The 56,888-nt window shown below is 66.8% G+C and carries 56 protein-coding genes and 1 pseudogene (2 of these 57 running past the window's edge); 35 read left to right on the top strand and 22 right to left on the bottom strand.

Translation table 11 applies throughout. The annotated features are described in order from the left end of the window. On the bottom strand, positions 1-95 hold the beginning of the coding sequence (locus tag OG203_RS00995) for a thioesterase II family protein (RefSeq protein WP_405163731.1). The gene continues 679 nt to the left of window position 1, outside the view; the window shows 95 of its 774 coding nt (coding positions 1-95); the start codon lies at positions 93-95; its stop codon lies beyond the left edge, outside the window. A 40-nt stretch (positions 96-135) separates the two neighbouring features. Between OG203_RS00995 and OG203_RS00990 the strand changes: the two genes are divergently transcribed. Genes OG203_RS00990 through OG203_RS00980 form a run of 3 tightly spaced genes read left to right on the top strand, consistent with a single transcriptional unit; the run spans position 136 to position 3,458 of the window. Then, on the top strand, positions 136-1,482 hold the full coding sequence (locus tag OG203_RS00990) for a CoA transferase (RefSeq protein ID WP_405163730.1): 1,347 nt from the start codon (positions 136-138) through the stop codon (positions 1,480-1,482). A 34-nt stretch (positions 1,483-1,516) separates the two neighbouring features. Continuing rightward, entirely contained in the window at positions 1,517-2,557 is a 1,041-nt protein-coding gene (locus OG203_RS00985; protein WP_405163729.1) for a nucleoside hydrolase, read from the top strand. After that, positions 2,550-3,458 carry an amidohydrolase family protein gene (locus OG203_RS00980; protein ID WP_405163728.1) on the top strand — a complete coding sequence of 303 codons (909 nt, stop codon included), beginning with the start codon at positions 2,550-2,552 and terminating at the stop codon, positions 3,456-3,458. The genes OG203_RS00985 and OG203_RS00980 overlap by 8 nt, the downstream gene beginning before the upstream one ends. A 65-nt stretch (positions 3,459-3,523) precedes the next feature. Here OG203_RS00980 and OG203_RS00975 read toward each other — a convergent pair whose 3' ends face one another. From OG203_RS00975 to OG203_RS00955, 5 genes are all read right to left on the bottom strand, one after another. Further along, positions 3,524-3,904 (bottom strand): hypothetical protein, encoded by a 381-nt coding sequence (locus OG203_RS00975; protein WP_405163727.1) that lies wholly within the window; start codon positions 3,902-3,904, stop codon positions 3,524-3,526. Between the two features lie 232 nt (positions 3,905-4,136). Further along, positions 4,137-4,811, bottom strand: coding sequence for an L-2-amino-thiazoline-4-carboxylic acid hydrolase (locus tag OG203_RS00970; protein WP_405163726.1), 675 nt, complete (start codon positions 4,809-4,811; stop codon positions 4,137-4,139). Between the two features lie 204 nt (positions 4,812-5,015). After that, the gene (meaB, locus tag OG203_RS00965; RefSeq protein WP_405163725.1) at positions 5,016-6,179 is read right to left on the bottom strand and encodes a methylmalonyl Co-A mutase-associated GTPase MeaB; all 1,164 of its coding nucleotides are present in this window, start codon (positions 6,177-6,179) and stop codon (positions 5,016-5,018) included. Further along, the gene (scpA, locus tag OG203_RS00960) at positions 6,176-8,470 is read right to left on the bottom strand and encodes a methylmalonyl-CoA mutase (protein WP_405163724.1); all 2,295 of its coding nucleotides are present in this window, start codon (positions 8,468-8,470) and stop codon (positions 6,176-6,178) included. Before scpA ends, meaB begins: the two co-directional genes overlap by 4 nt. Beyond that, a complete protein-coding gene (locus OG203_RS00955; protein ID WP_405163723.1) occupies positions 8,470-10,347 on the bottom strand; it encodes a methylmalonyl-CoA mutase family protein in 1,878 nt (625 codons plus the stop codon). The genes scpA and OG203_RS00955 overlap by 1 nt, the downstream gene beginning before the upstream one ends. 182 nt (positions 10,348-10,529) lie before the next feature. Between OG203_RS00955 and OG203_RS00950 the strand changes: the two genes are divergently transcribed. Further along, positions 10,530-11,219, top strand: a complete 690-nt coding sequence (locus OG203_RS00950) for a TVP38/TMEM64 family protein (RefSeq protein WP_405163722.1) — start codon at positions 10,530-10,532, stop codon at positions 11,217-11,219. A gap of 125 nt (positions 11,220-11,344) precedes the next feature. On the opposite strand, the gene OG203_RS00945 is transcribed toward OG203_RS00950, so the two are convergent. Further along, positions 11,345-12,313: a S1C family serine protease gene (locus OG203_RS00945; RefSeq protein ID WP_405163721.1), complete on the bottom strand. Its 969-nt coding sequence runs from the start codon at positions 12,311-12,313 to the stop codon at positions 11,345-11,347. Positions 12,314-12,375: 62 nt separating this feature from the next. After that, a complete protein-coding gene (locus tag OG203_RS00940; protein WP_405163720.1) occupies positions 12,376-12,654 on the bottom strand; it encodes a hypothetical protein in 279 nt (92 codons plus the stop codon). Positions 12,655-12,948: 294 nt separating this feature from the next. Here OG203_RS00940 and OG203_RS00935 point away from each other — a divergent pair, with 294 nt between their 5' ends. From OG203_RS00935 to OG203_RS00920, 4 genes are all read left to right on the top strand, one after another. Beyond that, on the top strand, positions 12,949-13,284 hold the full coding sequence (locus OG203_RS00935) for a YciI family protein (protein WP_405163719.1): 336 nt from the start codon (positions 12,949-12,951) through the stop codon (positions 13,282-13,284). Further along, positions 13,281-14,492 carry an RNA polymerase sigma factor gene (locus tag OG203_RS00930; RefSeq protein ID WP_405163718.1) on the top strand — a complete coding sequence of 404 codons (1,212 nt, stop codon included), beginning with the start codon at positions 13,281-13,283 and terminating at the stop codon, positions 14,490-14,492. The genes OG203_RS00935 and OG203_RS00930 overlap by 4 nt, the downstream gene beginning before the upstream one ends. An 89-nt stretch (positions 14,493-14,581) precedes the next feature. Next, the gene (locus OG203_RS00925; RefSeq protein WP_405163717.1) at positions 14,582-15,070 is read left to right on the top strand and encodes an SRPBCC domain-containing protein; all 489 of its coding nucleotides are present in this window, start codon (positions 14,582-14,584) and stop codon (positions 15,068-15,070) included. Positions 15,071-15,152: 82 nt separating this feature from the next. After that, positions 15,153-16,280 (top strand): serine hydrolase domain-containing protein, encoded by a 1,128-nt coding sequence (locus OG203_RS00920; protein WP_405163716.1) that lies wholly within the window; start codon positions 15,153-15,155, stop codon positions 16,278-16,280. Between the two features lie 58 nt (positions 16,281-16,338). Here OG203_RS00920 and OG203_RS00915 read toward each other — a convergent pair whose 3' ends face one another. Both OG203_RS00915 and OG203_RS00910 read right to left on the bottom strand, forming a co-directional pair. Continuing rightward, positions 16,339-16,545 carry a DUF397 domain-containing protein gene (locus OG203_RS00915; RefSeq protein WP_405163715.1) on the bottom strand — a complete coding sequence of 69 codons (207 nt, stop codon included), beginning with the start codon at positions 16,543-16,545 and terminating at the stop codon, positions 16,339-16,341. Next, the gene (locus OG203_RS00910) at positions 16,542-17,459 is read right to left on the bottom strand and encodes a helix-turn-helix domain-containing protein (protein WP_405163714.1); all 918 of its coding nucleotides are present in this window, start codon (positions 17,457-17,459) and stop codon (positions 16,542-16,544) included. The genes OG203_RS00915 and OG203_RS00910 overlap by 4 nt, the downstream gene beginning before the upstream one ends. Positions 17,460-17,794: 335 nt before the next feature. Between OG203_RS00910 and OG203_RS00905 the strand changes: the two genes are divergently transcribed. The 7 genes from OG203_RS00905 to OG203_RS00875 all read left to right on the top strand — a co-directional run bounded on the left by OG203_RS00905 (position 17,795) and on the right by OG203_RS00875 (position 24,754). After that, positions 17,795-18,139 (top strand): hypothetical protein, encoded by a 345-nt coding sequence (locus OG203_RS00905; protein WP_405163713.1) that lies wholly within the window; start codon positions 17,795-17,797, stop codon positions 18,137-18,139. A 356-nt stretch (positions 18,140-18,495) separates the two neighbouring features. Continuing rightward, positions 18,496-19,320, top strand: coding sequence for an amino acid-binding protein (locus OG203_RS00900; RefSeq protein WP_405163712.1), 825 nt, complete (start codon positions 18,496-18,498; stop codon positions 19,318-19,320). A 124-nt stretch (positions 19,321-19,444) separates the two neighbouring features. Further along, positions 19,445-20,323: a metal-dependent hydrolase gene (locus OG203_RS00895; protein ID WP_405163711.1), complete on the top strand. Its 879-nt coding sequence runs from the start codon at positions 19,445-19,447 to the stop codon at positions 20,321-20,323. 39 nt (positions 20,324-20,362) lie between these two features. Then, a complete protein-coding gene (locus OG203_RS00890) occupies positions 20,363-21,226 on the top strand; it encodes a metal-dependent hydrolase (RefSeq protein WP_405163710.1) in 864 nt (287 codons plus the stop codon). Continuing rightward, a complete protein-coding gene (locus tag OG203_RS00885; protein WP_405163709.1) occupies positions 21,223-22,761 on the top strand; it encodes a flavin-containing monooxygenase in 1,539 nt (512 codons plus the stop codon). Before OG203_RS00890 ends, OG203_RS00885 begins: the two co-directional genes overlap by 4 nt. Next, positions 22,758-23,705: an SDR family NAD(P)-dependent oxidoreductase gene (locus tag OG203_RS00880; RefSeq protein WP_405163708.1), complete on the top strand. Its 948-nt coding sequence runs from the start codon at positions 22,758-22,760 to the stop codon at positions 23,703-23,705. The genes OG203_RS00885 and OG203_RS00880 overlap by 4 nt, the downstream gene beginning before the upstream one ends. Before the next feature lie 5 nt (positions 23,706-23,710). Further along, a complete protein-coding gene (locus tag OG203_RS00875; RefSeq protein WP_405163707.1) occupies positions 23,711-24,754 on the top strand; it encodes a 2Fe-2S iron-sulfur cluster-binding protein in 1,044 nt (347 codons plus the stop codon). Between the two features lie 20 nt (positions 24,755-24,774). Here OG203_RS00875 and OG203_RS00870 read toward each other — a convergent pair whose 3' ends face one another. From OG203_RS00870 to OG203_RS00860, 3 genes are read right to left on the bottom strand one after another with little or no spacing between them, the layout of a single operon-like run. Continuing rightward, positions 24,775-25,494 (bottom strand): TetR/AcrR family transcriptional regulator, encoded by a 720-nt coding sequence (locus OG203_RS00870; RefSeq protein ID WP_405163706.1) that lies wholly within the window; start codon positions 25,492-25,494, stop codon positions 24,775-24,777. A gap of 57 nt (positions 25,495-25,551) precedes the next feature. Next, entirely contained in the window at positions 25,552-26,496 is a 945-nt protein-coding gene (locus tag OG203_RS00865; RefSeq protein WP_405163705.1) for a CorA family divalent cation transporter, read from the bottom strand. Positions 26,497-26,498: 2 nt separating this feature from the next. Then, positions 26,499-26,687 (bottom strand): hypothetical protein, encoded by a 189-nt coding sequence (locus OG203_RS00860; RefSeq protein ID WP_405163704.1) that lies wholly within the window; start codon positions 26,685-26,687, stop codon positions 26,499-26,501. A gap of 511 nt (positions 26,688-27,198) precedes the next feature. Here OG203_RS00860 and OG203_RS00855 point away from each other — a divergent pair. Together OG203_RS00855 and OG203_RS00850 are read left to right on the top strand one after the other, a co-directional pair. Then, entirely contained in the window at positions 27,199-27,540 is a 342-nt protein-coding gene (locus tag OG203_RS00855) for an ArsR/SmtB family transcription factor (protein WP_405163703.1), read from the top strand. 93 nt (positions 27,541-27,633) lie between these two features. Further along, complete coding sequence (locus OG203_RS00850; RefSeq protein ID WP_405163702.1) at positions 27,634-28,164, top strand: DUF3558 family protein; 531 nt, start codon at positions 27,634-27,636, stop codon at positions 28,162-28,164. Between the two features lie 3 nt (positions 28,165-28,167). Here the strand turns inward: OG203_RS00850 and OG203_RS00845 are convergent, their stop codons facing one another. The 5 genes from OG203_RS00845 to OG203_RS00825 form a co-directional block, all read right to left on the bottom strand. After that, the gene (locus tag OG203_RS00845) at positions 28,168-29,889 is read right to left on the bottom strand and encodes an urease subunit alpha (RefSeq protein ID WP_405163701.1); all 1,722 of its coding nucleotides are present in this window, start codon (positions 29,887-29,889) and stop codon (positions 28,168-28,170) included. Between the two features lie 100 nt (positions 29,890-29,989). Beyond that, positions 29,990-30,304, bottom strand: a complete 315-nt coding sequence (locus tag OG203_RS00840; protein WP_405167742.1) for an urease subunit beta — start codon at positions 30,302-30,304, stop codon at positions 29,990-29,992. Between the two features lie 80 nt (positions 30,305-30,384). Beyond that, positions 30,385-30,687: an urease subunit gamma gene (locus tag OG203_RS00835; protein WP_405163700.1), complete on the bottom strand. Its 303-nt coding sequence runs from the start codon at positions 30,685-30,687 to the stop codon at positions 30,385-30,387. Between the two features lie 87 nt (positions 30,688-30,774). Beyond that, positions 30,775-31,215, bottom strand: a complete 441-nt coding sequence (locus OG203_RS00830) for a PaaI family thioesterase (protein ID WP_405163699.1) — start codon at positions 31,213-31,215, stop codon at positions 30,775-30,777. A gap of 186 nt (positions 31,216-31,401) precedes the next feature. Further along, the gene (locus OG203_RS00825; RefSeq protein ID WP_405163698.1) at positions 31,402-32,112 is read right to left on the bottom strand and encodes a hypothetical protein; all 711 of its coding nucleotides are present in this window, start codon (positions 32,110-32,112) and stop codon (positions 31,402-31,404) included. Between the two features lie 150 nt (positions 32,113-32,262). Here OG203_RS00825 and OG203_RS00820 point away from each other — a divergent pair, with 150 nt between their 5' ends. From OG203_RS00820 to OG203_RS00755, 14 genes and pseudogenes are all read left to right on the top strand, one after another. Next, on the top strand, positions 32,263-33,267 hold the full coding sequence (locus tag OG203_RS00820; RefSeq protein WP_405163697.1) for a FecCD family ABC transporter permease: 1,005 nt from the start codon (positions 32,263-32,265) through the stop codon (positions 33,265-33,267). A 56-nt stretch (positions 33,268-33,323) separates the two neighbouring features. Further along, the gene (locus OG203_RS00815) at positions 33,324-34,349 is read left to right on the top strand and encodes a FecCD family ABC transporter permease (protein WP_405167741.1); all 1,026 of its coding nucleotides are present in this window, start codon (positions 33,324-33,326) and stop codon (positions 34,347-34,349) included. Further along, entirely contained in the window at positions 34,346-35,209 is an 864-nt protein-coding gene (locus OG203_RS00810; protein ID WP_405163696.1) for an ABC transporter ATP-binding protein, read from the top strand. The genes OG203_RS00815 and OG203_RS00810 overlap by 4 nt, the downstream gene beginning before the upstream one ends. Before the next feature lie 78 nt (positions 35,210-35,287). Next, the gene (locus OG203_RS00805; protein WP_150401655.1) at positions 35,288-35,677 is read left to right on the top strand and encodes a BlaI/MecI/CopY family transcriptional regulator; all 390 of its coding nucleotides are present in this window, start codon (positions 35,288-35,290) and stop codon (positions 35,675-35,677) included. A gap of 40 nt (positions 35,678-35,717) precedes the next feature. Beyond that, positions 35,718-36,656, top strand: coding sequence for a M56 family metallopeptidase (locus tag OG203_RS00800; protein WP_405163695.1), 939 nt, complete (start codon positions 35,718-35,720; stop codon positions 36,654-36,656). A gap of 227 nt (positions 36,657-36,883) precedes the next feature. Continuing rightward, positions 36,884-38,272, top strand: a pseudogene (locus tag OG203_RS00795) (DEAD/DEAH box helicase); the annotation flags it as partial. 392 nt (positions 38,273-38,664) lie between these two features. Continuing rightward, complete coding sequence (locus tag OG203_RS00790) at positions 38,665-39,510, top strand: DMT family transporter (RefSeq protein WP_405163694.1); 846 nt, start codon at positions 38,665-38,667, stop codon at positions 39,508-39,510. 219 nt (positions 39,511-39,729) lie between these two features. Further along, positions 39,730-41,169, top strand: coding sequence for a GuaB1 family IMP dehydrogenase-related protein (locus OG203_RS00785; RefSeq protein ID WP_405163693.1), 1,440 nt, complete (start codon positions 39,730-39,732; stop codon positions 41,167-41,169). 373 nt (positions 41,170-41,542) lie between these two features. Beyond that, positions 41,543-42,949 (top strand): hemolysin family protein, encoded by a 1,407-nt coding sequence (locus OG203_RS00780; RefSeq protein ID WP_405163692.1) that lies wholly within the window; start codon positions 41,543-41,545, stop codon positions 42,947-42,949. Beyond that, complete coding sequence (locus OG203_RS00775; RefSeq protein WP_405163691.1) at positions 42,942-44,006, top strand: hemolysin family protein; 1,065 nt, start codon at positions 42,942-42,944, stop codon at positions 44,004-44,006. The genes OG203_RS00780 and OG203_RS00775 overlap by 8 nt, the downstream gene beginning before the upstream one ends. 130 nt (positions 44,007-44,136) lie before the next feature. Further along, complete coding sequence (locus OG203_RS00770; RefSeq protein ID WP_405163690.1) at positions 44,137-45,066, top strand: 3-methyladenine DNA glycosylase; 930 nt, start codon at positions 44,137-44,139, stop codon at positions 45,064-45,066. A 180-nt stretch (positions 45,067-45,246) separates the two neighbouring features. Next, positions 45,247-46,821: an LVIVD repeat-containing protein gene (locus OG203_RS00765; protein WP_405163689.1), complete on the top strand. Its 1,575-nt coding sequence runs from the start codon at positions 45,247-45,249 to the stop codon at positions 46,819-46,821. 2 nt (positions 46,822-46,823) lie between these two features. Continuing rightward, positions 46,824-47,480: a DUF305 domain-containing protein gene (locus OG203_RS00760; RefSeq protein WP_405163688.1), complete on the top strand. Its 657-nt coding sequence runs from the start codon at positions 46,824-46,826 to the stop codon at positions 47,478-47,480. 240 nt (positions 47,481-47,720) lie between these two features. Next, on the top strand, positions 47,721-48,479 hold the full coding sequence (locus OG203_RS00755) for an SDR family NAD(P)-dependent oxidoreductase (RefSeq protein ID WP_405163687.1): 759 nt from the start codon (positions 47,721-47,723) through the stop codon (positions 48,477-48,479). 20 nt (positions 48,480-48,499) lie between these two features. On the opposite strand, the gene OG203_RS00750 is transcribed toward OG203_RS00755, so the two are convergent. From OG203_RS00750 to OG203_RS00740, 3 genes are all read right to left on the bottom strand, one after another. Further along, positions 48,500-49,072, bottom strand: a complete 573-nt coding sequence (locus OG203_RS00750; RefSeq protein ID WP_405163686.1) for a hypothetical protein — start codon at positions 49,070-49,072, stop codon at positions 48,500-48,502. Between the two features lie 326 nt (positions 49,073-49,398). Continuing rightward, positions 49,399-50,226: an SAM-dependent methyltransferase gene (locus OG203_RS00745; protein WP_405163685.1), complete on the bottom strand. Its 828-nt coding sequence runs from the start codon at positions 50,224-50,226 to the stop codon at positions 49,399-49,401. A 62-nt stretch (positions 50,227-50,288) separates the two neighbouring features. Further along, entirely contained in the window at positions 50,289-51,398 is a 1,110-nt protein-coding gene (locus tag OG203_RS00740) for an NADH:flavin oxidoreductase (RefSeq protein ID WP_405163684.1), read from the bottom strand. Positions 51,399-51,644: 246 nt separating this feature from the next. On the opposite strand from OG203_RS00740, the gene OG203_RS00735 reads away from it, so the two are divergent. Both OG203_RS00735 and OG203_RS00730 read left to right on the top strand, forming a co-directional pair. Beyond that, positions 51,645-52,046, top strand: a complete 402-nt coding sequence (locus OG203_RS00735; RefSeq protein ID WP_405163683.1) for a MarR family winged helix-turn-helix transcriptional regulator — start codon at positions 51,645-51,647, stop codon at positions 52,044-52,046. Positions 52,047-52,213: 167 nt separating this feature from the next. Next, positions 52,214-54,220: a GTP-binding protein gene (locus OG203_RS00730; RefSeq protein ID WP_405163682.1), complete on the top strand. Its 2,007-nt coding sequence runs from the start codon at positions 52,214-52,216 to the stop codon at positions 54,218-54,220. An 87-nt stretch (positions 54,221-54,307) separates the two neighbouring features. Here the strand turns inward: OG203_RS00730 and OG203_RS00725 are convergent, their stop codons facing one another. Further along, complete coding sequence (locus OG203_RS00725) at positions 54,308-54,781, bottom strand: GNAT family N-acetyltransferase (RefSeq protein WP_405163681.1); 474 nt, start codon at positions 54,779-54,781, stop codon at positions 54,308-54,310. A 213-nt stretch (positions 54,782-54,994) separates the two neighbouring features. On the opposite strand from OG203_RS00725, the gene OG203_RS00720 reads away from it, so the two are divergent. Together OG203_RS00720 and OG203_RS00715 are read left to right on the top strand one after the other, a co-directional pair. Then, positions 54,995-55,798, top strand: a complete 804-nt coding sequence (locus OG203_RS00720; RefSeq protein WP_405163680.1) for a maleylpyruvate isomerase family mycothiol-dependent enzyme — start codon at positions 54,995-54,997, stop codon at positions 55,796-55,798. A gap of 63 nt (positions 55,799-55,861) precedes the next feature. Then, a protein-coding gene (locus OG203_RS00715) for a serine/threonine protein phosphatase (protein ID WP_405163679.1) crosses the window boundary here: on the top strand, positions 55,862-56,888 show its 5' portion. The gene runs 59 nt beyond the window's last position; 1,027 of the gene's 1,086 nt are visible here — the first part of the coding sequence; its start codon is at positions 55,862-55,864; its stop codon lies beyond the right edge, outside the window.

Below are 56,888 nucleotides of genomic sequence, written 5' to 3'. Positions count from 1 at the left end.
CCGCCGCCCGGCGGGAAACACAGCAGGTGGTGCCGGGGAGTCGCCTCGGGACGCATGATCCGCAGCCACTCACCGGATTCGATCGTTCTGCCCATGTAGATCTCCTTCTCAGACGGAACTATTACGCTCTTTCGGGTGAACGCGCACACACGGCTGGTCCACGACTACGAAGCCGGAATCGGTGTCACCCCCTCCGGCATTACGCCGTCGCCCGATCCTGGCAGCAATCTGGCTGCGACACTGCCGGTCTGGTCGCTGGCCGCCGGATCGGTCGCCGCGCTCATCGCCGCGGCGAACCGCATCCGTGGCGTCCGCGGCCTCGACCCGGTGGCGCACCGCATCGACCCCGCGCGCATCACCGCCGCGTTCTGTAGTGAACGCCTACTCAGGATCAACGGCAGGCCCGCGACGATGTTCGGCGACCTCTCCGGATTCTTCCCCACCTTCGACGGCTGGGTGCGCACGCACGCCAACTACCCGCATCACCGTGCGCGCCTGCTCGCCGCACTCGGCCTGCCCGCCGATGCACCGTTCGATCTCGCGGTGGCACAGATGGCGATGAGCCGCGCGTCCGATATCGAGGACCACGCCGCCGCGACCGGTGCGATCGCGGTGCGCGTCCGCACCGAGCAGGAGTGGTCGGGCAGTGCCGAGGGCTGGGCCGCCACGACCGGACCGCTGGTCGCGATCGAGACGCGCCCTGACCGGGGAGAGCCCGGATTGCCGGTCGGCGCGGCGCCTTTCCAGCCGCTGCGCGGTCTGCGGGTGCTCGACCTGACCCGGGTGATCGCCGGGCCGGTCGCGACCAGGACCCTGGCGCTGCTCGGCGCGGACGTCCTGCGTGTCGATCCGCCACAGCTGCCCGAAATCCCTTGGCAGTACGCCGATACCAGTCAGGGCAAACGCTCGACGCTGGTGGATCTCTGGACGCAACTGCCACTGATCGGAGACCTGCTGGCCTCCGCCGACGTGCTCGTCACCGGATACCGGCCCGGCGCCCTGGAACGCGCGGGCCTGCTCGCCGCCATGCGCCCGGGAATGGTGCACGGCCGGGTGAGTGCGTGGGGTGAAATCGGCCCGTGGGGCGGCCGCCGCGGCTTCGACAGCATCGTGCAGGCCGCGTCCGGCATCGCGATCGCCGAAGGCGCACCGGCCGTGCCGAGCACGCTGCCCGCACAAGCCCTCGACCACGCCTCCGGCTACCTGCTCGCCGCAGGCGTCATCGATGCACTGGCCGCCCGCGCGTCCGACGGCATCGGCCGCGACGTGCGAGTCTCGTTGGCCCGCACCGCCTCCTGGCTCCTCGCCGCCCCCGGCCGGACCCCGCGCCACCCCCAGCCTGCCCTGCCCGACCCCACCGAGGTCATGTCGCACGGCGACATCATCACCGCCACCCCCGCCATCGCCGAATACCCCGCCTACAACTGGCCTGCCCCCACTTACGGCGCGGACCGCCCCGCCTGGCCCCTCAAAACCCACTAACCAGGTGGGGTGACGACGGCGCTAGTCTCGTTGGGTGCCGCAGAAGATCATCATGGATGTCGATACCGGGGTCGACGATTCCCTTGCGCTGCTCTACCTCCTGGCTTCGCCGGAGGCGGAGATCATCGGGATCGCCTCGACCGCGGGGAACGTGCCCGCACCGCAGGTGGCGGCGAACAATCTCGCTTGGCTTGATGTGTGCCGGGCGCCCGATATCGAGGTCGCGCTCGGTGCCGCCGAACCGCTGGCGATTCCACTGCGCACCACCGAGGACACGCACGGGCCGCAAGGCGTCGGCTATGCCGAGCTGCCGCCCTCGACGCGCACGCTGTCGTCGCGTTCCGCCGCGCAGATGTGGGTCGATCTGGTGCGTGCGCACCCCGGCGAGATCGTCGGGCTGTGCACGGGGCCGCTGACCAATCTGGCGCTGGCCGTTCGGCTGGAGCCCGCGCTGCCGACGTTGTTGCGCAGGTTGGTGATCATGGGCGGGGCGTTCAACCATCCGGGCAACACCACCCCAACCAACGAATGGAACGTGCACGTCGATCCGGAGGCGGCGAAGGAGATCTTCGACGCGTTCTCCATTGTGCCGCCGGATCGTCGGCCGATCGTCTGCGCGCTCGACATCACCGAGACCATCGAGATGCGGCCGAAGCATCTGTCGCTGCTCGCCGAGCGCGCGGGCAGCGTTCCGGTGGAGACGGTTTCGGAAACCGATCCGCCCGAAGCCAGGTCGGCGGCGAGCAATCCCATTGTCCGCCATGTCACCGACGCGGTGCGGTTCTACTTCGACTTCCACCGGCTCTACGATCTCGGCTATCTCGCGCACATGCACGACCCGTTCGCGGCGGCCGTCGCGATCGACCCTGCCCTCGCCGTCACCCGGCCCGCGACGGTCGATGTCGAACTCACCGGCACATTGACACGCGCGACCACGGTGGCCGACTGGGCGGGCATGTGGGGTCGAGAACCCAACGCGGACATCGTGATCGGCACCGATCAGGCGTTGTTCTTCGACCGGCTGATCACCAGGATCGGCGATTTCGCACGGACGGTATATCCGCCGAATGTGTGAGACTGGAGAGGCCGTGGTCGGCGACAAGGACGACAGCACTTACCTCGCCGCATTCCGCGACCGGCTCGGCCTGCCCGGAATCATCGACGTGCACACGCATTTCATGCCGGAACCGGTGATGCGGAAGGTATGGGCCTACTTCGACTCGGCCGGTCCGCTCACCGCACGCACCTGGCCCATCGCCTACCGTGACGACGAGCAGGTCAGGTTGAAAACGTTGCGCGGCTTCGGTGTTCGCGCGTTCAGCGCGCTGGTCTATCCGCACAAGCCCGAGATGGCGGCCTGGCTGAACGAATGGGCCGCCGAGTTCGCCGAGCGCACCCCGGATTGCCTGCACACCGCGACGTTCTATCCCGAGCCGGACGCCGAACGCTATGTCGCGGCGGCGCTTTCACGTGGCGCCCGGCTGTTCAAGGTGCACATCCAGGTCGGCGGCTTCGATCCCGGCCATCCACTGCTCGACCCGACGTGGGGGCTGATTCAGGACGCTGGCATACCGGTGGTGATCCATTGCGGATCAGGCCCGGTGGCAGGCGAATTCACCGGACCGAAGCCCATTGCCGCACTGCTGCGACGTTTTCCGCGCTTGCGATTGATCGTCGCCCACATGGGTGCGCCCGAGTACGCCGAATTCCTCGACCTCGCAGCGCAATACCCGGACGTCCGCTTGGACACCACCATGACGTTCACCGACTTCTTCGAGGAGGGTGATCCGTTCCCCGACAGCCAACGCGACCGGCTGCGCACCTTCAGCGACCGAATCCTCTTCGGCAGCGACTTCCCCAACATCCCCTACACCTACAGCCACGCCGTGCAGGCACTGGAACGCCTCGAACTCGGCGACGAGTGGTTGCGCAAGGTCTGCTACCAGAACGCCGCCGACCTGTTCGGCATCGAGTAGGTTCGTGGCACCGTGCGGGCTGGATCGAGACTCAGGCCGCGACGACCGTGAACCTGGTGCGCCGGTCAGGCGGCGGGCAGGGCGGCGACGAGGCCGCGGATGTAGTTGACGCGCTGCTCGGTGTCGAAGACCTGCGCGCGGTTGGTGATCTTGACCTGGGTGGCGTAGTAGAAGCCGAGGCCCTGCACGCTGACCTGGACGAAGCCCTGGATCTTCTCCTCCTTGACCGCCAGGAACAACAGCCCGAGCAGGCAGAAGACCAGCAAAAGCACCGCGAGCACGATCGCATAGGACGGGATCCGCTGGTTGACACTGGTCTGATTGGTGACAATCCACGTGGTGCCCGCCAGCGGATGCTGCCCGGAGGGGGTCATAACATGCGTCGCGGTGCACCCGATATCGCCAACGGTCACCAGCATCGGACGGGCAATCGCTTCATCGGACATCGCCAGCACCTCCTTAGCCCTGCGGCGGGACCGATCCCCCCGCAACACCCCAGCTGGCGAGTCCTCATCGCCGCGTCGTCGCCAGCTGAGGAACCTTCCAATCTACTACTCGTCAATGCCGCTCGACAACCAGCAGACCCATAGCAATATCGATCGGACACGATCGTTTGCGCAGGTAGAGCGGCCGACCGAGGCTGCGGGCAGACCACGACCTCGGCCGGTCGGCGACCGATCAGCCCTCGGTGCGATCCCAATGGAACGGGCAATGCGTCCCGCCGAGCCCGATCGTGGTGACGCGCTCGAACCGGAACCCGTGCTTCGCCGGGTCGATGGCGCCGATCCAGTTCGCGTCGAACTCACACATCACCGGCGTCAACTCCGGTGCCGAATGCGCAACCAGCACATCGTGATAGAAGCAGCGCACGACATCGAGGTGGTAGCTCTCGTCATCGTCCACGGTGCGCGCGAAGTCGAATCCGGCACCGAAGGCGTATTTCTCGCGCGCCTTCGACACCGCGACCATCGCGGCGAACGGGTCATCGGCGGCATCGAGCATCGCCTTCGTCCCCGCCTGCACAACATCCCCGAGCGGTTCGACAAACGCCGCCCGCAGCGCGGCAATGGTGACATCACGGCCGAGCCGAGGTCGCAATGCCCGATAGGCGACCACCAGCGCGAGAGTCATCCGAAGGTTGGCGCGCGCGGGCTCATCCACACAGCGTTCCGCATCGGCGGCGGTTAGCTCGATGAGCGACCGACGCATACCGGCGAACAGATCATCGGGAAGGTCATCGTCCCGCAAACTCCCCGCGAGATGGTCGAAGAATGCGTCGACAATCGCGGCCGAGTCGCCTGCCACATCGGGCACATACTCGTCTCCGGCAAGACCGAAGGGGTCGGTGTTCATACTGCGTCCTTTCGAGACATCGCCGGTCTCGAAACACAGCACAACCACCGGGCAGAGGTCGGCCGTGCCCGCCACCGACGAGCACGCCAACGCGCTCCACCGACCTACCTGGCGCTGACGATCTTCATGGATAGTCCCGCGGCTGCGAGACGTTCGCAGCATCCCACGGCCCGCGGCACCCTGTCCACCAGGGGTGAGCCCGCGTCAGTGACCATCGAAGGCGCGCAGGAGTTCTTCGGCGGCGAGGGCGGCGGTGAGGGTGCCGTCGCGGACCTGCTTTTCCACTTGGGCGCGAATGGCTTTCACGTTGGGGTTGTCGGCGAGGCGGCGCAGGAGTTGGTCGTGGACCATGGTCCAGGTCCAGTTGATCTGTTGACGGCGGCGCTTCTCGTCGAATTCGCCTGCGTCGGTGAGGACGCGGCGGTGTTCGAGGACGGTGGCCCAGAACTTGTCCAGGCCAATGCCTTCCAGGCCACTCATGGTGAGCACCGGTGGACGCCAGAGGGCGTCGTGCGGGTGGATCAGGCGTAGCGCGCCCGCCAATTCGCGGGCGGCCGACTTGGCTTCCAACTCATGCTTGCCGTCGGCCTTGTTGACCGCGACCAAGTCGGCGAGCTCCAGCACGCCTTTCTTGATGCCCTGCAACTGATCTCCGGTGCGGGCCAGCGTCAGGAAGCAGAAGACGTCGACCATGTTCGCGACGGTGACCTCGGACTGGCCGACGCCGACGGTCTCCACCAGGATCACGTCGTAACCGGCGGCCTCGAGCAACACGATGGTCTCGCGGGTCGCCTTGGCCACACCGCCGAGAGTGCCAGCGGTCGGCGACGGGCGGATATAAGCGTTGCGCTCCACCGACAGTCGCGCCATCCGAGTCTTGTCGCCGAGGATGGAACCACCGGTCCTGGTCGAGGACGGGTCGACCGCGAGCACCGCGACCCGATGCCCCTTGCCGATCAGATCCATCCCGAGCGCATCGATGAACGTCGACTTGCCGACACCCGGAACACCGGTGATACCAACACGATTCGACACCACGGCGGTCGCGGAACTGTGCTTGTCGGGCGTCAGCTTCAGCAACAGCTGCTGCGCGAGATCCCGGTGATCCGCGCGCGTCGACTCGACCAGCGTGATAGCCCGCGCCAGGGCAGCCCGCTCCCCTGCCTGGACCGCCTTCGCCATCGCATCCACGTCGATCGCCCGACCCCGTCCCACCGACCGCGCCCCACCGTCGGCCTGCGAGGCCGTCTCGTTGGCGCCACCGATCCCGCAACCCTGTGTGTCAGCCTCCGAACCAGGACGTCCTTCGGCCGAATCCGCTTGGACGACGTCGTCGGTCGTGGGACCCGCAGCGTTGTGCTCGCTCATTCGCCCTCGGCGGAACCCTCGGCGCCGCTACCGCTTTGCGCACCAACCTCGGGATGACCGAGTGCGGTGGCCAGCTTCTTCAGCAGGTCGATCGCGGCATCGGCGATGACGGTGCCCGGCGGGAAGATCGCCGCGGCACCGGCCTCGTACAGCGCGTCGAAATCACCGGGCGGGATGACACCGCCGACGATGACCATGATGTCGGGTCGCCCCGCATCGGCCAGCGCCTGCCGCAGGGCGGGCACCAGCGTGAGGTGACCGGCCGCCAGCGAGGACACCCCGACGACGTGCACGTCGTTGTCCGCCGCCTGCTGTGCCACCTCTTCGGGGGTCTGGAACAGCGGGCCCACGTCGACGTCGAAGCCGAGATCGGCGAAGGCGGTGGCGATCACCTTCTGGCCGCGGTCGTGGCCGTCCTGCCCCATTTTCGCGACGAGGATACGCGGGCGACGACCTTCCGCCTCGGCGAACTCCTCGACGAGATCGCTCGCCTTGGTGATGTTGCTGACCTTCCCTGCCTCGTCGCGGTACACACCGGAGAGGGTACGGATCTCGGCCTGGTGACGGCCGTATACCTTCTCCAGCGCGTCGGAGATCTCGCCGACGGTGGCTTTGGCCCGCGCGGCATTGATGGCCAGCGCCAGCAGGTTGTTCTCCATGCCGCCATCCGAAGAGGCTGCAGCACGGGTCAATTCGGCCAACGCACGCTCGACCTCGGCCGAATCCCGGTCGGCACGCAACTGCCGCAGCTTCTCGATCTGCTCGGCGCGCACCCGCGAGTTCTCGACCTTGAGGACCTCGACCTGCTGGTCCTCTTCCGCCTGATACTTGTTGATGCCGATCACCGGCTGCTGACCGGTGTCGATCCGCGCCTGCGTGCGCGCGGCGGCCTCCTCGATGCGCAGCTTCGGGATGCCCTCGCCGATCGCCTGCGCCATACCACCGTGGGCCTCCACCTCGGCGATGTGCGCGCGGGCCCGGTTGGCCAGCTGATGGGTCAGCCACTCGACGTAATACGAACCGCCCCAAGGATCTACCGGACGGGTGGTCTTGGACTCCTGCTGGATGAGCAGCTGGGTGTTGCGTGCGATGCGGGCGGAGAAGTCCGTCGGCAGAGCGAGCGCCTCGTCGAGTGCGTTGGTGTGCAGCGACTGGGTGTGACCCTGGGTCGCGGCCATCGCCTCGATGCAGGTGCGCGCGACGTTGTTGTACGCGTCCTGCGCGGTGAGCGACCACCCGGAGGTCTGCGAATGAGTGCGCAGCGACAGCGATTTCGAGCTCTTCGGCTCGAACTTCGCCACCAGCTCGCTCCACAGCAGCCGCCCGGCGCGCAGCTTGGCCACCTCCATGAAGAAGTTCATGCCGATGGCCCAGAAGAACGACAGTCGCGGCGCGAACTTGTCCACCTCCATGCCGGCCTCGATACCGGCCCGGATGTACTCGACGCCGTCGGCGAGGGTGTAGGCCAGCTCCAGGTCGGCGGTCGCGCCCGCTTCCTGAATGTGGTAGCCGGAGATGGAGATCGAGTTGAACTTCGGCATCTTGGCGCTGGTGAAGGCGAAGATGTCGGAGATGATCCGCATCGAGGGCTTCGGCGGGTAGATGTAGGTGTTGCGGACCATGAACTCCTTCAGAATATCGTTCTGAATGGTTCCGGCCAGCAACTCCGGTCCGACCCCTTGCTCTTCTGCCGCAACGACATACAGCGCGAGAATCGGCAGCACCGCGCCGTTCATCGTCATCGACACACTCACCTGGTCCAGCGGGATGTGGTCGAACAGCTGGCGCATGTCGAGTATGGAATCGATGGCGACACCGGCCATGCCGACATCACCCTGCACGCGCGGGTGGTCGGAGTCGTACCCACGGTGCGTGGCGAGGTCGAAGGCGACCGACAGACCCTTCTGCCCGGCCTGAAGGTTGCGGCGGTAGAAGGCATTCGAGTCAGCGGCGGTGGAGAAGCCCGCGTACTGGCGGATGGTCCACGGCTGGTTGACGTACATCGTCGGGTACGGACCGCGCACGAACGGGGCGACGCCGGGCACGCTGTCGAGCGGATACCCCTCGGCCGCAACGGCATCCCGGTCCGCCTTGGTGAACACCGGTGGCACATCGATGCCTTCGGGTGTCGACCACACCAGTTGTTCGGGCGCGTAGTGATTCGCCGTCGCCGCCTCGCGCACGTAGGCATCCACCTGCGACGAGTCCACGTCGGCGGGTTCCGGGGCGTGCTCGGCCAGCGGCACCTCGGCGAAATTGCCGATCACGTGCTTGATTTCACGAGTAGTCATCAGGCTCCCACCTTCTCAAGCAGGGCGGACAGCGCGGCGACCGCATCGATCTTCGCCGCGAGGAATCCGTCCGGACGCTGCGCGTCATCGAGCTCGGCGATCGCCTTCGCGGCACCGGCCAGCAGCACCGTCGGCACCCCGGCGGCACGCAATTGCGCCACCGCCGCACCGGCTTCCATGCCATAGCGCTTGTCGGCGCCACACAGCACCGCGATCGGCGCACCGGCTTCGGTTGCCGCGGCGGCGATCGCGCCCACCTCCAATGGTCCGGGGTTGATGGACTCGATACCACCGGAGGCAAGCAAGTTCGCAATAAAGGTCACTCGAACGTTGTGTTCGGCAACCGAACCGAGCGGCACCAGAAGCGCTTTCGGCCGCACACCGTGCTCGGCCAGGTAGGCGTCGGATCGGTTGCGCAGCGCCTCGAACGTGGCACCGTAGCGAGCCACCCGATCGTCGCCGCGCGCCGCCTCGGACAGCGGACGCTCGGCCAGGTTCGGGAATTCGTTCACCCCGGTGACCGACGTCTTGCGGTGCGCGACATCGGAATCGCGCGCCGCCTTGGTCGCGGCGATGCGTTCGGCGAGCAGGCCGGAATCCAGCGCGGCGAGATAGCCACCCGCGGCCTCGATTTCCTGCATGAACTCCCACGCCTTCGCGGCGAGCGCGCCGGTCAGGTCCTCGACATACCAGGAGCCAGCACCCGGGTCCTGTACGAAACCGAGACGCGATTCCTCGAGCAGCAGCAGTTGGGTGTTGCGAGCCATGCGGTCCGCGAACGACTTCGAGACGCCGAGCTCACCGGCGGGTAGCGCGGAATCGAAGGTCAGCACGGTGACCGCGTCCGCCCCGCCGACTCCGGCGCCGAACGCCGCGAGGGTGGTACGCAACAGGTTCACCCACGGGTCGCGCTGGGTCATCATGGCCGCGGAGGTCACCGCGTGCTGCGGTGCGCCGCCGAAATTCGGTGCGCCGCAGACATGTGCGACGCGGGCCCAGAGCTGGCGTGCGGCACGGAATTTGGCGACCGTGGCGAACTGGTCGTCGGTGGCCGCGAAACGGAACGTCAACTGCTCCAGCGCATCCGCGATATCCAAGCCCTCGGTGAGGGCGCGCAGGTAGGCCAGCCCGGCGGCGACGGCGGCACCAAGCTCCTGAGCGTCAGAGGCGCCCGCGTTGTGGAATGCGGTGCCGTCCACGGTGATCGCGCGCACGGTTTCGGCGCGTGCCACCGCGTTGGCGGCCAATGTCACCGTGTCCGCGAGCTCGATATCGGCGGTTCCGGCGAACCGGCTGGTGAGCGGTGCCGCGCCGAGCGCGACGTGAATGTCCTTGCGGGAGGCCGCGTCATAGGCGTCGAGCGCGGTGTACAGGTGTGTTGCCGCCTCGGCTGTCGCGGTGCCAGCGTCGAGGGTCAGCGGCGCGAGGTCGAACAGCAGGCCGGACAACGCCGTTGGCAGGTCGGCCACCGGAACGCCGCGCTCGCCGACGCCGAGCCACACGGCGCTGATGCCGTTGCCGAGACCGGCCAGGATCTCCCGGTTGACCGCGGCCGCGTCCGCGCCGCCGAATTGGGCGCTGACGTGCCAGCCGCGGTGCACGTCGCGCGTGGCGTCGCTACCTCGGACAAAGGGATACGTTCCCGGCAGCGGCTGCTCGGGCAGCTCGTCCTTGCGGGTGTAGAGCGGGGCGATGGTCAGCCCGTCGTAGGTCGTTTCGTCGAGCAGGTGCTCTGGTTCCGCCGGCAGTTCGGCGATGTCGACCCGCCGGACCTTAGCCAGTACCCCGGCCACGCCCTTGCGCCACGCGGCGAACTGCGGAACCGGATCCGCGCTCGCGGGCGCCGCTCCCGGTCCGGGCTCTGAAGCAATCGGCATAGCTTGCTTTTCCTCTTCCACTCGACTGCGGGCGCACCCGTGGTGTGTGCGGAAACCGCCGCATTCGCCCAGTTCAGCGAGCACTTTGGTTAACGAGCATTCGTCCCGTTTCCTCTGATGCTAGCGGGAGTGCTGCCACGTGTTGTCCCCTAGTACCACTACCACCCGGTAATCTGGCCCCGGTGACCAGGCTGATCCGTGACCCGCGCGTGCTCGCGTTGATCGTCGGGGTCGTCGCATTGTTCGTCGCCGCACTGCTGGTCCCGCTGCCGAGTCCACGGCAGATCCAGGACTGGGCCACCTCGGTCGGACCGATTTTCCCGTTGCTGTTCTTCGTCGTCCACGCGCTGGTGACGGTCGCACCGCTCCCACGGACGGTGTTCACGGTGAGCGCCGGTCTACTGTTCGGGCCGGTGCTCGGCATCGCGCTCGCCGTCGGCGCGACGACGGTCAGTGCCGCCCTTGCCATCCTGCTGGTGCGTGCCCTCGACCGCGAGCAGGTCGCGTCGCGCCTCACCCACCCCGCCGTGCGCGCCGTCGACGATCGGCTACAGCGACGCGGCTGGCTGGCCGTCGGCTCGCTACGCCTGATCGCGGCGGTGCCGTTCTCGGTGATCAACTACTGCTGCGGACTGTCCTCGATCCGCTTCTGGCCGTACATGATCGCCACCCTGCTCGGCGTGCTCCCCGGCACCATCGGCACCGTCATCCTCGGCGACGCCCTCACCGGCACCACCCACCCGGCAATGATCGTCTTCTCGGTCGTTTTGATCGCGATCGGGCTGATCGGCCTCGTCGTGGACGCCCGCTGGACAACCACCGAGGACCTCGCACCCGCCGAGCAACCCACCCCCGCGGCAGTCCCCGAATAGCTCCACCCCAGCCGAGTCGCAACCACGGCGTCACATCAGCCGCACGCCTTTTGTCTTGTCGCAGAAAAGCATGCGGCTGTGGGACGCAGTCGAACACCCAGCGCTGCTGGGCCCGCCTGGTCGGTTCAGTCGACGGTCAGTTCGATGGGAACGGCGATCACGTCGACCATCGCGCCGTTGCGCAGAACGGTGACCGGGAGTTTGATGCCGATGGCGTCGGAGAAGAGTTGGCGTTGAATACCCTGGGCGTCACGGACTTCGGCGCGGGCGACGCTCAATACCAGGTCACCGCGGCGTAGTCCGGCTTGTTCGGCCGGGCCGCCGCGTACTACCTCCATGATGCGGACCCCGGCTGGCTGGCCGGTGCGGGCGGCGACGGTGGCGGGTAGTGGGGCTGGCATGCCGACCAGGCCGAGGTAGGCGCGGCGGACGCGGCCGTCGGTGTGCAGGGTGCCGATGATGCGGCGGGTGGTCGCGTTGATCGGAATCGCCAGTCCCAGGCCAATTCCCGCGACGGCGGTGTTGATGCCGACTACGCGGCCCGACGAATCCGACAGTGCGCCACCGGAATTGCCGGGGTTGAGGGCGGCGTCGGTCTGGATCACGTCTTCGATGACGCGTCCGGCACGACGCGAGGCGACCGGAACGGCACGGCCGAGCGCGCTCACCACCCCGGCGGTGACCGAACCGGCAAGTCCGAGTGGACTTCCGACGGCAACCACCAGTTGGCCGACGACGAGTTCGTCCGCGTCGCCGAGCGTCACCGCCCCCGGCGCGCCGTTGCGCGAGCGCAACACCGCCAGATCCGAGAGCGGGTCGATTCCGACGACATCGAATCGGGCTTCCACCCCGTCGGCGAACACCACCTCACCACCGGTGGCCGACCCGATGACGTGCGCGTTCGTCAGCATGAACCCGTCCTCGGTGAATACCACCGCCGACCCGCTGCCACGTCTGGTGCGCACGCTGGCCACATGCGGCGTGACCGACGCGGCAACTCTGATCACCGTGCGCGAATAGGCATCCATCGCGGCGTCATCGTCCACGTCGACCCACCACCCCTGATTACCGGCTTGCACCAACCCCTCAAGCATGCCCGCACTCCGCCCCCGCCGCACCGTGTTCACCAGAGGCGCAACCAAATCGACGACTGGAGTCAGGCGGCGGGACTCATGGTGGCGCCTTCGAAGAATTCCGACTCGGTCATGTTGAGGCGGGTGGTGACCAGTTCGAGCGCCAGGCGCAGGACTTCCTGCGCGGTGGGTGCGACGACCTGGGACTGCTCGAGGCGCGTGGTGCCGTACTCGACGCGCACTCGGCACCGCCAGCCCGATCCGGTGGGATAGGGCTGGGGTCGCCCGATCGCGACACTCATCCGAACGCCGTCGCGGAGGAACTCGTTGGTTGCCAGCAGATCGTCGTCTGGCGTGATCATGATGGTCATGTCAAGCACGACCCATGACAAGCAATGTTGCAGCTACAAGTCGGTTCCTCATCGGATGCTCCCGGTATTACTCAACAGGCAGGGCACTTACGACTATCTATTTACGATGAACTTAACTCGATTAAGGTCACTCCGCAACATTTGAGCAAACATCCGGTCACAGGACGATCGACTCCACCAGCTCAGCACGCGGAAATGGCCAGCAATCCGGCATCTCGAAACAGCATCCAGGCCGGGTGATCGCGTTCGTGCGCGCCGTTGATCGGCGTCGGGCATATTGGTGCCATGAAGTACGTCCTGCTGATCTGCGACGACGAGACGGTTTCGCCGACCAACGCGGAAATCGCGGCAGACCCGGCGCATCAGGCGTACGCGGCGGAGCTGGACCGGCGGGGATCCAGACGTGGCGGCGCGCGGTTGCGTCCGGTGGCGGATGCGACGACGGTCCGCGTCCGCGATGGCGAAACGTTGGTCGCCGACGGCCCGTTCGCGGAGACGAAGGACTTCGTCGGCGGCATCGACATCATCGAGTGCGCCGATCTGGATGAGGCGATCGAGCTCGCGTCGCGCCATCCGTACGCGCGCTGGGGTTGCGTCGAAGTCCGCCCCGTGTGGGAATGACCGCGCCGGACACGGTTCGTGCCGCGGTCGAGGCGGCGTATCGGGACGAGTGGGGCCAGGTGGTCGCGACCCTGATCGGGCTGACCGGTGATTGGGACCTGGCCGAAGATTGCGCACAGGACTCGTTCGCCGCGGCGCTGGCGACCTGGCCGCGCGATGGCATCCCGAATCGTCCGGGTGCGTGGCTCACCACGACGGCACGCAACCGGGTCACCGACCGACTGCGTCGCTACACCGCCGGAGCCGCGAAGCTGCGCCAACTCGCGGTGCTGGCTCCGGAAGAGGCTGCGGCGGAAGAGATTCCCGACGACAGGTTGCGGCTGATCTTCACCTGCTGTCATCCCGCGCTGCCGTTCCCGGCCAGGGTCGCCCTCACGTTGCGCACGTTGGCGGGCCTGACCACCGCCGAGATTGCCAAAGCATTCCTGACCGCCGAGTCCGCGATGGCGCAACGCCTGGTGCGCGCCAAGCACAAAATCGTCGAGGCTGGCATCCCGTACCGCGTACCACCGGAAGATCAACTGCCGCAACGATTGTCCGCGGTCCTCGCCGTGCTCTACCTGATCTTCAACGAGGGCTACGACGAGGAGGACGGACGCCGGGCGCTGACGGCTGAGGGCATTCGCCTCGCCAGGGTGCTGGTCCGTCTGATGCCGTCCGAACCGGAACCGCGCGGCCTGCTGGCATTGATGCTCCTGCTCGAGGCCCGCCGCGCACAGCGGACCGAGGGCGGCGTGCTGGTCACGCTGGAGCACCAAGACCGCTCCCGGTGGAATGGCGCGCTGATCGCCGAGGGAGTGGCGACACTCGAAGCGGCGCTTGCCATGCGGTGCGCCGGGCCCTATCAGGTGCAGGCCGCGATCGCCGCGTGCCACGCCACCGCACCCGATGCGGCGGCCACGGACTGGCCGCAGATCGCCATCCTGTACGCGGAGCTCGCACGGTTGGCACCCTCACCGGTGGTCGACCTCAACCATGCCGTGGCGATCGCCATGGCCGACGGTATCCCGGCCGGTCTGGCTCGGGTCGATGAACTCACCGCGTCCGGCAGGCTCGCCGGGTACTACCTGCTGCCCGCGACCCGCGCCGATCTGCTGCGCCGCGACGGCCGTTCGAGCGAGGCCGCGGCGGCGTACGAAGAAGCGCTGACGCTGGCCCCGACCGACGCTGAACGCCGCTATCTGACCGATCGCCTTCGCGCACTCTGACCCTCGCGGAAAAAGATCCTGATCGATGTCGATCTGGGACGCCCTTCTTCGTCGGTGGGACAACACCACCGAACAGAGAGGCAAGACAGATGTCACACACCGATCACCTGACCGCCACGATCACGGTCGACCACACCCCCGACGAGGTCTTCGCGGCCATCACGAATGTGCGCGAATGGTGGAGCGAGAACATCATCGGCGCCACCGCCGCCCTGCACGACGAGTTCGTTTTCACCGACGACTGCAAGTACGCGGGTGAGACGGCGAAAGAGAAGAAGGGAATCCGATTCAGCCGATTCCGCCTCACCGAGGTCGTGCCCGGTGAGCGGATGGTCTGGCACGTCGTGGATTCGTACCTCACCTTCATCGACGACCAGCACGAGTGGACCGACACCAACGTCATCTTCGACATCACCGCCACACCGGACGGTACGACCCTCCACTTCACCCACGAGGGCCTGACCGCCGCCGAATCCGCATGCTTCGAGGCCTGCTCGCGCGGCTGGACCTTCTACATCGAGACGAGCCTGCCGCAGTTGATCGCCACCGGCACCGGGCAGCCGATCCCGAAGTACTGATCCGAGCCTGGTACTGGAGTCTGATGGGCGGTAGTACCGCAGTCCAATGTGTTTGCGGGCCTTGCGTTCTTACCTTCTGATCATGCGTTTACGAACCTTCGCCCTGCCGATCTGCACAGCAGCGGTGCTCCTGTCCGCCTGCACGACGGGCTCGGCCGACCCCGCCGCACCCACCGTCGCGGTCGCCGCCATGGACAAGGTCCGCGGCGACCTCGACGCGCTGGTCGGCTCGGGCGCCGTCGGTGCCGTTGGCACGCTCACCGACGACGGCACCACCACGGTCGCGACGTCCGGCCTCGCCGACGTCGCGGCACATACCCCGATCCCGACCGACCGTCCCGAGCATGTCCGGATCGGCAGCATCACCAAGTCCTTCACCGCCGCGATCGCGCTGCAACTGGTGGCCGAACACCGGATCGATCTCGACCAGCCGATCGACACGTATCTGCCCGGCCTGCTCACCGGTGACGGCATCGACGGGCACGCCATCACCGTGCGACAGATCCTCGGCCATCGAAGCGGACTGCCCGAACCGACCGAATCCCCGGACACGAACGAGCACACGGCGGCACAGGATCACCGAACCTATACCCCCGCACAGGAAGTCGCACTCGCGCTGCAGCATCCCGCGCAGTTCGCCCCCGGCACCCAATTCCAATACGCCAACACCAATTACATCGTCACCGGAATGCTGATCGAGAAGGTCACCGGGCACCGCTACGCCGATGAGCTGCGCGCCCGCATCCTCACTCCGCTGCGCCTGTCGGACACCTACCTACCGGCCACCGGCGAAACCGGCCTGCGCGACCCGCATCTGACCGGCTACGACACCATCGACGGCACCGTCACCGATCAAACCAGCATGGAGCCGTCGCTGCCGTGGACCTCGGGCGCGCTGGTCAGCACCGGCGCCGACCTGAACCGATTCTTCACCGCACTGCTGGCCGGACAGGTCGTGCCGCAGCCCCTACTGCGGCAGATGCTCGACGGGAGCGATATGGGCAACGGTGACGGAATGTCCTACGGGCTCGGCGTCGGATATACCCAACTACCTTGCGGCACACAGTTTGTCGGTCACCTCGGTGGTGTCCACGGCTTCAACGCCGTCGCCGGTGCTACCTCGGCCGGGCGCGCGATCACCATCTCCTACACAGGTACACCGTCCACTGCGGACATCGGCAGCTTGCTCACGCACGCACTGTGTGGGTGAGTATCGTCGCTGGAACGAATCCGTATGTCTCTCAAGAGGCATACGGATTTACATGTCGTTACGCCTGCTCGAACTCTCCGTCGGCGACACCCGCGATGAAGCAGTCCCATTCACGCGGGGTGAACACCAGCGCTGGCCCGGTCGGATTCTTGGAGTCACGAACACCGACAAAACCGCCGTCAAGGAATGCGGCTTCCACGCAGTCCTTGCTGCCGCCGCTTCGACTGCTCTTGAACCAGCGAGCCCGGGACAGGTCAGAGGTCACCTTCGCACTCCTTCGCTACCACCTGCCACACGCCTCAGCAGGTCTTTGCTTTGCGTTGGATCCAACGCTACCCGCCGCATGGTCTCGTGCGCTGATCTATAACGGTCGACGCTTGCCCAGGCCTCGTGATACATGTCCCCCGTGTAGTTCTCGATATAGACGACCGAAGGCTCGGAAGACTGATCCCGCTGGCCAGCACCGAAGTCCAAGATGGTGAACGGACCAGTCAGATCACCGAGTGGCACTCCAGCGGAATACGGCAGAACCCGCAACGTGACGTTCGGCCGCGTCGCCCAGTCCGCCAACCGGCGCAGCTGCGCCGTCATGATCCGTGGGCTACCCACGACTCGATGGAGAACCGATTCATCGAGAATGACATCGACTTCTACCGGATGCGTCTTCCGAGTGATCAGTACTTGACGATGCATCTTCATTTCAAGACGGCGCGCGATCTCGGAAGCAGGCTCCGCCGGGTAGACGCCACGAATTAGCGTTCGCGCATAGTCTGCCGTCTGGAACAATCCGGGAACCAACTCTTGAAACGACGTCAGACGCGTGGCAGCCGACTCCAGACCAACGTATACGTTGAAGTCCGCCGGTATCAGGTCGCCGTATTCGTGCCACCAACTCTTCGTATTACCTTGCTGCGCAAGCCCCTTCAGCGCGGCAGTCGTCGTCTCATCGGCACCGAGCACGCGACATATCGCCTCGATGTCCCACTCGCGGATCCGATCCGCTTGCGCAGTCTCGAGCTTCTGAAGCGTAGTCGCCCCTCTTTCGATCAACCGCGCGACCTGAGCGATCGTCATTCCGGATTGCTGGCGCAGTTCGCGCAGATACCGCCCGAGCTGGCGGCGCGGGACGGTGGAGCCCGTGTCGGGCATGGTGACCCCCTGGTCGGATTCGGTGACCACTGTTTTCGGATGAGGGGCCCGCGCTCCCGGGACGATTGTCGCCGATAGTTGGGATTTCGTGCTTGGGTTTCGTGCCAATCGTTCCGGATTATCCGTTTTCGGTTGTCCTGCAATAACTGCCGATGTCTGCTGTGTCGGCGCCCGGCGAGGCGGGGGTTCCGACCAAAGCCCATCCGCCTCACCCGCGAGCCGGGCGCACCTCAACGAGAGGCGCGACGATGAACGAATCGGCATTCGCAGACACACCCGCATCCCGCTGCGCGTTTTACCGCCGCACGTGCGGTCTACCTGCCGGAGTTCACCCGCAGATCGGCCGAATCACGGTGCGCGCGGGGATGATCGGCGCGATCACCATGCCGGTACACCTCGGCCTGCGGATCAGGGCGTGCATGCTGCGACGCAACCTGCCGCTTGGCCCGATCATCGCGCATCCACGTTCGCAGCGTTGGACTTTCCTGGTGCGTCCGGATATCTCCGACGCGGATGTCAAGCTTTACGCGGAGATGTTCCGCAGTTACGTCACGGTGGTGCGGGCGGGCGGTGAGATCGCCCTCCCCTCTCCGGCGGATACCAAAGCGGGATTTCGCGATTGGATCGTTCCACCCAGAGATTCTTTTCGTCCTTCCGGTGCGGCGATCATCGATCTGGTCCGTGAATGCACCCGCGCGACCCTTCGGTGAATCCACCCGAATTCCACCAACCCGAAGACCCTGACGTTCAGGTCCGTGTCCACCTCGGCGGACTGATATTGACGTTTCGCGCACGCGAATCCGCCGCGCGGAGATTCGCTACGCACATGGACATTCATCACTATCCGGACTATGCGACGGTCGAGCCCGTCGACGGTGATTCTCCGCGTTTACCGTGCGAATGTCTCTGGCTCATCCAGTAACTGTGCGCTCGAACACGCACTGCCCGGCCTGTGTCCAGCATCACCACGGAAAGCACTGCCGCTCAAGCGCTTTCCTTTTCGATTTCACTGCGGCGTTACACATTCGGCACGGGAACGGAAACGTTCGGGCCGGACGCTGTGCGCATGCGTCCGATGCGAGCACGACATCGTGTACATGTTCTGGCGTGTGACGTTTGCGGCCGACTGCCGCACCCGCGCCGGGCCCGGTTGACGCTGGCCAAATTGGCGGCGGTATTTCCGGTCGAGCTCGTGCTGCACGCGATTGTCGTCCACTATGACCCGCCCTATTTACTCACCGTGCTATTGCTGACGATCAGCACGACCACGCTCATCATCTGGGTCGTCGAGCCCTCGGCAACGCGCATGCTCGGCGCCTGGCTGCACGGCCCGGAGCTGCGCAGCCGCGACGACGTCGACCGCGCGCCGACCCTGTGGCGCATCCGGGTCCGCGTCGCCGACCGCCCGGGCCAGCTCGAAGCACTCGCCAGACACCTGGCTCGCCGCAGCGCGAACATCCTCAATGTCCATGTGCACCAACTCGAATCCGGCGTGCTCAACGAACTGGTCGTCGCCGCGCCGGCGGGCGTCACCCCGGACGCCCTCTCCTCGGCGATCACCTACGCCGGTGGATCGGCGGTCCGCGTCTGGCCCGCCTCGGCATTCGCCCTGATCGACGGCCAGACCAAGGCGCTCGGCATCGCCACCCGCGTGGTAGCCGACCCCGACGAACTCCCGCTCGCCATCGCCGAACTGCTCGGCGCCCGCTACCTCACCCCCGGCACCTTCGCCCACGGTGATCTCGCGTTCGACGGAACCACCCTGGTCGTGCCGTGGCAGCCGGATCGCCCCCTCATCTTCAGCCGCCCCGATGAACCCTTCACCCCGGCCGAGAACGCCCGCGCCCATCGGCTGACCGACTTGGCCCGCAGCGTTACCAGACACGGCTGACGAACAGTCGCAACGGAATTCCCGCTACCTGCGGCATCGCGAACAACTCTTGCTCTATCCGTCTGAGACGGTATCGTACTAGTAGTACCGCATACTGACGGTACCGAGCTCAATGAGGTGCGAGATGACCGAGCAAAGTGTGCGACCGAGGGAACGCGCGGGCGGCGGATACCCGAGGGCGAGGCGAATCCGATTCCGCTTCGGCGAGCCGGAACCCATGCCGAAGTACTACGCGGGCGGTGACATGGTGTTCAGCCACTTCATCGCCGGACTGTCCGCCGGCTTCCCGCCCGGCGAGGAATCGTTCATCCGCTCGGTGCGCCGGTTCACCGATCAGATCACCGATCCGGTGCTCAGGAAGCGGGTCGCCGGGTTCATCGGGCAGGAGACGACGCACGGCAACGAGCACCGGCGGCTCAACGAAAAGCTGATCGCGATGGGCTATGCCATCGAATGGCTCGACGCGCCAACGGTTGTCGAGCGGCAGAAACGCTTCGAACAGCGCATCCCGGCCCGGCTGCACCTGGCCGCCACCGCGGCGGCCGAGCATTACACGGCGGTACTGGCCGAACGCGTGCTGTCCAGCCCGGAGATCCAGGCGCTGGCCGGTGACGACGAAGTGCGAAACCTGTTGAACTGGCATGCTTTCGAGGAACTCGAACACAAGTCGGTGGCTTTCGACGTGTACCGCGCGGTTGGCGGCACCGAGACGATGCGCATCCTCACGATGGCGACGTTGGTCGCGCTGACTCTCCCCCTCACCGCCGTCACGCTGACCGCGTCGCTCAGTCGGGACCCGGATGCGCGGCGTTACCCACTGAGCCTGGCCAGGGAGGCGTTCACGCTGTTCCGCGGCCCGGTGTTCCGCGGCCTCGGCCGTGAGCTTGTGCTGTATCTGCGGCCCGGCTTCCACCCCGACGACATCGACTCGCGAGAGTTGTTGGAGCGCTGGCAGAAAGAGCTCTTCGGCACCGAAGGCACGCTCGTCGATCACCTGAAGTAACTGATCACCTCAATAACACCGGAATCAACGGAGATTCACATGAGTTCCAGCGTGCAGAATACCGGCGCGGGCGGCTATCCGAAGGTGCGGCGGATGAAATTCCGCTTCGGCGAACCGGAACCGATGACCAAGTACTACGCGGGCGACGACATCGTGCTCAGCCATCTGGTGGCACTGCTCTCGGCCGCCTTCCCACCCGGCGAGGAATCGTTCATCCGCTCGGTGCGCCGATTCGCCGATCAGATCACCGATCCGGTGCTGAAAAAGCGGGTCGCGTCGTTCATCGGGCAGGAGGCGGTGCACGGCCAGCAGCACAGCAAACTGAACGAGCAGCTGTTCGCGCTCGGCTATCCCCTGCCTCGGTTCGTCAGCAGGCAGGGCGAACTCGTGCAGCGGGCCGAGCGGCTGGCACCGCCCGCCGCCCATCTCGCGATCACGGCCGCCGCCGAGCACTACACCGCGGTGCTAGCGGCGCGGGTGCTGTCCAGCCCCGAAATCCAGAAGCTCGCAGGCGATCCCGAGGTGCGCAACCTGCTGAACTGGCACGCGCTCGAAGAGTTGGAGCACAAGTCGGTGGCCTTCGATGTCTATCGCTCGGTGGACGGGCCGGAGTGGCTGCGGATCGCGATCATGTCGGTACTGTATGCCTTCACGATTCCGGTGGTCGGGCTCGGCGTGCTCGCCTCGATCGTCGCCGATCGCCCGGCCTGGCGGCCGATCACGGTCGCGCGGCAGTCCTATCGGCTGGTGCGCGGACCGATCGTGCGCGGCCTGCTCGGCGAGATCCAGGTGTATTTGAAACCGGGCTTCCATCCCGACGACGTGGACACCGCGGCCCTGCTCCAGCGGTGGCAGACCGAGTTGTTCGGTGCCGAAGGCGTTCTCGTGGATCGTGTCCGATGAGCACCGCGCTGCCTGACCACGAGGTGATCGTGGTCGGTGCGGGGTTCGGTGGCATCGGTGCCGCGATCGCCCTGCAACGCAAAGGTATCCACGATTTCGTCATCGTGGACAAGTGGGATCGGGTCGGCGGCACCTGGCACGCCAACACCTATCCCGGTGTCGCCGTGGATATTCCGTCGTTCATCTACAGCTTCTCCTATGAGCAGCGCGGCGACTGGTCGCGAATCTTCGCGCCGGGCATTGAGTTGCGCGATTACGCCGAGGGGATGGTCGACAAGTACGGGCTGCGGCCGAAGCTGCGGTTGAACACGACGATCGTCTCGGCGGTGTTCGACGCAGAGGACAGTCTGTGGCTGCTCGGCACCGATGGTGGCCGCACGCTCACCGCGCGCTATGTGGTGATGGCGATCGGCGGCCTGGAACGTCCGAAGATGCCAGACATTCCTGGCCTGCACGACTTCGGCGGCACTCTGATGCATACGGCGCTGTGGGACGACGATGTCGCGTTGACGGGCAAGCGGGTCGCGGTGATCGGCACCGGGGCGACGGCGTTGCAGCTGGTGCCCGCCATCGTCGACGAGGTGGCGCAGATGACCGTGTTCCAGCGGACGCCGATCTGGGTTTTCCCGAAATCCGATGCGGCAGTAGGCCCTTTCGGTCGCGCGGTGCTGGAGCGTCCGTGGGTGCGTTCCGGTATCCGCATGCTCGGTACCCTCGCGACCGAGATCGGTATGGGCGGCATGGTCGCCGGTCCGACCTGGCTCGGCGATGCCGCGCGTCGGCTGGCGGAGATTCCGGCGCGGCGCTGGATGCGCGGCCAGGTGCACGATCCGGTCATCCGGGAGAAGCTGATTCCGGCCTACGGGCTCGGCTGCAAGCGGCCGTCGATGTCGAACGACTACCTGTCGACGTTCAATCGTCCGGACGTCAGCCTGGTCACCGAGCCGATCGGCTTCATCGGTGCGCACGGCATCACCACCGAGGACGGAGTTGAGCATCCGGTCGACGTGCTGATCTGCGCCACGGGATTCAAACTGTGGGAAAGGGATTCGATACCGCCGTTCCCGGTGACCGGGCGCGACGGGCTCGATCTCGGCGAGTTCTGGGACCGTTGCCGGTTCCAGGCCTACCACGGCGTCTCGGTGCCCGGCTTCCCGAATATGTTCACCATCACCGGCCCTTACGGTTTCGTGCTCGGCTCTTACATCTGGATGATCGAGGCCACGGCCGCGCACCTGAGCCGGGCCATCGCCGAGACCAAGCGGCGCGGCGCGAGCGTGTGCGAGATCAGCCAGCGGGCCCACGACGAGTACTTCGCCACATGCCTGCGCCGCCAGGAGAAGAACTTCCTGTTCACCTCGGCCTGCGACGGGTCGAACACCTATTACATCAACAGCCACGGCGATTCACCGTTCCGGCCGTCCACGCATGGCGAGATGTATTGGCAGAACCGGCATTTCGATCTCGACGACTATCACTACCGGCAGTCCGTTCCGGCACCGCGGACCGGCGCGATCCTCGAGGAATCCGTATGAAACTCACCAATATCCACCCCGAACTGGTGGTGGTGACCGGTGCGGGCAGTGGCATCGGCCGGGCCATCGCGATCCGGTTCGCCAAGGCGGGCGCGCACGTCGTGGTCTCCGATCTGGATCTGGATTCCGCGTTGGCGACCGAGGCGATGATCCACGCCCGCGGTCAGCGCGCCTCTGCGGCACGGCTCGATGTGACCGATCCGAAGGCGTGGGAAGCCTTCGGCCGGGATGTGCTCGCGGATTACGGCGTACCGGATGTGCTGGTCAACAATGCGGGCATGCTGGTCAGCGGCGCGTTCGTGGATCTCACGCCCGCCGACTGGGATCGTCAGCTGAGCGTGAACCTGCTCGGCGTGGTGCACGGGTGCCGGGTGTTCGGGCAGCAGATGATCGACGACCGCAAGCGCGGCCACATCGTGAATATCGCGTCGGCGGCCGCGTTCACGCCGACGCCGGTGATGTCGGCGTATTCGGTGTCCAAGGCCGGGGTGAAGATGCTCACCGAGTGCCTGCGACTCGAGTTCGGGCCCAAGGGAATCGGGGTCAGCGCGATCTGTCCCGGCGTGATCAACACCAATATCGGCGAGCACGCCGTCACCGTTGGTGTCGACCAGGACTTGGTCGCGCGCGGTAAGGAGCTGGCGCGGCGAGTGCAGGAGGTAGCGGCGAAACTGCCGTTCTCGCCGATGAGTCCGGATCTGGTCGCGCGGGCGGCGGAGCGGGCGGTGCGTTACGACCTTGCCGTGGTGCCGGTTCGGGCCGAGGCGTGGTTGGGGTACTTCATGCTGCGGATCGCGCCGGGCGTGAATCGGCGGATCACCCAGCCGTTGGATGTCGAGCGGATCGAACGGCTCGGGCGGCGGGTGCTCCGGCTGATCGATCCGGTGTCCGCGACTCCGGCGGCGGCGCAGCGTGTTTCAGCGCCGGTCGAGGTGCCGAGGTAGGCCGCATGGACAATGTGCGCGTCCATGTGCTGAAGGTCGGTGCGGTGATCGAGGAGACGGCCGATGCCCGCACGCTGGTGTTCGAGGTACCCGACGAGCTGAGCGAGCGGTTTCGCTACCGTCCCGGTCAGTTCCTCACCCTTCGGGTGCCCAGTGCTCGCACCGGCTCGGTGGCGAGGTGCTATTCGTTGTGCAGCAGCCCGCACTGTGATGATCGGATCGCGGTGACGGTCAAGCGGATCGCAGACGGGTACGCGTCGAACCTGATCTGCGACACCGTCGACGTCGGTGATCTGATCACGGTGCTGGAGCCGTCCGGTTCGTTCGGGCCGCGCGAGCTGAATACCGATGTGCTGCTGTGCGCGGCGGGCAGCGGCATCACGCCGGTCTTGTCGATCGTCAAATCCATGATGGTCGGCGGCAGCGGGAATGCCGTTGTGCTGTATGCCAATCGGGATGGCTCGTCGGTGATATTCGCCGACGCGCTCACCGAGTTGGCGGACCGTCACCCTGGCCGGTTGCAGGTGCTGCACTGGCTCGAATCGGAGCGCGGGCTGCCGACCGCGAAAGCTGTCGCGGACCTGGTGCGTCCGTATGCTGGTCGTGACTGGTTTCTCTGCGGCCCTGCTGGATTCATGGCCGTTGTCGGCGCGGCGGCCGCAGCTCACCGAGTACCGGCGGTCCGCATCCACACCGAGGAATACCGGTCCTTGCAGTCGAATCCGTTCGAGCCCCTCCGCGAAACTCAGTCCACCACAACACCACTCGGCGACACCGCGGTAGCCGAGGTTGACATCGACGGCGAAACCCATGTCCTGGATTGGCCCAAGCACACTCCCCTACTGGATGTGTTGCTGGACAACGGCATCGACGCACCCTACGTATGCCGCGAATCAGCCTGCGGCACCTGTGTCTGCTCGGTGAAACAGGGCAAGACCCGAATGCGGCAGAACGAGGCGCTCATCGACGACGAGATCGCCCTCGGACTAACCCTCGCCTGCCAAACCCTGCCGGAGTCGCCCCGGGTGCACATCGCCTTCGACCAATAACGCTTGCGCCAGAGCGCGATTCACTCCGACTCGAACGCGAGATGTGCCGGTTTGTCCACGTCGATGGGCAGGTCGTTGAGCTCGGCGACACCGTCGAGCATGCCCCTGGCGATGGTGCTCACGTGCTGGGTGAACCGTTCGGTCGACATCACCTCGGCCCTGGCCCGGTTGGCGCCGAGCCACCAGTCGGTGGCCGAGCCGACCGCGCCGAAGATGGCGTAGGCGGTCAGTTCCAGGCTGCCGGTGTCGACGTTCTGCCCTTCGAGGCGTTCCTCGATCATTTGGGCCGCGAGCAGCGCCGACCGCTGCGCCACCTCGATGGCACGTTCGGGCTGTTCGGCCTGCTGCGCCAGCCTGCTGTGCACCAGAAAGCGAAATACGTCGGGCTGTTCCTCCACCACGGCGACGTACTCGGCGATGGCGGTGCGGATCAGCTCGGCCACCGAATCGGTGGTCAGGCTGATCCTGGCCAGCACCCGCTCCCACAGCATGCTCTGCACCCGCTCCAGGATCGCCAGGTACAGATCGGTCTTGTCGGCGAAGTGCCGGTAGAGCTTGGGTTTGGCGCAACCCGCGGCCCGCGCGATGTCGTCCATGCTCACGTCGGGGCCGTGCTCGGCGAGCGCGCGGAACGCGGCGTCCACGAATTCGCCGCGCACCTGCTCCCGATGCGCGCGCCACCGTTCGGTCCTGGCATCCGGGCGCGCGGCCTCGGGCGAGCTGCTACCGGCGGCCGTCATGCCTGTCATGATATTGAATAACGACCTCGGCCACGCGGTTCGGGCCGTACCCGGCCGTCAGCGCAGCCAGCCCTTTCGTTTGATGTAGGCGAGCGGGATCACGGCGGCCACCAGTGTCATCAGGACGGTGGCGAGAAAGCCGTGCTCCCACTCCAATTCGGGCATCCAGGTGAAGTTCATGCCGTAGAAGGTGGCGATCAGTGTTGGCGGCAGGAAGACCGCGGTGATGATGGTGAACACCTTGACGATCTGATTCTGTTTGACGTCGAGCCAGGTCATCACCGACTGCTGCAGGTAGCGGACCTTGTCGTGCTCGAAGCCCGCGTGCTGCTTCACCCCGTCGATATCGGCGACAAGGATGGCGAGCAGGCTCTCCATCTCGGCGCTGTGCACGCTGATGTCGGCCATCAGATGCCGTGCGGCGCGGGCCAATTGGAGCTGGGTCTCCTGGGTGCGCGAGACGATCTCCTCGGCCGCGTTCATCCGCGACATGGTGCCGCGCATGTCGGCGACGCCGATCTCGCGGCCCCGCTGGTCGTAACCGTTGGTGGCCATCTCGATCTCGTCGTTCATCGCCTCCAGCGCGTCGCTCGCGTAGTAGATGACCCGCTCGGAGGCCTCGTTCAGCGCCCACAGCAGCGCGTACATGACGCCGTGCGAGGAGCCGGTGAGGGTGGGGTTGCGGCGCATCTTCGCGATCGCCTTGTCGAACGGGATGAAGTGTTCGTCCGGCTGCAGCGTGACCAGGAATTCGGCGCCGAGCGCGAAGACGATCGTCTCGCGTTCGATGGCGTCGCCGCGCTTGTAGTTGGCGACGACCGGGAGGTAGAGGAAGTTGTCGGTCTCCCAGACCCGGTTGCGTGCGGCGGCGAAGTCGACGCCGAGCCGTTCGCGCAGCACCGCGGCGGTGTCGGCGTCGGCGGCCGCTAGCGGAATCCAATGTTGCTGCAGGACTTCGGTGTCGAAGCGGTCGGCGGTCACGGCGCTGGGGAGGACTCGCATCGCTACTGACCGTAGGACGAGTGCGCGGGCGCGACCGACGAGGAGCCGACGGGCGCCTGCGGGTGGGCGTAGTGCATGGTCAGCAGTCCCGCGCTGATCAGCAGGTAGAGACCGACGGTGAACCAGATCGACTGACGCTCCAGATTCGGTGCGCGGTGCGGTGTTTCGGCCTTCTTGAACATGATCGCCATGGCGGAACTCCAATACTTCGTAGCATCTGGTGGTGAGTAGCGTCTGGTGGTGACAGCGCCCGCCTACCGCGCGGGCCTGGTGTCCGGGCGCGCACAGCAGGCGGCCGCGCCCGAACATCGGTGCGGCCGTTCGGGACGGTCGCACCGACTACACGAGCCGACGCTGTGCGCGTCGGCCCAACGGGATCGAAGAATGTTGAGAATTGGTGCCGCGTCAGGCGATCGGCCGGCCGCTCAGCTCGGCCACGGATCGCGCGGGCAGATCAACGACGAACCGGCACAACCCGTTTCGCTAAGGCGGTCCGGCTAGAGACGTCGATACTGTCAACCGGCATCAGCCGCTCACCCCGCTTCGTTGGTTGCTCATCTACGCAGAATTGCGCACCCATCATTAGAAACCCGCCACTGTCCGTTCGTCAATCAGTTGCGCAAGTATTCGACTCCGTGCCACGCTACGGAAAGGTGGCCTCGCGCATTCGCGCTCGCGAGCGCTCCTTGTTGGAGGCGCGACATGACCGAGCACGACGAGCCGGGCCCCCTCCCGGTGACTCAACTACATGACGCGGCAACGGTTTTCAGCATGCTCGCGGCCACCGCCCGGCTGCAGATCCTCTGGTTGCTCAGTCAGGGCGAACGCGACGTCGGTTCACTGGCCGCCGAGATCGGCCAAACCGTGCCCGCGGTCAGCCAGCACCTCGCGAAGCTGAGACTCGCCGGTCTGGTTCATGTCCGCAAAGAAGGTCGGCGCAATGTCTACACGATCGCCGATCCCGGCATCGCCGACATCGTCCGCCTCGCCTTCCGTCATCACCGGCTGCATGGCGGTCGGCTGCCCGACGGCCTGACCGACTGAGAGCAAGATCGCGCCTGCTCAGGTCGCGTGTCGCCCGATCGCTGGGTACCGTGACCTGGTCTGACCCGTTAATGATCCAGAAAGGGAGCGGTGATGAACCCGTTCTCTGTCCGTAATGCCGGACTTGCCGTTATTGCCCTGGCCGGATTGGTGACGGGATGCAGCAGCGCGAGCACGCCGGACGCCGCCCCTGCGGCGCCGGTGAATCCGTATGCCGACTGCGCGCCGGTGACCCAACAGCAGATCAGTGACGCCGTCCGCGCCGACAGCCTGACCACCCACCACTCCCCCCAGGTCTGCTACTGGGAGGCACAGGTCGGCGACGGCGACGCGACCGTCAGCTTCACCTACTCCGCGCAGGACTCGCTGCAGCAGCTGTGGGACCGCGCCAGGTCCGACGGTTTCCAGACCGAGCACATGGTGATCACCAAGCACGTCCTCGGCACGGTCACCGCGACCGCGTTCTACATCCGCAACCCGCACGACCCCGGCGACTGCGCGGTCACCGCGGCCGCCAACGGCGCCATCACCTGGCGCGTCCAGAATCGTTCGCGCACAACAGACCTCGATCCGTGCGCGGCTTCTTTGCAGCTGGCCACGATGATGGTCGACCTGTCGCCGTAGCGCTCAGAACAGGAAATAGCGCTGCGCCATCGGGAGTTCGGTGGCGGGCTGCTCGGTCCAGACCTCGCCGTCGATGCGGACGGTGAAGGTGTCCGGATCGACCTCGATGCGCGGCATGGCGTCGTTGTGCGGCATGTCGGTCTTCTTGCGATCGCGAACGTTCTTGACCGGGGCCAGTTTTCGGTTGATCCGCAGCCGGTCGGCGAGGCCGTCGTCGATGGCCTGCTCGGAGACGAAGTGCAGCGAAGTGGCGGCCGCGACGAGCGGGGCGGCGCCGAACATGGGTCGGGGCAGCACCGGCTGCGGGGTCGGGATGGAGGCGTTGGCGTCACCCATCGCGGCCCAGGCGATCGCGCCGCCCTTGAGCACCGCATGCGGGCGGACGCCGAAGAACGCGGGCTCCCACAGCACCAGGTCGGCGAGCTTGCCGACCTCGACCGAACCGATCTCGTGGTCGAGGCCGTGCGCGACGGCCGGACAGATGGTGTATTTGGCGATGTAGCGCTGGACCCTGGCGTTGTCGGCGGGGCCGTCGCCGGGCAGCGCGCCGCGGCGGCGCTTCATCACGTGCGCGGTCTGCCAGGTGCGCATGACCACCTCGCCGATGCGGCCCATCGCCTGGGAGTCGCTGCCGATCATCGAGATCGCGCCGAGGTCGTGCAGCAGATCCTCGGCCGCGATGGTGGACGGGCGGATCCGGCTCTCCGCGAACGCGAGGTCCTCCGGGATGGACGCGCTCAGATGATGGCACACCATGAGCATGTCGAGGTGCTCGTCGAGGGTGTTGACGGTGTGCGGGCGGGTCGGGTTGGTCGAACTGGGCAGCACGTTGAGATGTGCTGCGACAGTGATGATGTCGGGCGCATGCCCGCCGCCCGCGCCCTCGGTGTGATAGGCGTGGATGCCGCGGCCCGCGATGGCGCCGAGGGTGTCCTCGACGAAACCGGCCTCGTTCAACGTGTCCGAGTGCAGAGCCACCTGGACGCCCGCCGCGTCGGCGACGGTGAGGCAGGCGTCGATCGCGGCCGGGGTGGAGCCCCAGTCCTCGTGCAGCTTGAAACCCGCCGCGCCGCCGCGCAATTGCTCCCACATGGCCTCGGCGCTGACCGTGTTGCCCTTGCCGAGCAGCACGATGTTCATCGGCCAGCCGTCGGTGGCCTCGAGCATCCGGGCCAGGTGCCAGGAACCTGGCGTGACGGTGGTCGCCTTGCTGCCCTCGGCCGGACCGGTGCCGCCGCCGATCAGGGTGGTGATGCCGCCGCCGAGCGCCTCGTCCATCAACTGTGGACAGATGAAGTGCACGTGACAGTCGATGGCGCCCGCGGTGAGGATGCGCCCGTTGCCCGCGATGATCTCGGTGGACGGGCCGACCACCAGGTCGGGGTGCACCCCGTTCATGGTGTCGGGATTGCCAGCCTTGCCGATGGCGCAGACGCGGCCGTCGCGAATGCCGATGTCGGCCTTGATGATTCCCCAGTGGTCGATGATCACCGCGCCGGTGATCACGGTGTCAGGGGCGCCGTCGGCGCGGGTCGCGCGGGACTGGCCCATCGATTCGCGCAGCACCTTGCCGCCGCCGAAGACCGCCTCCTCGCCCGCGAGTCCCGGTCCGCCGCTGCGGTCTTCGGTGATCTCGACGAACAAATCGGTGTCGGCCAGTCGAATTCGGTCACCGGTGGTCGGCCCGAACAGCTCCGCGTACCGGGCGCGGCTCAACTCACTCATCGTGCACCCTCCAGGGTCAGCGGATTGCCGCACGCCTCTTGATGTCCCGCACCGGCAATCGCATGCGACTTCAGGTGCGGGACATCAAGAGTGGTGCGGCTCAACTCTCGTCCAGGCGGCCGGGCGGTGTCAGGCTGATGCCGTATACCTCGCGGGTGCCGCCCAGGGGGACCAGCGAAACGCGTTGCGCCAGTCCGGGTTCGAAACGGACCGCGGTGCCCGCCGGGATGTCGAGGCGGTGGCCGTGCGCGGCGGCGCGGTCGAAGTCAAGCGCGGCGTTGGACTGCGGGAAGTGCACGTGGCTGCCGACCTGGACGGGACGGTCGCCGGTGTTGACCACGTCGAGTTCGATTCGATCGGCACCGGCGTTCAGCTCGATAGTGCCTTCAGCACAAAGGTATTCGCCGGGAATCATGCCGTGCGCACCCATTCGTCACGACCTTCGGTGCCCCGCGACCTCTCGGCGGCTTCGCAGCGATCGCTCATCCAGTCCTCCTAGCCGATCGGATGGTGGACGGTGACCAGCTTGGTGCCATCCGGGAAAGTGGCCTCGATCTGGACGTCGTCGATCATCTCCGGCACACCCTCCATCACGTCGGCGCGCCGGAGAACCGTTCGGCCAGAAGACATCAGCTCGGCGACCGAGCGACCGTCGCGTGCGCCTTCGAGCACGTGGTCGCTGATCAGCGCCACCGCCTCCGGATGGTTCAGCTTGAGTCCGCGCGCCTGCCTGCGCCGAGCCAGCTCGGCCGCGTAGCTCAGCAGCAGTCGTTCCTGCTCGTGCGGCGACAGTCGCATCCGGGCTCCTCACCGGGTCGGGGTGGATGGGTGACGGTCATTCTGGCACGCCCGTTCCGGCGTCGCGGGACGAGCGCCCGCTCAGCCTCAGTTCGGCAGGTTCTGCAGACGGACCTGGCCGCGCGCGACCACCCGTTTCTGCTCGTCGGTGATCACCACCTGCCACAGCTGCTGCAGCCTGCCGCGATGGATCGGGGTCGCCTCGCCGTAGAGGTTGCCGTCGCGGACCGCGCGCAGGAAATCGGTGTTGTTGTTCACCCCGACGACCGAGCCCTTGGCGCCGTACCAGACTCCGCCGGCGACACTGGCGAGCGTTTCGATGACGGTGGAGTACACGCCGCCGTTCTGAATACCGGCGGGCTGGTACAGATGCGGCTTGACGGTCCACTCGCCGCGCACCCGGTCCTGGCTTATCTCGGTGTAGCGCAGTCCGATCAGGTCGGTGAAGGTGCCTTCGCTGACCTTCGTCATCTGCTCCGGCGTGATCGTCGCCAGCCAATCCTCGGCCCGGGTTTCCTGCTCTGTCATGCGGTCCACTTTTGCACAACGCGCGCGGCCGATTACCGCTGGCTCACTTACCTACTCGCCTGAAGACAAAGCGATGGGCTCCACCGCTAGAAGTGGAGCCCATCGCGGCAATGGATCGGGGGTCACCGCAGCCCTCGGGACTCTCGACCAATCCTAACGCCGGTTATGAGTATAGGTCAGGCTTACCTAACTTAGCAAGGCCGTCGCGCGACGGACCGGTAATCCGCGCTGCTCCAAGGCAGCCAAGAGGCCTTGACCACGGCGAGTACCGACCACCGCGTCGGTCCCGGCCAGGTCCGGCACGTAGGTCGAGGCGCCCGCGATGGATTCACCGACCAGCAACCAGAATCGGCGTGCGCTGAGCCCCGAGTAGCGGGCCATGCTCGACTGGATCAGCGTGAGCGAGGGCTCGCAGCGATGCGCGAGCCAGACATACATCGCACCCTCGCACGGCAGGCTCACCGCGCCGGACTCCTCAGCGAGCGGATCGCCGTCGAGTACGCGAATGGTGGTGTCGCCCAGGCCCGCCCAGTCGATGCCGCCGTCGTTGTCGGTGTGGATCCACAGGTTCTCCAGGCCGGGATCCCAGGCCCGGCCCTCGGCGACCAGCAGCGCGATCACCCGGCCGACCACCGCGTGGATCAGCGCGGTCGCCACCACCTCCGCGGCGACATCGGCGCGGATCATCTCCGCGGCATGCCTGCGATACATCCGTTCGATGCGCCCCTCGCGCACCCCGTCGGCCAGCCGCCACCATCGGCGCTTGCCCTGCTCGACCATCGCCGCCACCGCATACACACGCGGATGCTCAGGTTGCAGCGCACGCAACCTGTCACATGTGCGATCGAACGCCATATGGGCATGGCGCGGCGGGCAGGTGGTCATGAGCTCGGGCATTGAACCTCCTCGAGGATTTGGCCATAGCGGTAGGTACCGCAAGATAGGTTAGGCTTACCAGACCAACAAGTTCTCTGCTACAACGAATCTCAGGAGTAGTTAGTCACCGTGACCAGGGTAAGCAACGCACGGTGGCGCCAACTTAACGGTTTGTTAGCTCTGGCTGCACTGCTCCTGCTCGCCGTACTCGCCAGCATCGCGATCGGCACCAGATCGCTGGCGCCGGGCACCGTCTACGACGCTGTGCACCACGCGCTCACCTGTCAGGGCGGGCCGTTCAACTGCCCGGCCGGATCCACCGCAGAGGAGATCGTACGTGGACTTCGACTACCTCGCACGGCACTGGCATTGGTCACCGGACTTGCACTCGGCATCGCGGGCGCGCTGATCCAGGGCTACACGCGCAACCCACTCGCCGACGCGGGGCTACTCGGATTGAACTCGGGCGCGGCATTTCTCGCGGCGCTGAGCATCTACTTGTTCGCGTTGACCACCCCGGAGCAGTACATCTGGTTCGCCTTCGCCGGAGCGCTGATCGCGGGGGTCGTGGTGTTCGCCGCGTCGTCCATCGGCGGCGGGAAGGCGAGTCCGCTGAGCCTGGTGCTGGCCGGTGCGGCAGTCAGTGCGTTTTTGCAGGCGATGACGAATGCCATTGTGCTGCTTGATCCCGCGGCGCTGGACACCTACCGGTTCTGGGTCGTCGGCACGGTCGCCGGCCGCGATGCCGCGGTGTTATGGCAGATACTGCCATTCCTGGCGTTCGGGGTGCTGCTCGCGTTCATCGCCTCGCCCGGGTTGAACCTGCTCAGTCTCGGCGACGATATCGCGCGCGGGCTCGGGGTGAATGTCGGGCGCAGTCGCGCGCTCGGGCTGGCCGCGATCGTGCTGCTGTCCGGCGCGGCGACCGCGGCGGTCGGGCCGATCGCGTTCCTCGGGCTGGTGGTGCCGCATCTCGCGCGCGTTATCACCGGGCCGGACTATCGCTGGCTGGTTCCGTATTCGGGATTGTTCGGCGCATTGCTGCTGCTGATCGCCGACATCATCGGACGCGTGGTGGCCAGGCCGGGTGAGCTGCAGGTCGGTGTGATGCTGGCCGCGGTCGGCGCGCCGTTCTTCATCGTTTTCGTGCGGCGTCGAAAGTTGGTGAGCCTGTGACACTCTCGTTGAAGACCGAGGGCGTTCGGCCCGCACTGCGGGTCGGGCCGGTGTCGATGGTGTTGCGTCCGGTGCTAGTGGTCATCGTCGTCGCGCTGGCCGCGGCGTTGCTGCTGTTGTTCTGTCTCGACATCGCCACCGGTGAATCGCATATCCCGCTCGGCCGCGTGCTGGACGTGCTGACCGGCGGCGGAACCAGATCTCAGCGGTTCATCGTGCTCGACTCGCGGCTGCCGCGGGCACTGACCGCGTTGGTGGTCGGCGCCGCGCTCGGCATCGCGGGGGCGATCACCCAGTCCATCCTGCACAACCCCCTCGCCGCGCCGGACATGCTCGGCATCACCTCCGGCGCCAGCCTCGGCGCGGTCGCGGTGGTCGTCGGCGGTGGCGGAACCGGCATGCTCGCGACCATCGGCGCGCCATTGGCCGCGCTGGTGGGCGGCTTGCTCACGGCAGCGGCGATCTACCTGCTGGCCTGGGGACGCAGCCCAACCGGGGACCGGGGTGTCACCGGTTTGCGACTGGTCCTGATCGGTGTCGGCCTGAACGCGTTGCTGCTGGCGGGCATCAGCTGGTTGCTCACCCGCGCGACCCTGCAGGACGCGCAGCGAGCGCAGTTGTGGCTCAACGGATCACTGAACAACGCCGACCGATCCGGTGTGCTCCCAGCGGCATTCGCGTTGGCCGTCGTGGTGGTGGTCGCGCTCGGCTCGGCCCGCACGCTTGCCGCGCTGCGCCTCGGCGCCGACACCACCCGCTCGCTCGGCGTGCGGATCCAGACCCAGCAGGCGATCCTGATCGGCGCGGCGGTGATCGGCGCCTCGGTGGCGACCGCGGCGGTCGGCCCGGTGAGTTTTGTCGCGCTGTCCGCGCCGCAGATCGCGCGGCGGCTGCTGCGCACCCCTGGCGAACCACTCATCGGGTCGGCGCTCATCGGTGCCATCCTGGTGGTCGGCGCGGATGTCGCGTCGCGCTCGCTGTTTCCGGCGGATCTGCCGGTCGGCATCGTGACCGCGGCGTTCGGCGGACCGTTCCTGCTCTACCTGCTCGTGCGAATGAATCGGAAGGCGACGTTGTCATGACCACAGACGCTGCGACCAATGCGGAGCCGACCCGGCTCGCCGCCGACGACGTCAAGCTCGCCTATGGCGACCGCGTGATCATCGACGGACTCTCGCTCGACATCGCGCCCGGCGTGATCACCACGGTGATCGGCCCCAACGGCTGCGGCAAATCCACGCTGCTGCGCTCGCTGGGCCGCCTGCTTCGCCCGCAGCACGGGCGAGTGTTGTTGGACGGCAAGGCCATTTCGACGATGAAGACCAAGGACGTGGCCAGGGTGATCGGCATGCTGCCGCAGGCACCGGTCGCGCCGGAGGGCCTCACCGTCGCCGATCTCGTCGCGCGTGGCCGTCATCCGCATCAGTCGTGGTTTCAGCAGTGGTCGGCCGCCGACGAGGACGAGGTACTGTCCGCGCTCGCGCAGACCGGCATCGAGGACCTGGCCGACCGCGCGCTCGATGAACTGTCCGGCGGCCAACGCCAGCGCGCCTGGATCTCCATGGCCTTGGCGCAGGGTACCGACATCCTGCTGCTCGACGAGCCGACCACCTACCTCGACCTCGCGCACGCGGTCGACGTGCTCGACCTGGTCGACCGGTTGCATGCCGAGCTCGGCCGCACCGTGGTGATGGTGCTGCACGACCTCAATCTGGCGATCCGCTACAGCGACGAGCTGATCGTCATGCGCGAGGGACGGATCATCGCGCAGGGCCGTCCCGGCGACATCATCACTGTCGCGCTGCTGCGCGAGGTTTTCGACCTCGACGCCTCGGTTTTGCAGGATCCGGTGTCGGGTCGGCCGATGATTGTTCCGATCGGTACGCGCCACGTTCTCGGCAAGGCAGGCGGGCCCGTCATGCCCGAATCCGCGCCCGTATGACAAATGACACACCAGCTATTCCATAGTTACGACACCCTGTAGTACGCATGCGCGTCGTTGAGTCCGTAAAATTGTGGGATGGCAGGACTTGGTGAACTCGAGAAGGCGGTCATGGACCAGTTGTGGTCGACCGATGAACCGCAGACGGTCCGGCAGGTGCACGAGGCATTGGCCGCACGCCGCGAGCTCGCGTACACCACGGTGATGACGGTGCTGCAACGACTCGCGAAGAAGAACCTCGTGGTCCAGCAGCGTGACGACCGTGCTCATCGCTACGCGCCGGTGCACACCCGGGATGAATTGGTCGCCAGCCTTATGGTGGACGCACTGCAACAGGCCGACGCCGCGGGCAGCCGCGCCGCCGCGCTGGTGCACTTTGTTGAACAGGTCGGCAAGGATGAGGCTGACGCATTGCGGGAGGCACTCGCTAAGCTCGAAGCAACCGAGGACACACCGCCACCGCAGTAGACTCCTCGCGACCTTGCCCCCAACGCAGTGAGCTGAGTCGATGAACGCAACCGCGCCGGTATTCGCCGGTCTCGCATTGCTTCTCGCGGGGCCTGCCCCGGCCCTGCTCAGCCGGGCGACCTGGACATACCGGACGCCCCGCGCAGCATTGGTGCTGTGGCAGGCCATCGCGCTGGCCGCCGTGCTCAGCGCGTTCGGCTCCGGACTTGCCATCGCCGCGGAACTGCTGGTGCCCGGCCTCGACGGTCGGCCGACCACGCAACCCACCCGCGAGATCGACGCGCTCGGACTGCCGCTGTGGCTGGCCTATGTCTTGGTGTTCACGTTGACGCTGCTGGTCGGCGCGCGGCTCTGCTACGCGATCGTGCGGGTCGGCGTGCATACGCGACGGCGGCGGGCCAGGCATCGGATGCTGGTCGACCTGCTCGATCAGAGCGGCCCGCGCCGCCGCGCCTCCGATATCCGGGTGCTCGCCGCGACCGAGCCGATCGCCTACTGCCTGCCCGGTCTGCGGCAGCGCGTGGTGATCAGCGAGGGCACGCTCACCAACCTCGACGACGCCGAGATCACCGCGATCGTCAGCCATGAGCGCTCGCACCTACGGGCCAGGCACGACCTCGTGCTCGAGGCGTTTACCGCTGTGCACGAAGCGTTTCCGCGATTTGTGCGAAGCAAGGCGGCGCTCGGTTCGGTGAAACTGCTGATCGAATTGCTCGCCGACGATTCCGCGGTGAAGGTGACCGGGCCGAAGCCGCTGGCCCGCGCGCTCGTCGCCTGCTCGAAATCCACCGCGCCACAGGGTGCGCTCGCCGCGGGCGGGCCGACCACCCTGATCCGCATCCAGCGCCTCACCGGGCGGATCGGTGACGTTCGGATCGCCAGCGCCGCCTACCTCGGTTCGGCCGCCATCCTCGTCGTACCGACGATGGCCGTCGCGGTGCCCTGGCTGGTTGAACTGGGCCGACTGTTCCGCGGCTAGACAGTCATAGGACGTATCCTGAACACTTGGCCTGCCACCCGGCCGGCCTCATCGCCTTTTCCCGCTGCCTCCCTGATGCTGGTCGCAGCGCGCGGTGCACCGGACCGGTCACCGCCCCGATCCACCGAACAGCGCGTTGTACGAGCCCGAGCGCGTCGTCTTACGAAAGGCACACACCACCCGTGACCCCCTCGACGCCCGTCGCCGCGGCGCCCACCGTCACCTTCATGGACCTGGGCCTGCCCGCCGTGCTCGTGCAAGCACTGCGCAACGACGGCATCGAGGCGCCGTTCCCGATCCAGGCCGCGACGGTGCCGGACGCGCTCGCAGGCAAGGACGTGCTCGGCCGAGGACCGACCGGGTCCGGCAAGACCCTCGCCTTCGGGCTGCCGATGCTGGCCCGGCTCGCCAGCGGGGCGACCAAACCGGGTAGGCCGCGCGGTCTGGTGCTGGTGCCGACCCGCGAACTGGCCGCGCAGATCGAACGCGCCCTCGACACGCCCGCGCTCGCGGTCGGTCTGCGGGTCGCGTCCGTGGTCGGCGGCGCGCCGATCCGGCGACAGGCCGAACGGCTCGCGCGCGGCGTCGACCTGCTCATCGCCACGCCGGGACGACTCGCCGATCTGATCGCGCAGGGTTCGGCGGCGCTGGGCGATGTGCGGATCACCGCGCTGGACGAGGCCGATCACATGGCCGACATGGGCTTCCTGCCGCAGGTCACCAAGCTGCTCGACCAGACACCGAAAGATGGTCAGCGCCTGCTGTTCTCGGCCACCCTGGACGGCGAGGTGGACAAGCTCGTCAAGCGTTACCTGCGCTCCCCCGTCACCCACTCCACCGCGCCCGCGTCCGCGTCGGTCGCGACGATGACCCACCACCTGCTCTACGTGCGCGACAAGATGGCCAAGCGGACCGTCGCCGCCGAGATCGCCGCGCGCGACGGGCTCACCATCATGTTCGTGCGCACCAAGCACGGCGCCGACCGGTTGGCCAAACAGCTACGCGGAGCGGGCATCGCGACCGGCGCGCTGCACGGCGGCAAAGCGCAGAACAACCGGACCCGCACGCTGGCGGCCTTCGCCGACGGGTCGATTCCGGTGTTGGTCACCACCGATGTGGCGGCGCGCGGTATTCACGTCGACAACATTTCCCTTGTGGTGCACGTTGATCCGCCTGCGGAGTCCAAGGCTTATCTGCATCGCGCCGGGCGGACCGCGCGGGCGGGTGAGGACGGTGTCGTCGTCACGCTGGTGATGGACGAGGAACGGCGCGAGGTCGAGGCGATGACCCGTAAGGCGGGGGTCGAGATCGTTGGTATCGAGGTGCGGCCTGGGGATCGTCGGTTGATCGAGATCACCGGCGCTCGGCAGCCGTCCGGGGTTCCGGTGGCCGCGCCCGCACCGCCGAAACAGCCTGAGGCGGAAGGGAATTCGAAGGCGGGCACCGGTCGGCGGCGCGGCGGGTCGGGGCGGCGGTCGACGGAGACTCGCGGCGGGGGTGCTCCGGTGCGGGCCGAGGCTTCGGCGAGTGAGCGTCGCAAGGATGGTTCGGTCAAGGGATCCTCGCGTGATGCGGGTCCGTCGAGTCGGGCCGGTGCGGGTGGTCGCGGGGCGGGTTCGGCGAAGGTCGGAACCGGCACCGGCGGTGCGCGGGGTTCCGGTCGCGCGGCAGGATCGGGAAGCTCCGGCCGCGCCGCAGGGTCGGCGGACTCGAGCCGCAACGCAGGATCGGCAAGCTCCGGCCGTAGTGGTGGTGGCGCGTCCGGATTCGCCGGGCGCTCAGCGAACTCCGGCCGCGCCGCAGGATCGGCAAGTTCCGGCGGCAACGCGGGAACGGCGAAGTCGGGCCACAGTGGTGGTGCGTCCGGATTCGCTGGTCGCTCAGCGGGTTCCACCTCCGGTTCCACCGGGCGCTCCGGTGGCGGCGACACGCCCGGGAATGCTCGGCGACGCGCCGTGCGCCCGGAGCACGCGCCGGGGACTCGCAATCGTGGGGCAAACTAACGCTCGTGTCCAACCATCCAGTGGGCGCTATTGCCTGCGCGCTGTTGGCCGCCCTGTTCTTCGCGGTGGCGGCCGTCGCGCAACAGCAGGCGGCCGCCGCGGTCCCCGAGGGTGATTCGCTCGTCCGGGCACTGCTGCGCAATCCGCGATGGTGGGCCGGGATAGTCGGCGATATCGGCGGATACGGGATGCAGGTCGCCGCGCTCGCATTAGGCGCGGTCCTGCTTGTCCAACCAATCCTGGTGAGCGCGTTGGTATTCGCGCTCCCGTTGGCGGCCAGACTCAACGGCCGCACCATCACCGCACGCACCTGGGCAACCGCACTCGCACTCACCGCGGCACTCGCCTGTTTCCTCCTCGTCGGCAACCCTTCCGAGGGGAATACCAATGCGCCACTCCATGATTGGCTGATCCCGCTCCTCATCCTGGTCGCCCTCATCGCCGCGGCCACGGCCGTCGGCATCGGCAGCACCGACCCCGGCCGACGAGCCCTGCTCCTCGGTGCCGCAAGCGGTTCGCTCTACGGGCTTGCCGCCGCCCTCACCTCCTACGTGACCTCGCTGTTCGATCACGGCATCGCCGACGTGCTCGGCAGCTGGCAGACCTGGGCACTGGTCGCCGCCGGAATCACCGGCGTCTACCTGCAACAACGAGCATTCCAAGCGGGCCCGCTCTCGGCCTCGCTCCCCGCCGTCACCATCGCCGAACCCCTGGCCGCGGCCTTCATCGGCGTAACCGTCCTAGACGAACGCTTCCGCACCAACACCTTCGGCCTGGCCATCACCGCCCTGGCCGTAATCATCATGTGCACCACCGCAATCCACCTCTCCCGCTCCCAAGCCACCACCTGACTCGTCGCCGCCGCGCAGCAATTCGCCCGCCGCGCACCTTCTCGCCCGCTGCGCACCTCCTCGCCCGCCGCGCACGAAATTGCTGGCGGACTCGTGGGCAGGCGAAACTGGATTGCGGGGTCATCGCAGCCAGGATCGGTGCGGTCGACTGTGAAGTTCGTCTCCGCTGAGTGCTGGAGAATTGCGCGGTACCGGGCGGACTTGGTTATCATCGGTTAAGTGCAGTTTCTCCCTGGCCATCAGCCGCCGTATGACCTGACCTACGACGACCTCTTCCTCGTCCCTAATCGGACGGATGTCGCCTCGAGGTTCGACGTCGACCTTTCCACCGTCGACGGGTCCGGCACCACCATCCCCATCGTCGTGGCCAATATGACCGCGGTCGCTGGTCGTCGGATGGCCGAGACGGTCGCCCGCCGTGGCGGCATCGTGGTGCTCCCGCAGGATCTGCCGATCAGCGCGGCCGCCGACACCATCGCGTTCGTCAAGAGCCGCTCGCTCACCGCCGACACCCCGGTCATCCTCGGCCCGGAACACTCGGTGTCCGAGGCCGTCGCCCTGATGCACAAGCGCGCCCACGGCGCCGTCGTCGTGGTCGACGAAACCGGACGACCGATCGGTGTCGTCACCGAGGCGTCGTGCACCGATGTCGACCGGTTCGCCCGGCTGCGTGACGTCGCGATCACCGATTTCGTACAGGCCCCCGCCAGCACCTCGCCGCGCGACATCTTCGAACTGCTCGAAGCCAAGCACACCCAGCTCGCGGTGCTCACCGCCGAAGACGGCACCCTCGCAGGCGTGATGACCCGCACCGGGTCGGTCCGCGCCGGCATCTACCAGCCCGCCGTCGACAGTCGCAGCCAGCTGCGGGTCGCCGCGGCCGTCGGCATCAACGGCGATGTGGTCGCCAAGGCCAAGGCCCTCGTCGACGCGGGCGCCGACGTGCTCGTCATGGACACCGCGCACGGCCACCAGGCCAAGATGCTCGAATCCCTCAGTGCCGTCCGCGATCTCGGCCTCGGCGTGCCGCTGGTCGCTGGCAATGTGGTGTCCGCACAGGGCACCCGCGACCTGGCCGCCGCCGGCGCCGACATCATCAAGGTCGGCGTCGGCCCCGGTGCCATGTGCACCACCAGGATGATGACCGGCGTCGGCCGCCCGCAGTTCTCCGCGGTCGCCGAATGCGCCGCCGCGGCCAAGGAACTCGGCGTGCACATCTGGGCCGACGGCGGCGTGCGGCACCCGCGCGACGTCGCCCTCGCGCTGGCCGCAGGCGCGTCCAACGTGATGATCGGCTCCTGGTTCGCCGGCACCTACGAATCCCCCGGTGACCTGCGCACCGACCGCGACGGCAACGCATACAAGGAGAGCTTCGGCATGGCCTCCAAGCGCGCCGTCGCCGCGCGCACCGCCACCGACAGCGCGTTCGACCGGGCCCGCAAGGCCCTGTTCGAGGAGGGCATCTCCAGCTCGCGCATGCGGCTCGACCCCGAACGCCCCGGCGTGGAGGACCTCATCGACCACATCTGCTCCGGCGTGCGCAGCGCGTGCACCTACGCGGGCGCGCGCAGCCTGGCCGAGTTGCACGACAAGGCCGTGCTCGGCGTGCAGTCGGCCGCCGGTTTCGCCGAGGGTCGCCCGCTGCCAAGCGGTTGGTGAGCTGTAACTAGTTGCCGCGCTTGTGAGTTCGCGGACTCCATGATCTCGCGTCCGAGTGGCCGATGCGCACACCCGCGCCTCGGCCACTCGGCCGCAGTTGACCCGGCACCCCGCGCGTAGTGATCGTCTGGCGACACGCCCGCGACGGCACGACCACCGGCCAACGCGACCCGGCGCGTTGCCCGGTAACATAGTGGTTGCCGGTCTCCGGCCCACCATCTCCGGCTTGCGAAAGGATCCAGTTGTCACCCGCGTCCGAGGGCGCAGCACAGGAGGGCTCCTCTACCGAGCCGGGTGACAAACCCGGCGTCCTCCTTCTCCCAGCCCCGCTCCCCGTCGACCAGTTCCCAGTACCGATCGGCGGGTGCTGACGATGTCCGTCGCACTCACGGTGCTCAGCCTGCTGGGGTTCATCGCTCTCACGGCAGGCACCGCCCTTTTCGTCGCCGCCGAATTCTCGCTCACCGCGCTGGAACGCAGCACCGTAGAAGCGCACGCGCGCGACGGTGACGTCCGCGCCAGAATGGTGCGCCAAGCGCATCGGACGCTGTCGTTCCAGCTGTCCGGCGCCCAGCTCGGCATCACCATCACCACCCTGATCACCGGTTACATCGCCGAGCCGGTGCTTGCGCGGCTGCTCGACCCGCTGTTCACCGGAATCGGCGTCAGCGACGGCGCCGCGCACGGCATTTCGCTGGCCCTCGCCCTGGTATTGGCCACCTCGCTCTCGATGATCTACGGCGAGCTGGTGCCCAAGAACATCGCCATCGCCAAGCCGCTCGCCACCGCGCGCACCACGGCTCCCCCGATGGTCGCCTTCTCCGTCATCTTCAAGTGGCTGATCCACTTCCTCAACAACACCGCCAACTGGGTCGTCCGCAGGCTCGGTGTCGAACCGGCCGAGGAATTGCGTTCCGCGCGGTCGCCGCAGGAACTCGGCTCGCTGGTGCGCACGTCCGCGCTGCGCGGCGCGCTCGATCAGCGCACCGCCCTGGTGATCGATCGGTCGCTGCAGTTCGGTGAGCGCAGCGCCGAGGAACTGATGACCCCGCGGGTGAAGATCGAGTCGCTGGACAAACTCGACACCATCGCCGATCTCATCGACGCCGCCCGCCGCACCGGCTACTCCCGCTTCCCGGTAATCGACGGCGACTTGGACAACACCCTCGGCGTCGTGCACATCAAGCAGGCGTTCACCCATCCGGCGAGCGTGCGCCGCACCATCCCGCTGCAGATGCTGGCCCACCCGGTCCCGATCGTGCCTGCCAGCCTGGACGGCGACGAGGTGCTGGAACGGATCAGGGCCGACGGCATGCAGGTCGCGCTGGTCGTCGACGAATACGGCGGCACCGCGGGCATTGTCACCATGGAGGACATCATCGAGGAGATCCTCGGCGACGTCCGCGACGAACACGACGAAGAAGAACTCGACGTGCGCCGGGTGTCCGACGGCTGGGACTGCTCCGGACTGCTGCGCATCGACGAGGTATCCCGCGCCACCGGATACGACGCCCCCGAGGGCGAATACGAAACGCTCGGCGGCCTCGTGCTCACCCGGCTCGGCCGCATCCCGGTGGCCAGCGACGAGGTCGTGTTGCCGAATCCTCGCTCGCAGCAATGGTCTTCGAGCGAACTGCCGAGCACCGGCGGGTGGATCGCACGGGTGGAACGCATGGACGGACGCCGCATCGACCGGGTCCGGTTGATCCCGGTCGCACCGGACGACCTCGCGTTCCGCCAGCTGCAAGCCGAACCAGAGCAGGAGCACAGTCATGGGTGACCTCTTCGGCGTCCTGCTCACCGTGGTGCTGCTCGCGAGCAACGCGTTCTTCGTCGCCGCCGAGTTCGCCCTGATCTCGGCCCGCCGCGACCGCCTCGAGGCACTGGCCGCGCAGGGAAAGCGCAACGCCGACATCGTGATTCGGGCAGGCGAGAACCTGTCGATGATGCTCGCCGCCGCCCAGCTCGGCATCACCATCTGCTCGATCCTGCTCGGCCGCGTCGGCGAACCGGCGGTGGCCCACCTGCTGCAGGGGCCGTTCGATTTCCTCGGCATGCCCGAGCAGCTGCTGCACCCGGTGGCCTTCGCGATCGCGCTCGCCATCGTGGTGGTCTTGCACATCCTGTTCGGCGAGATGATCCCGAAGAACATCGCCCTCGCCGGTCCAGAACGCAGTGCGCTGCTGCTGGTTCCGGTGCACCTGATGTGGCTTCGGCTGGCCCGTCCGCTCATCGCGATCTACAACCTCGCCGCGAATCTCTCGCTGCGGCTGCTGCGGATCGAGCCGAAGGACGAGCTCCAGGCCACCGTCTCCTCGGTGGAACTCGCCGAGATGATCGGCGAGTCGCGCTCGGAGGGCCTGCTCGACGAGGAGGAACACCGCAGGCTCACCCAGGCGCTCGGTACCAGCGATCGATTCGTCACCGATGTGATGGTCGCATTGGCGACGACAAGGACGGTCCCGTTGCGCGGCAACGGAACCACGCTCGGCGACATCGAAACCGCCGTCGCCGAAACCGGTTTCTCCCGCTACCCGGTGCAGGCGAGCGACGGCTCACTGGTCGGCTACCTGCACGTCAAGGATGTGCTGGACAAGGTCGCCGACGAGAGCGCGGGACCGGGAACTCCCATCCCGCGCACCGACATTCGCCCGCTGCCGACGGTGAGCATGCACACGCCGTTGTACGAGGCGCTCGCCAGGTTGCGTCGGACCAACAGTCACCTCGGTCGCGTCGTAGACACCCGCGGCAACACCACGGGCATTGTGGCACTGGAAGATCTGGTCGAAGAGTTCGTCGGTACCGTCCGCGACGGGACACACCGGATCATCGAATGATTTTGTCTCGCAACGGCATCGCGCGGACGACTCGGTCCGCCTTGGCGGCCGCCGGACATAGCCACCAGGTGGCGCGCACGAACACGAGAGCCGAGACGCGCCACGCCAACGAAGCGCGTGGCGCGATCGCATGAGCGGGCGACGTAACGAGGTCGAGGTGCTGACCGAGGCGCAGTGGCGCGGGCAGGCAGCGGAGCACCTGGCGCGGGTGGATCAGCTGGTCGGGCCGTATATCGAACGGCGAGCGGCGGGTTCGTCGCATCCGGTGATCGATTTTCTGTTCACCTACTACGGGCACAAGCCTGCCCAGCTGCGGCGCTGGCATCCAGGATTCGGCATTGGGATGGTGGGTGCCCGTGAATACGATGGCGCACGGGGGTACCACCGGGTTTCCGCCGCGCCGGATTCCGTTGCGCCACAACAGCAGCCGACCGTTTTCGCGGCGGACCCCGCCTATCTCGCGCGCCGCCGCGACACCGTCGAGTTCGTCGCGAAACTGGTGCGCGCCACCGGGTCACGACCCGCGCAACTGTCCTGTTTCGGGTTGCACGAGTGGGCGATGGTGTACCGCACCGAGGACGTCCGGCATCAGCAGGTACCGCTGCGTCTGGGTCGGACGGGCACCGACGAGGTCGTCGAGTCGATGTCGCTGCGCTGCACCCATTTCGACGCGTTCCGCTTCTTCACACCCGAGGCGGTCGGCCGCAATATCGAGCCGCTGACCCGCGCCGATCAGGTCGCCCGGGAACAACCCGGCTGCCTGCACGCGAACATGGATCTTTACAAGTGGAGCTTCAAACTCGTCCCGCTGATCCCGTCCACGCTGATCCTGGACTGCTTCGAACTAGCCTGCGCCGCACGCGAACTCGATATGCGCGCCAGTCCCTACGACCTGTCCGAGTACGGGTACGAACCGGTGCGGATCGAAACGCCGTCCGGGCGCGCGGAATACGTGCGCTCCCAGTCCGCGCTGGCCGAGCGATCGGCACGGTTACGCCAGATCCTGCTCGAGGCCTGCGACGAGCTGCTCGCCTACGACGTGGCGCAACTGCCCGACTGAACACCCACCCAGACGGCGCGCGGCTACACAGACACCGCTCCGACCAGCCACTTCATCGGATTTCGGCGAAACCTCCCCCATAAGTTAACGGTAGTTACTACCATTCAGTCAGTTCCTTCAGCTGTCCCAGTCAGCAGAGGGATGACAGATCAACAATGATGAAGGTTGGGGACTTCGACGATGCGCTCACTGACGAGCTTGCGCCGTTTCAAACCGCTGGCCCTGGTCACGGTCGGCCTCGCCGCCGTGCTGATGCTGCCGAGCAGCGCATCGGCCGACCTGCAGTCCGATATCCAGAACGCGGTCCAGGAATTCCTGGACGTCGGCCGCACCTCGGTGCCGCGCGCCGACTGCGGACCTGGCTCGCTACCGGAGAACGGCATGCAGGGTGACGTCACCGCGGCCGACCGAGACAGCGGGCGCAGCACGCAGGGCTACCGCTGCAACATGTCGTTCGTCGGCGGGTTCGCCGGGCGCGGCGCTGGCATCACCTCGACCAGCTTCGAGCACTGCTCATACATGGGCTCCTTCTTCCCCGGCGACATGATCAGCGAGGGCCGCGGCGTCCAGGTGCTCGACGTGTCGGATCCGGCGAACCCGCGACCGACCACCACCCTCACCGAACCCGCGATGCTCGCGGGCACCTGGGAGAGCCTGAAGGTCAACACCGCACGCAAACTGCTGGTCGGCACCGGCGTCCCGGTCGGCACCGGCGTCGGCTACCTGTCGGTCTACGACATCTCCGACTGCGCGCACCCGCGACTGCTCAATCCCGGCCCCGGCACGAATATGCTGATGCCCCTGCCGATTACGACCCACGAGGGTGGCTTCTCCCCCGACGGCAACACCTACTGGGCCTCGGGGATCGCGCCAGGCTTCGTCAGCGCCGTCGACCTCACCGATCCGACCAACCCGCACGTCGTCTGGCAGGGCCTGACCGGCATCGAGGCGCACGGCTTCGGCATCAGCGCGGACGGCAATCGGATGTATCTGTCCGCACTCGGCGGTTTCACCGTGCTCGACATCAGCGCGGTGCAGCGGCGCGACCCGAACCCGCAGGTGCTGCACATCGGACGGGTCTTCTGGACCGACGGCTGGGCCACCCAGCACAGCATCCCGGTGACCTACGACGGCAAGCCCTATCTCTACACCGTCGACGAAGGTGGTTCCGGCGGTGTGAAACTCATCGATATCGCCGATGACACCAACCCGAAGGTCGCCGCGAAGATCAAGCTGGAAATCAACCTGCCGCAGAACATCGACAGCAATATCGGTTCGTCCATGGGTGGTTCGGCCTTCGCCTACGAATCGCATTACTGCTCGGCCGACCGCCGCGACAACCCGACAGCCCTCGCCTGCGGTTGGATCTCGTCCGGCATAAGGGTTTTCGATATACGCGACCCGCACAACATCCACGAGATCGCCTACTACAACCCGCCTGCCCGGACGGGTCAGAACCTGAGCCTGTGGAACTCGCCGCACGCCCTCGCGTCGATCATCGGCGTGCCGTTGATGAGCACGCCGTCCGCGATTCGCGCTGTGTTGGAAGGACAGTTCAATCCGTTGGACGCGCTCACTCCGCGCACCGGCAAGCTGGCCTTCGGTGACGTCTCCACCGACTGGTGCCTGTCCCCGCCGGAATGGCGTGGCTCGCAACTGTATGTCACCTGTTCGGACATCGGTTTCATGGTGCTGCAGCTCGACAATGACGTGTATTCGCCACCGGCGGACCAAGAGTCGATCGTCGGGTCGTAGCGATGCCACGCTGGCTGCGCGGTGCCGCGCTCGTCTCGCTCGCCTTCGCCCTGCTTGTCCTCGGCGCGGCGCTGCGTCCGCTGGTCCTGCCCGAAACCCACACGGCCGCACCGATTCTCAACGCGGTCGAGATCGGCTTCGTGCAGGACATGACCGCACACCATCAGCAGGCGCTGATGATGGTGCAACGCCTGGACCGCGCTGTCGATCCCGGAGTGGTGCGCCTGGCCGATCAGCTCGATGACACGCAACGGCTCGAGATCGGCACCATGCTCGGCTGGTTGCGCCTGGCCAACGCCTCTCCGGTGCCCGCGCATCCGATGGCCTGGATGCACACCGATGAGGCTGTGTCACACCAACATTCGGCGGCTCCGGTCGCGCAGATGGATCAGCACCCGGGTACCTTGATGCCCGGTATGGCGACGATGGCCGAACTCGACGCTTTGGCCGCCGCGCGCGGGCGCGACGCCGAAATCCTGTTCCTACAGTTGATGTATCGGCACCATCAAGGGGGGATCGCCATGGCGCAGGAGGCCGATCAGCTGCTGCCGTCGGGGCCGGTGAAGGAGACCGCGCGCTCGATGATCCACGCTCAGGGGCAGGAGGCGGGACTGATGGGTGTTCTACTCGCCCAACGCGGGGCCGCGCCGCTGCCCTGATCCTCGACCGGCGGCGTGCAGCCCGAAACCAGTCACGTCCTCGGATCCAGGACGGTGTCGGCCCACAACAGCCCTTCCTGCTCGGCGCGGATACCGGACTGAGGGCCCCTCGCGGTAGGCCTCATTCCAGGCCGCCTCGGACCAGGGCGTATCAACCTACCGGAATGTGGGGCTCCTGTGCCGTGTTGCGGACAACGAAGGTCGGCGTCCACGGTCGACCTACGGCAGGGAGGAACGGCATTGTCTGACAACACTTTCGCGGAGCAGCACATCCTCGTCACCGGCGGCGGGACCGGGATCGGGCGGGCCGCGGCGCTGGCGTTCGCGGAACAGGGCGCGGCCAGCGTCACCATCACCGGTCGGCGCAGCGAACCACTCGAGGAGGTCGCCGCGCTCCATCCGGCCGTGGTCCCGGTGGTCGCCGACGTCGCGACCGAGGCGGGCACCGACGCGATCGTCGCGGCCGTGCAGGCGCGCGGTGGCACGCTCGATGTGCTCGTCCACAACGCGGGCATCTTCGCCATCACACCGCTCGACGACCTCGACCCGGCGGACGTCCGCCGCCAATTCGAGGTCAACGTCTTCGGTCCGATCCTGTTGACCGCCAAGCTACTTCCGTTCCTGCGCTCCCCCGGCGGCAATATCGTCGTGGTCTCCAGCATCTCCGCCCGCCTCACGGCCCCGGAGCAATCGGTGTACGCGGCAAGCAAGGCCGCCGTCGACAGCTTCATCCGCAACGCCGCAGTAGAGCTGGGCCCCAAGGGAATTCGCGTCAATGGCGTAGCCCCCGGCAACGTCCAAACTCCCATCCTCATCACCAACGGCGTCTCTGCCGAAGAAGTCGACCGGTGGCGCACCGGCTACGCCGCCAAAGCGCCCGCGGGCCGCATCGGCCAGCCCGCCGACGTAGTCCCCTGGATCACCCGCCTAGCCGAACCAACGAGTTCCTGGGTCACCGGCGAAATCATCGTCGTCGACGGCGGCGTCCTGGCCGTTTGATGATCGGCCGCCTTGGCGGCTCAGGACTCTTCGGTAAACCGGTACCAATTTCCGTGGAACGTCGAATATCCGATGCCGGAGCTCGGCGTGCCGATATATGGCGGGGCGGCGTCGGGGAAGTAGGCGAATCCGCGTGACGAATTCGACTCTCCCCCTTCGGTATAGAACAGGCAGCCGCCGTCGCGGCGGGTGATGTAGGTGATGGTGTAGACGCCGAGACGGGTGCGGTGGCCGGGGTTGACGCAGTCGGCGGCTTGGTTTTGCAGGATGTTGCGGGAGACTTTCCAGCCGGTGGTTTCGGGAACGTGCCAGACGAGGGTGACGAAGACGCCGATCACGACGAGGGCGATCAGGCTGTAGAAGAAGGAGTGGTAGCGGAACAGTCCGAGTAGGCCGAAGAGCAGCGCGACGGCGCCGAGTACGCCGATGGCCACCCACAGGATGACCTGGATCGGGAAGGTGCCCTCGGCCGACAACTGCCAGAACAGGACTAGGCAGCACAGCACGATCAGGGCTGTCAGCAGCCCCATCCAGAGAACGAACCAACCAGGGGTGCGGCGCGTCGTGCCAGCGGTCTTCACGGTGCTCAACATACGGGGGACATACCCCGATCGAAGGCGAAAACCCCTAACCGACTGCGATCAGTTCGCTGGAAAGTGCTACACGCCCGGCGAATACGCGAACGCCCGGGCCTGCAGGCCGGGGCGTTCGCGGACTAACCGTTCATCGCGAAATTACAGCGGCGGAAACCCGGACGACCCGGTGGCCATCCAATTCCAGAACATCGCCGCACGATTGGCGAGCAACGCGACAACGTCGAGGACAACGCTTCCCATAAATCTTCCTCACATCCGACAATCTCCAGTGCAGCGCCCAGGGTAGTCGATCGGCATTCCGCCGACCTCGGCGCGGACGGCGATCACGGCTTGCGGGCAACGGCCGCGTAGCCGGGTATCTTCGCGTCCATCGACTTCGCCACTTCGTCCGGATCCTGCCAGGGGTGGATGGGCACCACTCCGGGTTCGACCGTGTTCCGCCATCGGTGGATGGGCACCACCCCGGGTTCGAGCAGTTCAAGCCCGTCGAAGAACTGGGTGATCTCGCTCTTGGCGCGGGGGTGGCAGTACAGTCCACGACCGCGATACACCTCGACCGTCGCCGCGACCCCTACCGGATCGAAGTCGCCGGTCAGATGCGTCATCACCAGATACGAGCCCGATGCCAGCGCATCCACCAGGGTCGCGGTGACCTCGTACGCCCCTGGGACGAAATTCAGCAAGGCGATCAGCGACAGCCCGATCGGCTCGGAGAAATCCAGGAAATTACGCGCGGACTCGAGGATCTCCTGCGGCCGGGTCGCATCGGCTTGGATGTATTCGGTGCGTCCTTCTGGTGTGCCGACCATGAGGGCGCGTGCGTGGGCGAGCACGATCGGATCGTTGTCCACGTAAACGACCCGCGCGTCCGGGGCCAGCTCTTGGGCGACTTGATGGAGGTTCGGCTCGGTCGGGATGCCCGTGCCGATGTCGAGGAACTGGCGGACACCCGCCTCGCCGGCGAGGTACCGCGTCGCACGGTGGATGAATGCCCGATTCGCCTGGGCGGCAACCCGGACATCGGGCAGCTTTTCCATCACCATCTCGGCGGCGTCCGCGTCGACCTGGTAGTGGTCCTTGCCGCCGAGGTAGTAGTCATACATCCGAGCGACGTGCGGCTCGTTCGCGTTGAGGTCGGAGCTCCGATCCATGATGGTCAACATACAAGACCGACAACGAGTTTCGAAGCCGAATACGACGCAGAACTACCGGGTCAGTTGAGGGACTTCAGCACCGCGCGGTCGTAGGCGATCGTCTCGTCGAGGCGGCCCTGTAGCGCCTTGTCGGCCCAGTCGGGATTGGCCAGCAGCGCCCGGCCGACGGCGACGAGGTCGAATTCGTCGCGTTCGAGGCGATCGAGCAACTGATCGATGCCCGCCACGTCGGCTTGCTTCTGCCAGCCGCCGGAGCCGACGAACTCTTGGTCAAGCCCGACCGAGCCGACGGTAACCGTGGCCTTGCCGGTGAGCTTCTTGACCCAGCCTGCGAGGTTGAGGTCGCTGCCGTCGAATTCGGGCAGCCAGTATCGGCGGGTGGAGGCGTGGAAGGCGTCGACTCCCGCGTCGACCAGCGGTGTCAGGATCTGCTCTAGCTCGCCCGCGCTCTCCGCGATCTTGGCCTGGTAGTTCTCCGACTTCCACTGGGAGAGCCGGAAGAAGAGGGGGAAACCGGGAGAGACCGCGGCACGCACGGCCTCGACGATCTCCACGGCGAACCGAGCCCGCGACGCGTGGTCGCCGCCGTAGCCGTCGGTGCGCTGGTTGGTGCCGCTCCACAGGAAGCTGTCGATCAGATAGCCGTGTGCGCCATGCAGTTCGGCGCCGTCGAAGCCGAGGCGCTCCGCTGCCGCCGCGGCCTCGGCGAACGCGGCGACCGTATCGTCGATGTCGCGCTGCGTCATGGCATTTCCGGTCGGGTCTCCGGTCAGCCCGACGCCGGACGGGCTTTCGGCGGGCGGCTCGGTCGTGGTGCGCGCCACTCCCGTGTGCCACAGCTGCGGAATGATCCGGCCGCCTGCGCGATGCACCTGCTCGGCCACGTGCGCCCAGCCCGCGAGGGACTGCTCACCGTAGAAGTGCGGCACGCCGTCGTAGGCGCTGGCCGCGGCCCGGTTGATATAGGTGCCCTCGGTGACGATGAGACCCACGTTGTTGGCTGCCCGGCGCGCGTAGTACTCGGCGACGTCGGGTCCCGGAACGCCGTTCGGCGACATGTTTCGGGTCATCGGCGCCATCGCGATCCGGTTCGACACGGTCAGGTCGCCAACGGTGAACGGCCGATCCAGCAACCGGCGGATTCGCGTGGTGTCTACTGCCGAGGTCATATCGTCTCCAAAGTCGGCGCCGAGCTGATGATCGGCTGCGGTAGGTGGAAGAACGGGCGCTCTAGCCTTTCGAATGGTTGAGAGACTCAAGCGACTCATCAAGTAGTACAGCCGCAAGTGCTTGATTCTGTCAAGCATTCCGTCGAGCGTTACGGGCGCGAGAATCTTGAGTTCGTCAAGTATTCGGCATACCTTTACACTGTGCCGCACTCCTCACCACCGGCCTCGCCGACCGCAGTCGACGTCATGGCGACCCTCACGGACTTCTGCCGCGTCTACCAGCAGGACTTTCTCGCCGCGGCGCAGGGCTTGGATCTGACCTTCACCCAAGCCAAACTCGTCGGCCTGCTCGCCGAGCCGCGAGCGATGCGTGAACTGGCCGAAGACTTGTCCTGTGACGCATCGAACATCACCTTGCTCATCGATCGACTCGAGCAACGCGGCCTGGTCGAGCGGCACACCGACCAGGCCGATCGCCGAGTCAAGAAGGTGGTCGCCACCGCCGAGGGCACCGCACTCGCCCAGCAGGTGCGCGAGCGGATGCACGGCGTCCGCGCGGCGCTGGAGTCCTTGAGTCCGGCACGTCGGCGCAGCTTGCAGAGCATCCTCGAGCAACTGCATTCCCATATGACAACCAGCCAAGAGTGACCCCCGAGCAAGCCCGCACGCACTGCGATAATGGTTTGCCAATTCCCGCTGTTGCTGTCACAGTCCCCGGTGAACGTCGATGCCGAACGGGAGTGTTGTGATGCGCCGATTCTTCGATCCGCCCCAGATCCTTTATCGGACGGTGACTTTCGAGGACTTCGGCATTCATGCACACCCATCGCATTCTCAACATCGGCATCCTTGCTCATGTCGACGCTGGTAAGACCAGCCTGACCGAGCGCCTGCTGTTCGACACCGGCACCATCGACACGCTCGGCAGCGTCGACGCGGGTACCACCCAGACCGACACCGGGCAGATCGAGCGGCAACGCGGCATCACGGTGCGCTCGACGGTCGTCTCCTTCACTCATCGCACAACCCAGGTCAATGTCATCGACACCCCCGGGCACACCGATTTCGTCGCCGAAGTCGACCGCGCATTGGACGTGCTCGATGCGGCGGTACTGGTGATATCGGCCGTGGCGGGAGTGCAGTCGCATACGCGGGCACTGATGCGGATCCTGCGCGCAGCCAAGCTGCCGACACTGATCTTCGTCAACAAGATCGACCGGCACAGTGCCCGCGCAGACAGCCTGGTCGCCGAGATTCGGCAGCAGCTGACTCCCCACGTCGTCGCCATGACGACCGTCCGGTCCCCCGGCAACCGGTCAGCGCAGGTGGTGGCGGAGTCCTTGGCGGACAACGCTTTTCGTGACCGTGTCGCCGAGCGGATCGCCGACGTCGACGACCACGTGCTGGCTCGCGTGGTGGACGGCCCGCCGCTGACCTCGGTCGAACTGGTCGGCGTACTGAGCGAGCAGATCGCCGACGCACGCATCTATCCGCTGTACTTCGGTTCCGCTCGCACCGGACACGGGATTGCGCCGCTGGTGGACGGGATCACCCAGCTACTGCCATCGTCGCGCGTGTCGTCCGAGCCTGCTCTCACCCCACGCGGGATCGTGTTCGCGCTCGAACGTTCAGCGGCGGGAACGAAGACCGCCTATCTGCGTCTTTTCGCCGGGACGGTGACCGTTCGTCAGCGGCTCGACCTGGAACACCGTGATCACGACGGAACGCTGCACCGCCACAGCGGGCGGATCACGTCCTGTGAGGTCGTCGGCCGCACCGGCGTGGACTCGCAACGGTTGACCGCAGGCGATATCGGCAGGATCACCGGATTGCCGCAGATCAGGGTCGGTGACCGGCTCGCCGGCGCCGATGGTCCGGATGTCACCGAGCGTCGTCGGCACTTCGCCATGCCCATCCTGCGCGCCGTGGTCCGACCTCGCTCCAGTTCGAACGCCCGCCTGCACGCGGCGTTGCGGCTCATGGCCGAGCACGATCCGCTCCTGCACATCCAGCGGGAGCCCGATGGCGCGTCGTCGATCCTGCTCTACGGTGAGATCCAGCGGCAGATCATCGCCGCCACGCTCGCCCGAGACTTCGGCATCGACGCCGATTTCCAAGCCGGCCAACCCCTTTGCATCGAACGCGTGACCGGAGTCGGCCACGCTGTCGAGGAAATGGGGCATCGCGCACCGAGCCCAAGCGGGTTCTGGGCCACCGTCGGCCTGCGCGTCGAACCCGCCCCAGCTCGCGCGGGCGTCAGCTTCCGACGCGAAACCCGGCTCGGCGCACTACCGCGTGCTTTCCACCGCGCCATCGAGGAATCCGTCCACACCCGACTCCGACACGGGCCCGCAGGCCGGACGATCACCGATTGCCTCGTCACCCTCACCCACACCGGATTCGCCGGACCCGTCACCACCACCGCCGACTTCCGCGGCCTGACCCCGATCGTTCTCGACCACGCCATACGCATCGCCCGAACACAACTACTCGAGCCCTACCACAGGTTCGAAATCGACATCCCCGCAGACACATTCACCCCCGTCACCGCGTATCTGGCCACGCTCGCCACCGACATCGACAACACAACGACGAGCGCACACACCTGGCAGATCCGGGGAGCGATACCAGCACGTCACGTCGGCACCGCACAGCAGCAGCTCGTCGGACTGACGCACGGTGACGGGATCTGGTGGTCCGAGCCCGCGGACTACCGGCCGACCACCAACCCGGCCCCGTACTCCGGCGGCAACGAAACCCACACCGCAACAGCAGAAATCCGCCATTTCCAGAGAGCGATGCCCAACCACGACAACGGGTGAGGATCCGTACGTGGTCTGTCGTGCCATGCCGGGACGACAGACCACGGGCAACGACCGAAGTGCTTGGCACAAAACGCCTTACACTGATCAGCGTGCGTTCACGCGGCGACTGCCGGTGTCGGGCCGGTACGTGTAGTGGATGAGTCCCTTTTGGAACTTGCCCACGTTGTCGTATAGGGCGCGGGCCGGGGCGTCTTCCAGGGTGTTCCAGTAGAGGCCTGGGAAGCCGTGCTTTGTGGCGTCTTGCGCCACCCACTCGATCACTGCCGTCGCCACACCCCGGCGCCGGGCTTCGGCCGCTACGAACAAGTCCGCCAAATAGCATTTCCCTGAGTACCAGATGCTGACGTGGAACAGGTAGTGCGCGATAGCGACCATCTCGCCGTCAAGCCGGGCGGCGATCCCGCGTATCTGCTCGTCGTCGAGCAGCCGTCGCCATGCACGTTCGTAGTCGTCGTCGCTTCGTTCGACAGCGAAGTAGATGTCCTTACCGCGGGCCAGCACTTCCCAACTGGCACGGTCGGATTCAGTCAGGAGGCTGATTTCTAGCACGGTGGCCATCCTGCCTTACGGATGAGCCAGCGGTGGAACGGATTTGAGAGAGCTGGTCACCCGCACCGCTCGAAACCCCCACCGCACAATGGAAGCACCCGCCATGACTCGCGACAACGGTGACGCAGGCCTTCGCCGATGACGAGTTGGCGCGTCACCGATGAGTTCGACCGACACGGCCAGTCATATCCTGCACAACGAACCTACGGAGAGGGCAATCCCATGACCGAGCTGAACACAGAACGCGCCCGGCGAGCGATCGTCGAACACACCCGACGCCTGGCGGAATCAGCCGCCGCAGCCGGACCTGACGCCGCCGTGCCGACCGCCCCGAAGTGGACCATCACCGACCTGGTCGAGCACGTGGGCCAGACCCAGCACTGGGTCGCGGAGATCATCGAACGGCGCATCACCGACCCCACACAGCTGCCCATGGAGATGGTCAAACTCCCTGGCGATCCCCGTGATTGGCAGACGTGGCTGTCGGAGTCCGCGCAGCGGGTCGCGAACGCGTGCTCCGACGACGCGCTCGACGCGCCGGTGTTCAATCCCGCCGGGGACGAGCGGTCCGGGACGCGATTCTGGATTGCCAGCCTCCTCAACGAGACGGTCGTCCACGGCTTCGACGCCGCCAACGCGGCCAACCGACCGACCGATATCGACGCCGACATCGCGGCCGCGCTCATCAGTAACCACTTCGCGATGCTCACCTCCCCCACGTGGGAGATGCAGCGGTCCGAGTCCGCCAACGCCATCCGCGGCACCGGGCAGACCCTGCGGTGGCTGGCCACCGACCTCGCCGACGACGCGGGCGCGTGGTTCATCGAACGGCGGCCTGACGCGCCGACGTGGCAGCGCGGCACCCAGCCCGCCGACGTAACGGTGAGCGGCCCGGCACAATCGCTTCTGCTGACCTTGACCCGACGACTCCCGCTCACCGACCGCGAAGCCACCGGCATCACCGTCGATGGCGACACCGACCTCGCCCAACACTGGATCGACAACACCGCCCACGTCAGCGGCTGACCGGGATCGTCGGCAGCGGACGGACGCCGGTATTCACCCACCGGTCGGTGGCAGAATCGTGCGATGACAGCTGCGAGGAGCGACCGCCATCGGAGACTTTCGGCTTTCCTGGCCTCCCACAGCGACATTCAGCTTGCCGACCTCATCGACACGGGTCTGTCCAACAGCGTGGGAGTTGGCGGCGGCTCGGCAGTCGTCGAGGCCGACGGGGTCGCGGTGTTCGCCAAGAGCATCCCGCTGACCGATCGAGAGCTCGCCAACCAGGGCTCCACCGCGAACCTGTTCGACCTACCGTTGTTCTGCCAGTACGGCATTGGTGGCCCGAGCTTCAACGCATGGCGTGAGCTGGCCGCGAACATCGTCGTCACCGACGGCGTTCTGGCCGGCGAGACACAGTCGTTCCCGATGCTCTACCACTCGCGGATACTGCCAGGCCGGTCCCCGATCGCCGCCGACCACGCCGACATCGAAACGGTGGTTGCCGCCCAGGGCGGCTACCCCGCCGTGCGTGCCCGTCTCGAAGCGCTGGCCGTCGCACCTTTCAGCCTCGTGCTGTTCTGCGAATACATCCCGCACCCGATGCAGGATTGGCTGCGCGAAAACCCGGCCGGTAAAGCCGCCACAGTCGAACAACAACTTTCGGAGATCGTGACGTTCCTCGACGATCGGGAGCTGCTGCACATGGACGGACACTTCGCCAACGTCCGCAGCGACGGGGAGCGGATCTATCTCGTCGACTTCGGGCTGGCCACCTCGCCGCATTTCGACCTGTCGGCCGCCGAGCGCGACTTCACCGAACGCCACGCCACCCATGACGCCGACTACACCGCCATGCGGCTGGTCAACTGGCTGGTGACCGATGTTTGCGGGGTACCGACCCCGGCCAGCGGCGGCCCAATTGCCCGCAACGAGTACGTACTTCGGTGCGCCGCTGGTCACATCCCCGACGAGGTGTCGCCAGTTGTGGCCGCGATCCTGACCCGACACGCACCAGCGGCCGCGAGGATGAACGCCTTCTACTGGAAATTGTTCGGCGGCGACGTCCACGCGGAGTACCCCGTAGCCGGGACCGGGGTCGCGGGCGCGGACC

The sequence above is a fragment of the Nocardia sp. NBC_01499 genome (assembly GCF_045040275.1).
In the GTDB taxonomy this organism is placed as follows: domain Bacteria; phylum Actinomycetota; class Actinomycetes; order Mycobacteriales; family Mycobacteriaceae; genus Nocardia.
This window is presented reverse-complemented; position numbering and strand designations above follow the sequence as displayed.

Coding starts and splice junctions, on each gene's coding strand:
- OG203_RS00845 (WP_405163701.1), bottom strand. CDS start 29,889: ATGAGTGAGTTGAGCCGCGCCCGGTACGCGGAGCTGTTCGGGCCGACC.
- OG203_RS00775 (WP_405163691.1), top strand. CDS start 42,942: ATGGGTGACCTCTTCGGCGTCCTGCTCACCGTGGTGCTGCTCGCGAGC.
- OG203_RS00825 (WP_405163698.1), bottom strand. CDS start 32,112: ATGCCCGAGCTCATGACCACCTGCCCGCCGCGCCATGCCCATATGGCG.
- OG203_RS00750 (WP_405163686.1), bottom strand. CDS start 49,072: ATGTTGAGCACCGTGAAGACCGCTGGCACGACGCGCCGCACCCCTGGT.
- OG203_RS00735 (WP_405163683.1), top strand. CDS start 51,645: ATGGCGACCCTCACGGACTTCTGCCGCGTCTACCAGCAGGACTTTCTC.
- OG203_RS00920 (WP_405163716.1), top strand. CDS start 15,153: ATGCGTTTACGAACCTTCGCCCTGCCGATCTGCACAGCAGCGGTGCTC.
- OG203_RS00870 (WP_405163706.1), bottom strand. CDS start 25,494: ATGACGGCCGCCGGTAGCAGCTCGCCCGAGGCCGCGCGCCCGGATGCC.
- OG203_RS00935 (WP_405163719.1), top strand. CDS start 12,949: ATGAAGTACGTCCTGCTGATCTGCGACGACGAGACGGTTTCGCCGACC.
- OG203_RS00980 (WP_405163728.1), top strand. CDS start 2,550: ATGTGTGAGACTGGAGAGGCCGTGGTCGGCGACAAGGACGACAGCACT.
- OG203_RS00885 (WP_405163709.1), top strand. CDS start 21,223: ATGAGCACCGCGCTGCCTGACCACGAGGTGATCGTGGTCGGTGCGGGG.
- OG203_RS00955 (WP_405163723.1), bottom strand. CDS start 10,347: ATGCCGATTGCTTCAGAGCCCGGACCGGGAGCGGCGCCCGCGAGCGCG.
- OG203_RS00880 (WP_405163708.1), top strand. CDS start 22,758: ATGAAACTCACCAATATCCACCCCGAACTGGTGGTGGTGACCGGTGCG.
- meaB (WP_405163725.1), bottom strand. CDS start 6,179: ATGAGCGAGCACAACGCTGCGGGTCCCACGACCGACGACGTCGTCCAA.
- OG203_RS00925 (WP_405163717.1), top strand. CDS start 14,582: ATGTCACACACCGATCACCTGACCGCCACGATCACGGTCGACCACACC.
- OG203_RS00805 (WP_150401655.1), top strand. CDS start 35,288: ATGGCAGGACTTGGTGAACTCGAGAAGGCGGTCATGGACCAGTTGTGG.
- OG203_RS00770 (WP_405163690.1), top strand. CDS start 44,137: ATGAGCGGGCGACGTAACGAGGTCGAGGTGCTGACCGAGGCGCAGTGG.
- scpA (WP_405163724.1), bottom strand. CDS start 8,470: ATGACTACTCGTGAAATCAAGCACGTGATCGGCAATTTCGCCGAGGTG.
- OG203_RS00890 (WP_405163710.1), top strand. CDS start 20,363: ATGAGTTCCAGCGTGCAGAATACCGGCGCGGGCGGCTATCCGAAGGTG.
- OG203_RS00875 (WP_405163707.1), top strand. CDS start 23,711: ATGGACAATGTGCGCGTCCATGTGCTGAAGGTCGGTGCGGTGATCGAG.
- OG203_RS00975 (WP_405163727.1), bottom strand. CDS start 3,904: ATGTCCGATGAAGCGATTGCCCGTCCGATGCTGGTGACCGTTGGCGAT.
- OG203_RS00855 (WP_405163703.1), top strand. CDS start 27,199: ATGACCGAGCACGACGAGCCGGGCCCCCTCCCGGTGACTCAACTACAT.
- OG203_RS00930 (WP_405163718.1), top strand. CDS start 13,281: ATGACCGCGCCGGACACGGTTCGTGCCGCGGTCGAGGCGGCGTATCGG.
- OG203_RS00760 (WP_405163688.1), top strand. CDS start 46,824: ATGCCACGCTGGCTGCGCGGTGCCGCGCTCGTCTCGCTCGCCTTCGCC.
- OG203_RS00940 (WP_405163720.1), bottom strand. CDS start 12,654: ATGATCACGCCAGACGACGATCTGCTGGCAACCAACGAGTTCCTCCGC.
- OG203_RS00815 (WP_405167741.1), top strand. CDS start 33,324: ATGGTGTTGCGTCCGGTGCTAGTGGTCATCGTCGTCGCGCTGGCCGCG.
- OG203_RS00945 (WP_405163721.1), bottom strand. CDS start 12,313: ATGCTTGAGGGGTTGGTGCAAGCCGGTAATCAGGGGTGGTGGGTCGAC.
- OG203_RS00835 (WP_405163700.1), bottom strand. CDS start 30,687: ATGCGACTGTCGCCGCACGAGCAGGAACGACTGCTGCTGAGCTACGCG.
- OG203_RS00720 (WP_405163680.1), top strand. CDS start 54,995: ATGACCGAGCTGAACACAGAACGCGCCCGGCGAGCGATCGTCGAACAC.
- OG203_RS00865 (WP_405163705.1), bottom strand. CDS start 26,496: ATGCGAGTCCTCCCCAGCGCCGTGACCGCCGACCGCTTCGACACCGAA.
- OG203_RS00730 (WP_405163682.1), top strand. CDS start 52,214: ATGCACACCCATCGCATTCTCAACATCGGCATCCTTGCTCATGTCGAC.
- OG203_RS00800 (WP_405163695.1), top strand. CDS start 35,718: ATGAACGCAACCGCGCCGGTATTCGCCGGTCTCGCATTGCTTCTCGCG.
- OG203_RS00900 (WP_405163712.1), top strand. CDS start 18,496: ATGCGTCCGATGCGAGCACGACATCGTGTACATGTTCTGGCGTGTGAC.
- OG203_RS00780 (WP_405163692.1), top strand. CDS start 41,543: ATGTCCGTCGCACTCACGGTGCTCAGCCTGCTGGGGTTCATCGCTCTC.
- OG203_RS00810 (WP_405163696.1), top strand. CDS start 34,346: ATGACCACAGACGCTGCGACCAATGCGGAGCCGACCCGGCTCGCCGCC.
- OG203_RS00850 (WP_405163702.1), top strand. CDS start 27,634: ATGAACCCGTTCTCTGTCCGTAATGCCGGACTTGCCGTTATTGCCCTG.
- OG203_RS00830 (WP_405163699.1), bottom strand. CDS start 31,215: ATGACAGAGCAGGAAACCCGGGCCGAGGATTGGCTGGCGACGATCACG.
- OG203_RS00745 (WP_405163685.1), bottom strand. CDS start 50,226: ATGGATCGGAGCTCCGACCTCAACGCGAACGAGCCGCACGTCGCTCGG.
- OG203_RS00840 (WP_405167742.1), bottom strand. CDS start 30,304: ATGATTCCCGGCGAATACCTTTGTGCTGAAGGCACTATCGAGCTGAAC.
- OG203_RS00725 (WP_405163681.1), bottom strand. CDS start 54,781: ATGGCCACCGTGCTAGAAATCAGCCTCCTGACTGAATCCGACCGTGCC.
- OG203_RS00905 (WP_405163713.1), top strand. CDS start 17,795: ATGATCGGCGCGATCACCATGCCGGTACACCTCGGCCTGCGGATCAGG.
- OG203_RS00765 (WP_405163689.1), top strand. CDS start 45,247: ATGCGCTCACTGACGAGCTTGCGCCGTTTCAAACCGCTGGCCCTGGTC.
- OG203_RS00970 (WP_405163726.1), bottom strand. CDS start 4,811: ATGAACACCGACCCCTTCGGTCTTGCCGGAGACGAGTATGTGCCCGAT.
- OG203_RS00895 (WP_405163711.1), top strand. CDS start 19,445: ATGACCGAGCAAAGTGTGCGACCGAGGGAACGCGCGGGCGGCGGATAC.
- OG203_RS00740 (WP_405163684.1), bottom strand. CDS start 51,398: ATGACCTCGGCAGTAGACACCACGCGAATCCGCCGGTTGCTGGATCGG.
- OG203_RS00860 (WP_405163704.1), bottom strand. CDS start 26,687: ATGGCGATCATGTTCAAGAAGGCCGAAACACCGCACCGCGCACCGAAT.